This is a genomic window from Kitasatospora sp. NPDC036934 (assembly GCF_055608425.1).
The window spans coordinates 1-49853 of the sequence record NZ_JBVJQR010000035.1; the positions used below are offsets into that span (position 1 = coordinate 1).

The 49853-nt window shown below is 74.6% G+C and carries 42 protein-coding genes, 2 tRNA genes, 1 pseudogene and 1 riboswitch; of the genes and pseudogenes, 28 read left to right on the forward strand and 17 right to left on the reverse strand.

Annotation, left to right across the window (positions count from 1 at the left end; all coding sequences use genetic code 11):
* Positions 1 to 406: 406 nt before the first annotated feature.
* Together ACZ7BZ_RS33735 and ACZ7BZ_RS33740 are read right to left on the reverse strand one after the other, a co-directional pair.
* Positions 407 to 1708: pseudogene (locus ACZ7BZ_RS33735) on the reverse strand (SpoIIE family protein phosphatase); the annotation flags it as partial.
* Between the two features lie 202 nt (positions 1709 to 1910).
* On the reverse strand, positions 1911 to 3236 hold the full coding sequence (locus ACZ7BZ_RS33740; protein WP_470361680.1) for an NAD(P)/FAD-dependent oxidoreductase: 1326 nt from the start codon (positions 3234 to 3236) through the stop codon (positions 1911 to 1913).
* 575 nt (positions 3237 to 3811) lie between these two features.
* Between ACZ7BZ_RS33740 and ACZ7BZ_RS33745 the strand changes: the two genes are divergently transcribed.
* Positions 3812 to 4684, forward strand: a complete 873-nt coding sequence (locus tag ACZ7BZ_RS33745) for a TetR/AcrR family transcriptional regulator (protein ID WP_470361681.1) — start codon at positions 3812 to 3814, stop codon at positions 4682 to 4684.
* A 392-nt stretch (positions 4685 to 5076) separates the two neighbouring features.
* Positions 5077 to 7410, forward strand: a complete 2334-nt coding sequence (locus ACZ7BZ_RS33750) for a sigma-70 family RNA polymerase sigma factor (RefSeq protein ID WP_470361682.1) — start codon at positions 5077 to 5079, stop codon at positions 7408 to 7410.
* Positions 7411 to 7533: 123 nt separating this feature from the next.
* Here ACZ7BZ_RS33750 and ACZ7BZ_RS33755 read toward each other — a convergent pair whose 3' ends face one another.
* The 3 genes from ACZ7BZ_RS33755 to ACZ7BZ_RS33765 all read right to left on the reverse strand — a co-directional run bounded on the left by ACZ7BZ_RS33755 (position 7534) and on the right by ACZ7BZ_RS33765 (position 11612).
* Positions 7534 to 8238: a DsbA family oxidoreductase gene (locus ACZ7BZ_RS33755; RefSeq protein ID WP_470361683.1), complete on the reverse strand. Its 705-nt coding sequence runs from the start codon at positions 8236 to 8238 to the stop codon at positions 7534 to 7536.
* A gap of 177 nt (positions 8239 to 8415) precedes the next feature.
* On the reverse strand, positions 8416 to 8937 hold the full coding sequence (locus tag ACZ7BZ_RS33760; RefSeq protein ID WP_470361684.1) for a universal stress protein: 522 nt from the start codon (positions 8935 to 8937) through the stop codon (positions 8416 to 8418).
* A 536-nt stretch (positions 8938 to 9473) separates the two neighbouring features.
* Entirely contained in the window at positions 9474 to 11612 is a 2139-nt protein-coding gene (locus ACZ7BZ_RS33765; protein ID WP_470361685.1) for an asparagine synthase-related protein, read from the reverse strand.
* Positions 11613 to 12349: 737 nt separating this feature from the next.
* Between ACZ7BZ_RS33765 and ACZ7BZ_RS33770 the strand changes: the two genes are divergently transcribed.
* From ACZ7BZ_RS33770 to ACZ7BZ_RS33810, 9 genes are all read left to right on the forward strand, one after another.
* Positions 12350 to 13777, forward strand: a complete 1428-nt coding sequence (locus tag ACZ7BZ_RS33770; protein ID WP_380463857.1) for an MFS transporter — start codon at positions 12350 to 12352, stop codon at positions 13775 to 13777.
* Positions 13778 to 13853: 76 nt separating this feature from the next.
* A tRNA-Ser gene (locus ACZ7BZ_RS33775) sits at positions 13854 to 13923 on the forward strand.
* A 431-nt stretch (positions 13924 to 14354) separates the two neighbouring features.
* Complete coding sequence (locus ACZ7BZ_RS33780; RefSeq protein WP_470361686.1) at positions 14355 to 15941, forward strand: TROVE domain-containing protein; 1587 nt, start codon at positions 14355 to 14357, stop codon at positions 15939 to 15941.
* Between the two features lie 413 nt (positions 15942 to 16354).
* Positions 16355 to 17593, forward strand: coding sequence for an L-2-hydroxyglutarate oxidase (lhgO, locus tag ACZ7BZ_RS33785; RefSeq protein WP_470361687.1), 1239 nt, complete (start codon positions 16355 to 16357; stop codon positions 17591 to 17593).
* Between the two features lie 55 nt (positions 17594 to 17648).
* On the forward strand, positions 17649 to 18479 hold the full coding sequence (trmB, locus tag ACZ7BZ_RS33790; RefSeq protein ID WP_470361688.1) for a tRNA (guanosine(46)-N7)-methyltransferase TrmB: 831 nt from the start codon (positions 17649 to 17651) through the stop codon (positions 18477 to 18479).
* A 115-nt stretch (positions 18480 to 18594) separates the two neighbouring features.
* On the forward strand, positions 18595 to 19911 hold the full coding sequence (locus tag ACZ7BZ_RS33795) for a PrsW family intramembrane metalloprotease (protein ID WP_470361689.1): 1317 nt from the start codon (positions 18595 to 18597) through the stop codon (positions 19909 to 19911).
* A 77-nt stretch (positions 19912 to 19988) separates the two neighbouring features.
* Positions 19989 to 20062: transfer RNA gene (locus ACZ7BZ_RS33800), tRNA-Met, on the forward strand.
* A gap of 197 nt (positions 20063 to 20259) precedes the next feature.
* Positions 20260 to 21096: a hypothetical protein gene (locus ACZ7BZ_RS33805; RefSeq protein ID WP_470361690.1), complete on the forward strand. Its 837-nt coding sequence runs from the start codon at positions 20260 to 20262 to the stop codon at positions 21094 to 21096.
* A 428-nt stretch (positions 21097 to 21524) separates the two neighbouring features.
* Positions 21525 to 22676, forward strand: coding sequence for a hypothetical protein (locus ACZ7BZ_RS33810; RefSeq protein WP_470361691.1), 1152 nt, complete (start codon positions 21525 to 21527; stop codon positions 22674 to 22676).
* Here ACZ7BZ_RS33810 and ACZ7BZ_RS33815 read toward each other — a convergent pair.
* The 4 genes from ACZ7BZ_RS33815 to ACZ7BZ_RS33830 all read right to left on the reverse strand — a co-directional run bounded on the left by ACZ7BZ_RS33815 (position 22673) and on the right by ACZ7BZ_RS33830 (position 25628).
* The gene (locus ACZ7BZ_RS33815; protein WP_470361692.1) at positions 22673 to 23119 is read right to left on the reverse strand and encodes a GNAT family N-acetyltransferase; all 447 of its coding nucleotides are present in this window, start codon (positions 23117 to 23119) and stop codon (positions 22673 to 22675) included. The genes ACZ7BZ_RS33810 and ACZ7BZ_RS33815 overlap by 4 nt on opposite strands.
* A gap of 36 nt (positions 23120 to 23155) precedes the next feature.
* A complete protein-coding gene (locus ACZ7BZ_RS33820; protein WP_470361693.1) occupies positions 23156 to 23923 on the reverse strand; it encodes a hypothetical protein in 768 nt (255 codons plus the stop codon).
* 189 nt (positions 23924 to 24112) lie between these two features.
* Entirely contained in the window at positions 24113 to 24856 is a 744-nt protein-coding gene (locus tag ACZ7BZ_RS33825) for a sensor domain-containing protein (protein WP_470361694.1), read from the reverse strand.
* Between the two features lie 202 nt (positions 24857 to 25058).
* Positions 25059 to 25628, reverse strand: coding sequence for a GNAT family N-acetyltransferase (locus ACZ7BZ_RS33830; protein ID WP_470361695.1), 570 nt, complete (start codon positions 25626 to 25628; stop codon positions 25059 to 25061).
* 42 nt (positions 25629 to 25670) lie between these two features.
* On the opposite strand from ACZ7BZ_RS33830, the gene ACZ7BZ_RS33835 reads away from it, so the two are divergent.
* A complete protein-coding gene (locus tag ACZ7BZ_RS33835; protein ID WP_470361696.1) occupies positions 25671 to 26543 on the forward strand; it encodes a hypothetical protein in 873 nt (290 codons plus the stop codon).
* Between the two features lie 56 nt (positions 26544 to 26599).
* Here the strand turns inward: ACZ7BZ_RS33835 and ACZ7BZ_RS33840 are convergent, their stop codons facing one another.
* Positions 26600 to 27433 (reverse strand): M23 family metallopeptidase, encoded by an 834-nt coding sequence (locus ACZ7BZ_RS33840; protein ID WP_470361697.1) that lies wholly within the window; start codon positions 27431 to 27433, stop codon positions 26600 to 26602.
* Between the two features lie 12 nt (positions 27434 to 27445).
* Positions 27446 to 27604, reverse strand: a riboswitch (cyclic di-AMP (ydaO/yuaA leader).
* A gap of 196 nt (positions 27605 to 27800) precedes the next feature.
* Here ACZ7BZ_RS33840 and ACZ7BZ_RS33845 point away from each other — a divergent pair.
* The 11 genes from ACZ7BZ_RS33845 (at position 27801) to ACZ7BZ_RS33895 (ending at position 37906) form a co-directional block, all read left to right on the forward strand.
* The gene (locus ACZ7BZ_RS33845; protein ID WP_380462386.1) at positions 27801 to 28091 is read left to right on the forward strand and encodes a YiaA/YiaB family inner membrane protein; all 291 of its coding nucleotides are present in this window, start codon (positions 27801 to 27803) and stop codon (positions 28089 to 28091) included.
* A 105-nt stretch (positions 28092 to 28196) separates the two neighbouring features.
* Positions 28197 to 29018, forward strand: a complete 822-nt coding sequence (locus ACZ7BZ_RS33850; protein ID WP_470361698.1) for an alpha/beta fold hydrolase — start codon at positions 28197 to 28199, stop codon at positions 29016 to 29018.
* Between the two features lie 46 nt (positions 29019 to 29064).
* On the forward strand, positions 29065 to 29637 hold the full coding sequence (locus ACZ7BZ_RS33855) for a TetR/AcrR family transcriptional regulator (RefSeq protein ID WP_470361699.1): 573 nt from the start codon (positions 29065 to 29067) through the stop codon (positions 29635 to 29637).
* Positions 29638 to 29905: 268 nt separating this feature from the next.
* Positions 29906 to 32065, forward strand: a complete 2160-nt coding sequence (locus ACZ7BZ_RS33860) for a SpoIIE family protein phosphatase (RefSeq protein ID WP_470361700.1) — start codon at positions 29906 to 29908, stop codon at positions 32063 to 32065.
* 280 nt (positions 32066 to 32345) lie between these two features.
* Positions 32346 to 33557 (forward strand): sensor histidine kinase, encoded by a 1212-nt coding sequence (locus ACZ7BZ_RS33865; RefSeq protein WP_470361726.1) that lies wholly within the window; start codon positions 32346 to 32348, stop codon positions 33555 to 33557.
* 57 nt (positions 33558 to 33614) lie between these two features.
* On the forward strand, positions 33615 to 34028 hold the full coding sequence (locus ACZ7BZ_RS33870) for a roadblock/LC7 domain-containing protein (RefSeq protein WP_470361701.1): 414 nt from the start codon (positions 33615 to 33617) through the stop codon (positions 34026 to 34028).
* Positions 34025 to 34390: a DUF742 domain-containing protein gene (locus tag ACZ7BZ_RS33875; protein ID WP_465614120.1), complete on the forward strand. Its 366-nt coding sequence runs from the start codon at positions 34025 to 34027 to the stop codon at positions 34388 to 34390. Before ACZ7BZ_RS33870 ends, ACZ7BZ_RS33875 begins: the two co-directional genes overlap by 4 nt.
* Positions 34368 to 34994, forward strand: coding sequence for a GTP-binding protein (locus ACZ7BZ_RS33880; protein WP_380462380.1), 627 nt, complete (start codon positions 34368 to 34370; stop codon positions 34992 to 34994). Before ACZ7BZ_RS33875 ends, ACZ7BZ_RS33880 begins: the two co-directional genes overlap by 23 nt.
* Positions 34991 to 36493 carry a cytochrome P450 gene (locus ACZ7BZ_RS33885; RefSeq protein WP_470361702.1) on the forward strand — a complete coding sequence of 501 codons (1503 nt, stop codon included), beginning with the start codon at positions 34991 to 34993 and terminating at the stop codon, positions 36491 to 36493. Before ACZ7BZ_RS33880 ends, ACZ7BZ_RS33885 begins: the two co-directional genes overlap by 4 nt.
* A complete protein-coding gene (locus ACZ7BZ_RS33890) occupies positions 36457 to 37569 on the forward strand; it encodes a cytochrome P450 family protein (protein ID WP_470361703.1) in 1113 nt (370 codons plus the stop codon). Before ACZ7BZ_RS33885 ends, ACZ7BZ_RS33890 begins: the two co-directional genes overlap by 37 nt.
* A 79-nt stretch (positions 37570 to 37648) precedes the next feature.
* Positions 37649 to 37906: a hypothetical protein gene (locus ACZ7BZ_RS33895; RefSeq protein WP_380460701.1), complete on the forward strand. Its 258-nt coding sequence runs from the start codon at positions 37649 to 37651 to the stop codon at positions 37904 to 37906.
* Positions 37907 to 37974: 68 nt separating this feature from the next.
* On the opposite strand, the gene ACZ7BZ_RS33900 is transcribed toward ACZ7BZ_RS33895, so the two are convergent.
* Complete coding sequence (locus ACZ7BZ_RS33900; protein ID WP_470361704.1) at positions 37975 to 38784, reverse strand: isocitrate lyase/PEP mutase family protein; 810 nt, start codon at positions 38782 to 38784, stop codon at positions 37975 to 37977.
* Between the two features lie 11 nt (positions 38785 to 38795).
* Positions 38796 to 39269 (reverse strand): carboxymuconolactone decarboxylase family protein, encoded by a 474-nt coding sequence (locus ACZ7BZ_RS33905; RefSeq protein WP_465749369.1) that lies wholly within the window; start codon positions 39267 to 39269, stop codon positions 38796 to 38798.
* 228 nt (positions 39270 to 39497) lie between these two features.
* On the opposite strand from ACZ7BZ_RS33905, the gene ACZ7BZ_RS33910 reads away from it, so the two are divergent.
* From ACZ7BZ_RS33910 to ACZ7BZ_RS33920, 3 genes are all read left to right on the forward strand, one after another.
* Positions 39498 to 40280 (forward strand): NRDE family protein, encoded by a 783-nt coding sequence (locus tag ACZ7BZ_RS33910; RefSeq protein WP_470361705.1) that lies wholly within the window; start codon positions 39498 to 39500, stop codon positions 40278 to 40280.
* A 315-nt stretch (positions 40281 to 40595) separates the two neighbouring features.
* Positions 40596 to 40760 (forward strand): hypothetical protein, encoded by a 165-nt coding sequence (locus tag ACZ7BZ_RS33915; RefSeq protein WP_470361706.1) that lies wholly within the window; start codon positions 40596 to 40598, stop codon positions 40758 to 40760.
* A gap of 129 nt (positions 40761 to 40889) precedes the next feature.
* Positions 40890 to 41807: an undecaprenyl-diphosphate phosphatase gene (locus tag ACZ7BZ_RS33920; RefSeq protein ID WP_470361707.1), complete on the forward strand. Its 918-nt coding sequence runs from the start codon at positions 40890 to 40892 to the stop codon at positions 41805 to 41807.
* Between the two features lie 88 nt (positions 41808 to 41895).
* Here ACZ7BZ_RS33920 and ACZ7BZ_RS33925 read toward each other — a convergent pair whose 3' ends face one another.
* Positions 41896 to 42792, reverse strand: a complete 897-nt coding sequence (locus ACZ7BZ_RS33925; RefSeq protein WP_470361708.1) for a sigma-70 family RNA polymerase sigma factor — start codon at positions 42790 to 42792, stop codon at positions 41896 to 41898.
* A 92-nt stretch (positions 42793 to 42884) separates the two neighbouring features.
* Between ACZ7BZ_RS33925 and ACZ7BZ_RS33930 the strand changes: the two genes are divergently transcribed.
* Both ACZ7BZ_RS33930 and pdxR read left to right on the forward strand, forming a co-directional pair.
* Positions 42885 to 43088 (forward strand): carboxymuconolactone decarboxylase family protein, encoded by a 204-nt coding sequence (locus ACZ7BZ_RS33930; protein ID WP_470361709.1) that lies wholly within the window; start codon positions 42885 to 42887, stop codon positions 43086 to 43088.
* Between the two features lie 25 nt (positions 43089 to 43113).
* Positions 43114 to 44535 (forward strand): MocR-like pyridoxine biosynthesis transcription factor PdxR, encoded by a 1422-nt coding sequence (gene pdxR / locus ACZ7BZ_RS33935; RefSeq protein WP_380460688.1) that lies wholly within the window; start codon positions 43114 to 43116, stop codon positions 44533 to 44535.
* Positions 44536 to 44589: 54 nt separating this feature from the next.
* Here pdxR and ACZ7BZ_RS33940 read toward each other — a convergent pair whose 3' ends face one another.
* From ACZ7BZ_RS33940 to ACZ7BZ_RS33955, 4 genes are all read right to left on the reverse strand, one after another.
* Positions 44590 to 44787: a DUF6126 family protein gene (locus ACZ7BZ_RS33940; RefSeq protein ID WP_380460686.1), complete on the reverse strand. Its 198-nt coding sequence runs from the start codon at positions 44785 to 44787 to the stop codon at positions 44590 to 44592.
* Positions 44788 to 44817: 30 nt separating this feature from the next.
* Complete coding sequence (locus ACZ7BZ_RS33945) at positions 44818 to 45453, reverse strand: helix-turn-helix domain-containing protein (protein WP_470361710.1); 636 nt, start codon at positions 45451 to 45453, stop codon at positions 44818 to 44820.
* Positions 45454 to 45572: 119 nt separating this feature from the next.
* Positions 45573 to 47306 carry a pyruvate dehydrogenase gene (locus ACZ7BZ_RS33950; RefSeq protein ID WP_470361711.1) on the reverse strand — a complete coding sequence of 578 codons (1734 nt, stop codon included), beginning with the start codon at positions 47304 to 47306 and terminating at the stop codon, positions 45573 to 45575.
* A 120-nt stretch (positions 47307 to 47426) separates the two neighbouring features.
* A complete protein-coding gene (locus ACZ7BZ_RS33955) occupies positions 47427 to 49832 on the reverse strand; it encodes a glycoside hydrolase family 65 protein (RefSeq protein WP_380460682.1) in 2406 nt (801 codons plus the stop codon).
* Positions 49833 to 49853 lie beyond the last annotated feature (21 nt).

The following is a 49853-nucleotide window of genomic DNA, read 5'->3' on the forward strand; positions in this document are numbered from 1 at the left end:
CTGTTGAGTTCTCAAGGAACGGACGCTTCCTTCGGACCGCCTTCCAGCGGGCCCTCCGGGCGCTTCGTTCTTTCGTGTTTCCAGCTTATCAGATGCTTTCCGCTCCGTTTTCGGGGCTTCGTTCATCCAACTCGCCGGTGTCTTCCGGGGCTTGACGCCCCGTCCGACGTTTCAAACTCTAGCCGATCCCTGCTCCGAAAAGCGAATCCAGCCGCAATCCGATAAAACGAGCACACCGAATAAGCACCAGGCCGAGTCGCGCAAAGCGAAACGACCGGCACGAGCCGGAAGTGGTGTTTCAAGGGATTGGCTGCCCCGGGACCGTCCGCGCTGATGCGTGTCCGGTGCTCCCTGCCAGGCAACTCGAAGAACTCTAGACCTCTGGAGTGGCCGAGTCAAGCACGGCAAGCGAATTCTCGGTGCCCTCGTCCGCGGGTAGCTGGAAGGCCAGCACAGCCACGTCGTCGTCGTGCTCCGAGGTGACGCCCATCGCCCGGAGCAGCCGGGCGCAGATCACCTCGGGGGCGCCGATCGCGCCGGTGAGGGTGCGGGCCAGGAGGTCGAGGCCCTGGTCGATGTCCTCGTCACGGCGTTCGACCAGGCCGTCCGTATAGAGGACGCCGGTCGTACCGGGGAGCAGGCGCAGGGTGTGGGACACGTGCAGGCCGCCGCCGGTGCCGAGCGGGGGGCCGTTCTGTTCCTCGCTGCGCAGGATGGTTCCGTCGGGGCAGCGCAGCAGCATCGGGAGGTGGCCGGCCGAGGCGTAGGTGAGGGTGCGGTGCTGCGGGTCCCAGACGGCGTAGGTGCAGGTGGCGATCTGGTTGGCGTCGATCTCCATGGCAAGGCCGTCGAGCAGGCACATCACCTCGTGCGGGGGCAGGTCGAGCCGGGCATAGGCCCGGACGGCGGTGCGCAGCTGGCCCATCACGGCGGCGGCGCGCAGGCCCCGGCCCATGACGTCGCCGATGACGAGTGCCGTGCGTCCGCCGTCGATGGCGATGACGTCGTACCAGTCGCCGCCGACCGCGGCCTCGGCGCCGCCCGGCTGGTAGGTGGCGGCGACCCGGAGGTCGGCGGGCTGGTCGAGCTTCTGCGGGAGCAGGCTGCGCTGGAGGGTGACGGCGGCCTCGCGCTGGCGGCGTTCGGCTTCGCGCAGGCGGGCGGCGGCGAGGACCTGGTCGGTGACCTCGGCGGCGAAGATCAGTACTCCGGCGGGCGGGCCCTCTGCGGGAGTGTCGCCGGTGTCGCCGGGGCCGAGCGGGACGCAGGAGACGTTGTAGTAGCGGTTGCCGGTGAGGCCGAGGATGCAGCGGGCCTTGACGCTGCGGGGTCGGCCGCCGCGGATGACCTGGTCCATCAGGGGCAGGACGCCCATGGTGCCGAGCTCGGGGAGCGCCTCGCCCGCCGGCAGGCCGGTGGGGCGCTCGCCGAAGAGTTCGCGGTAGGCGCGGTTGGCGTAGCCGAGCTGGTGCAGCGGGCCGTAGGTGACGGCGACCGGGGCGGGGATGCGGTTGAGGACCTCGCGCAGGTTCTGGGGTTTGTGCGGGTCGAGGAGCTCGGCGGTGTGGGCGGGGCCGGTGGGGTCCCGGGGGCTGGGCACGACGACGCCGTCGGTGGAGGGCGTGCCCTCGTCGGGGCCGGCCCCGCTGGACGGGGCGGCACGCCAAGGGACTCCGGTGAGCCGGGCGCTCCAGCGCATGAGGTTCAAACGACGGCCGCTTCCTCGTTTTCCAGGCATATCATCACTTTTTGTGTACGCAGCAGCACACGGGGTAATGACCAGTTCGGGCTGATCCTGTCAGGCGGAGGCCCAGTTCCGGAAGTCGCCCGCCCGGCGTGGCCGTCGGATCGGCGTTCCGTCCGCCGTTCCGATCGGCCCTCGGAACGGCCACCCGGCCGGCCCCCGGCCCCTAACCGGGCCGGCCGGGCCCGGAGTCGAAACCGCCCTCGAAGACCGAGCGCGGGTGCTCCATCGCCCCCAACGAGACCACCTCGCGGGAGAACACCCCGCCCAGCACCCAGTCCACCAGCACCCGCACCCGGCGCTCCGTGCTCGGCAGCCGCCGTAGGTGCCGGGCCCGGTGCAGCCACCACGCCCGCCGCCCGGTGAGTCGGCCGCCGCCCCGGGTGTGGGCGACGGCCCGGTGCAGGCCGAGCGAGGTCGAGCAGGCGGCCGGGCCGGGCCGGTACTCGACCAGCCCCGGTGCGTGCGGCCCGCCGGCCAGGGCCAGCGCGATGTTGCGGGCGAGCAGTTCGGCCTGGGCGAAGGCGTGCTGGGCGTTGGGCGCGCAGGGAGCGCCGTCCGCGTTCGGATCGGGTACGGCGGCGCAGTCCCCGGCCGCCCACACCCCGGGCAGGGCGCGGCCGTCCGGGCCGACGGCCTGGAGGGTGGCCAGACAGCGGACCCGGCCGGCGGTGTCCAGCGGCAGGTCGGTGTCGCGCAGCATCGGTGCGGGCCGGACGCCTGCCGTCCAGACCAGGGTGCGGGCGCCGAAGCGGCTGCCGTCGGAGAGCGCGGCGACCCCGCCGGCGGCGGACGCCAGGGTGGTGCGCAGCCTGATGTCGACGCCGCGCTCGCGCAGTTGGCCGAGGGTGTGCTCGGCGAGCTCGGGCGACTCCTCGGCCAGGATCCGGTCCGTCGCCTCGACCAGCACCCAGCGCAGGTCCTCGGCGCGGACGTTGTGGTAACTCCGTACGGCGGTCCGGACCATGTCCTCCAGCTCGGCGAGCGCCCCGACGCCCGCGTAGCCGGCGCCGACGAAGACGAAGGTGAGCGCGGACTGCCGCAGGGCCGGGTCGCGGGTGGCGGAGGCGAGGTCGAGCTGTTCCAGCACGTGGTTGCGCAGGTGCACCGCCTCGGCGACGGTGGAGAAGCCGTGCCCGTGCTCGGCCAGCCCGGGCACCGACGCGGTGCGGGAGACCGAGCCGGGGGCCACCACCAGGACGTCGTAAGGGAGTTCGAGCGGTGCCGGGGTCTCGCCGGGGCCCGCGGCGTCGGCCAGGGCGCGGCGGGCGGAGTGCTCGATCCGGGTGACCCGGGCGGTGAGTACCCGGCAGTGCGGCAGGGCCCGGCGCAGCGGGACGACCACGTGCCGCGGGTCGATCGAGCCGGCCGCGACCTCGGCCAGCAGCGGGTGGTAGGTGGAGTACGACTGGGGTTCGACGACGGTGATCTCCACTTCACCGCGTCGCAGCTGCTCCCGCAGGCCACGCTGGAGGTGGAGCGCGGTGGCCATCCCGGCGCAGCCGCCGCCGGCGATCAGGATCCTGATGGTGCACCTCCTGCCGATGTGACGTTTCGTCCCGGCCTCACGGCCGGGGGTGTCCCCCCATCACGCCCCCCTATGAAGGACCGGCGGAGGTGGTCTTGTCCACAGTCCGTACGGGGCTGGTTGGGACGGAAGTGGCAGCCGTGACCAGTTGTGCTTGCTGGGCGACTTTCTGACGCACTTTCGGCCGCGAAGAGCCGTGAACTATGGTCGGATTGTGTGCCGGAGCGGCCACCGCCATGACAACCGGCGGCGACGCACCGTGGAGCGGCCACTACGGCCAGTTCCAGCGTTGGCTCGACAACCCGACTGGGGGAGAGTCATCCGGGGAAGGGTAGTTCCCGGATGAGGCCCCGGGCGGTGCCGACGCGCCGAGCCGGACGCCAAGGCGGCCCGGCGGCACGACCGTGGTCACCTGAACGGGACGGGCGGCACAGAGCGATGGGTCATCTGGTCATTTCTGCCGGGCCGAGCTGCACCGGGGGGTGCAGGGGCGGGCGACGACAGGGTCCGGTTTCGGACGCCTGCGGGGGAGAGTTGGGATGATGGAGCAGAAGCAGGCATTGGGACGGGCGGGCACACCGCACGCCGGACAGGGCATGGTGCCGGAGCAGCGCGGCCCGCTGGACCTGCCCCAGGGCGGGATGGCGTACGCGGCCGTCCCGTACCGGGCGGATCCTTCTCAGGCGGCGGCGCCGGTCCCCGGGGCCCGGCTGCGGGTCGACGCCCGGCGGAACCTGGAGAGCGTGCTGCGCGCGGCCCGGGAGGTGTTCGGCGAGTTCGGCTACGGCGCTCCGATGGAGGAGGTCGCACGCCGGGCCGGGGTCGGCGTCGGCACCGTCTACCGGCGGTTCCCGAGCAAGGAGGTGCTGGTCCAGCGGATCGCCGCCGAGGAGGTGGCCTGGCTGACCGCGCAGGCACGGGAGTCGCTGTACGGCGGCGACGGCGCCTGGGACGCCCTGGCCGGGTACCTGGCCCGGGCGGTCGGCACCGGGGCCGGGCGGCTGCTGCCGCCGGAGGCGTTCCAGTACGCGGAGGAGCTGGGCCGGGTGCCCGAACAGCGGGCGGCGGAGGTGCCGGCGGCCGTGCGCTTCGACCTGCGGGGCGAGGAGGCGCGCGCCGGGGCGGCGGCCGAACCGTCGTCGGCGGACGCCGATCCGCGGCTGCTGCTGCAGCTGTTGGCCGCCCTGGTGGCGCGGGCCGGTGCTGCGGGCGAGCTGCGGCCGGGGGTCACGGTTTCGGACGTGGTGCTGGTACTGACCGCGTCGGTGCCGGTGCACGCGGCGCGGCCCTCGGTCACGGCGCCGACGGCGGCCGGTTTCACGGCGGTTGGTCCGCAGCCGGACTGTCAACCGGCCGCCGGGCCGTCGGACCGGCTGCTGCAGATACTGCTGGACGGTCTGCGGTCACGCTGACCGCTCGGCTCGGCCCGCCGCCGGGACATCCTGGTGGAGGGGGCAGCGACGGACGCGTCGGACCAGGCACGGGCGACGCGCCCGACGGACACAGGGAGTTGGGCGGGACACCGGCGCGCGATCAGGGTACGCGCGCCGGGTGCGGACGTCGTGCGACCTCGCGCCACACGCTGGGCGAACACATCCGCGACGGCACCTCGGAAGAGTGGGTACCGGCCGGTCCGGCTACCGCGGGTCCCTGCGCTATGCCATCCTTTGCCCGTGGTTGGAGCCAATGTCCCGATGCGCGCCCTTCGCGCGCCGTCGGCGCCGCACCTCGGGGAACCGTGCGCCTACGCACTCCCGCGCGCCCTGCCACACTACGGGGGCTGTCGTGGAGTCTGGGGTCCGTTGTGAGCGCCGAGGAACAGAACGACTACGGGTACGGCCTCGACTTCGGGGGCCTCTCCGGTAGTACGGCCGGAGGGTCCGCCGCGGGCCCCGGCGGTGCCGGCTCCGCCCAAGTACCGGGCGCCGCAGGCGGTTCGGGTTCCGCCGCCGGTTCGGGCGGCACCGGTTCGGGCGGCACCGGTTCGGGCGGCACCGGTTCGGGCGGCACCGGCGGTCCCGGTGCCGGACACGTCCCCGACCAGGCCGGGATGCCCAGTCGCGAGTCGCTCTCCGCCTCCGCCGCCGCCCTGCCGTCCGGCCGGGTGCCCGGCCAGGCCCCCGTCGGCCGCGGCGGGGTCGCCCCCGAGGCGTTCGTCGGCGACCGCCGGTCCGCCCGGCCCACCGTGCCAGCCCCCGCCGACCCGGTGGACGGCGAGCGGCCGCCCTCCGACGCCGAGTTGACCGCCCGAGTCCGGGCCGGCGACGACACCGCGTACGAGGAGATCTACCTCCGGCACGTCGACTCCGTCCGCCGCTACGCGCGCACCTGCTGCCGAGACAGCTTCACCGCCGAGGACCTCGCCGGCGAGGTCTTCGCCCGCACCCTGCAGGCCCTCAAGGCGGGCAAGGGGCCGGAGTTCGCCGTCCGCGCCTACCTGCTGACCGCCGTGCGCAACGTCGCCGCCGCCTGGACCCGCAGCGAACGGCGCGAACAACTCGTCGACGACTTCGGGGTGTTCGCCCAGAGCTCGGCCGCCGTGGTCGACTTCGACCTCGGCGACCCCGGCGCCGACGCCTGGGCGATGGCGATGGCCGACCAGCGCATGGTCATGCAGGCCTACGCCGAACTGCCCGAGGACGACCGGGTCGTGCTCTGGCACACCGAGGTCGAGCAGGAATCGCCCAAGACCGTCGCCGTGATGCTCGGCAAGACCGCCAACGCCACCGCCGTCCAGGCCCACCGGGCCCGCGACCGGCTGGCCGCCGGCTTCCTCCAGGCCCACGTCTCCGGCAGCCAGGACAGCACCTGCGAGTCCTACGCCAACCGGCTCGGGGCGTACGCGCGCGGCTCGCTGCGCAAGCGGGCCTCGGCCGAGGTCGGACGGCACCTCAAGGAGTGCGACCGCTGCACGGCGGCCTGCCTGGAACTCACCGAGATCAACACCGGTCTGCGCGCGCTGCTGCCCGGCGGCGTACTGGTCTGGATCGGGGTCGGCGGGTTCAGCGCCGCCGCGGCCGCCGTGGGCGGGGTCGCCGCGGTCGGCGGTGCGGCCGCGGCGGGGACGGCAGCCGCGGCCGGGTCCTCCGGCGCTTCCGGTGCGGCCGGGGTTTCCGGTGCGGCCGGTGCGGCCGGTGCCGCCGGGGCTTCCGGGGCTTCCGGGGCTTCCGGGGCTTCCGGGGCTTCCGGCGGGAGTACGGCCGCTGCCGCGGCCGGCGAGGGGCTGGGCACCGCCGCCAAGGCCGGGATCGCCGCCGCCGTCGCGGTGGCCGCCGCCGCCGTGGCCGCGTACGCCCTCACCGGCTCGCCCGAACCCAAGCCGCCCGCCGCCGCTCCCCCGGCCACCACCGCTCCGGTCACGCCCGCCCCGGTGGCCCCCGTGCCCGCAGCCCCCACAGCCGCCCCCGCACCCGCGCCCAGCAGCGCCGCCCCGGAGCCGCCCGCGCCCAGCCCGAGCAGCAGCCCCAGCCCGAGCCCGAAGCCCAGTGCGAAGCCGAGCCCACCCCCGGCGGCCACCCGGGCCCCGCGGAGCGAACCGCCCGCCCCACCCGTCGAACCCACCCCCGAGCTGCCCGCCGTCCCGGCCCCGACCCTGCCGCCGGTGCCGACCCCGGACGTGCCCGACGTCCCGACGCCCACCCTGCCGCCGGTGCCGACGCCCATCGTCACGCCCACCCCGCCCGCGCCCAGCGACTTCTGGGGCGACTCGCTGCCCGTGGTCAAGCCCGGCAACAACCGGGTGCCGCCCGAGGGTCCGAGCATCCGGCAGAAGGGCAGCGACCGGTTCTGGCAGCGCGACGGGGGCTGGATCGGCGGCGACTACCACCCCCACGCCATCACCGTGCACGCCCCGGCGACCACGCTGATCGACCTCAACCGCAGCTGCACCTCCTTCGACGCCGTCGCCGGGGTCGACGACGCCACCCTGGGCCCCGGCGGGGTGGTCTTCACTGTCCAGGGCGGCGACGGCAGCACCCTGTGGCGCTCCCGGACCCTCGCCGCAGGCGACGACGCGGTGCCGGTGCACGTACCGCTCGCCGGGCAGAAGTCCATCCGGCTGGTGGTCACACCCGCGCACGGGATCTGGTCGGCGCTGAACGTCGCGGACTGGGCGCAGGCCCGGTTCAGGTGCACCTGACCGTCCGGACACGGCTCGGGGCCCGTCCCGGGGGGCTGGTGACAGATCCCCCGGGACGGGCCCCTTCGTCCTTCGACGTCAGGCCGTCCGGTGTCAGATCGTCCGACGCCAGGTCGTCCGGTGTCAGATCGCGCAGGATCCGTCCGCGCAGGCCTCCCCGGCCGGGGCGACCGGTACCGGCGCCGGGCGGTGCTCACCGATCTCGGCGGCGACCTGCTCCAGCACCTTGCGGAAGGTCTCGGTGTCCTGCCCGCCCTGGACTGCCCACTTGCCCTCGAACACGAAGGTCGGGACGGCGCTGATGCCCAGCTCACGGGCCTCCGCCAGCTGGGCCCGGACCTCGGCGGTGCCCTCGTCGCCCGCCAGGTAGGCCGTCACCCGCTCGCGGTCCAGGCCCGCCGCCACGGCGACGTCCGCCAGCGCGGCGCGGTCGCCGACGTCCACGCCGTCGGTGAAGTGCGCCTTCAGCAGCGCCTCCTTCAGCCGGCCCTGCGCCTCCGCGCCGTACTCGGCCTCGGCGAGGTGCAGCAGGCGGTGGCCCAGGAAGGTGTTGGCGTGCAGGGCCGCGTCGAAGTCGTACGTGATGCCCTCGGCCAGGCCCAGCTCGGCCACCCGCGCGTCCATCGCGACCGACTGCGGGCCGTAGCGCTCGGCCAGCCAGGCCCGGTGCGGGCTGGCGGTCGCCGGTGCGTCCGGGACCAGCTGGTACGGGCGGTAGACGACCTCGACACCCTCCTTGCCGGGGAAGTCCGCCAGGGCCTGCTCGAAACGGCGCTTGCCGATGTAGCACCAGGGGCAGGCGATGTCGGACCAGATCTCGACCTTCATGTTCGGGGGCTCCAGGGGCGTGTCGGGGGTGGGGTACGAGATAGGTGAACGATGAACCATCTCGGTGCATTCCCGACACTTACGCCGGACCGGGACCGGCCGGGACCGGGACCGGGACCGGCGGAGACCAGGGCCGGCCGGGACCGGGACCGGCCCACCGGGAGCGGTCCCGTCGGCTCAGGCTTCGGCGGGCGCCGGGACCACCAGGACCGGGCAGGCCGCGTGGTGCACCGCCGCCGAACTCACCGAGCCCAGCAGGAGTCGGGAGAAACCCCCGTTGCCCCGGGTGCCGACCACCAGCGTGTGCTGCCGGGTCGACGTAGCCAGCAGCACTTCGATCACATTGCCCAGCACCACGTGCAGCGACATCTCCCCCGCGTACGGCCGCACCCGCTGCCGCAGCACCGTCGCCACCGCCCGGCGCAGCCCGTCCGCCGTGCTCTCGACCAGCGTCTCCACGCTCTCCTGCACCAGTTCCGCCATCCCCGGCGGGTACCCGGCCGGCGCCGGGTTCACCACGGCCAGCACGTACAGCGGCAGCCCGAACAGCTCCGCCTCCGTCATCGCCCGGTCCAGCGCCCACAGCGAGCCGTCCGACCCGTCACACGCCGCCAGCACCCCCGGTGGCCGCCCCGTCGGCGGCCGCCCCAGCACCGACAGCACCACGGGAACCTCCCGCCCCGGGCTCACACCGGCCACCGCACACTCTCCTCACCGCGGACCCACAGCCGCGTAATCATCGCCCGGCTGGTGGAGGGGCCGGCTGGAGCCGCGCCGGGGTGGGGGTGGGGGTTTCTGTTTGTGGGGGTGGGCTTTCGGGAGGGTGGGTGACGCCGGGGGCGGTTCCGGGGGTGGGCGCTCCGGGGGCTGGATGATTTTCGGACCGCCGACCCTGTGGGCAGTTGGCCGGGCGCCGTTGGCGGTCTGAAAATCACCCGTCACGCCCCTCTCCGCACCCACCCCCTCCACCGCCCCCTCCCGCAGCGCGTCCCTCTCGCCTGGTCGGGTGAGGGGGAGGTGGGGGAGGGGGAGGGGGAGGGGGAGGGGGAGGGGGGCGTGGGTGGGCGGGTGCGGGCGGGTGGGGGCGTGGGTGGGCGGGTGCGGGCGGGTGGGGGTGTTCGGGGTGGGTTGGGGGTGGGTTGGGGGTGGTGGAGGGGGTGTTGCGGGCGCGCGGGCTTTGCCCTGCGCGCCCGGTGGGTGAGCGGGTGGGGGTGGGGAGGCGGTGTGGCTGGTGATCAGGAGGTGAGGGCCGGGGGGTGGGGGTGGGGGAGGCCGGTCCAGCAGGCGCCGTGGCGGCGGGCGCGGAGGCGGCGGAGCCAGAGTTCGGTGGAGACCAGGTCGGCGAGGCCGGCGAGGGCGGTCGGGGAGAGCGGGGCGGTGAGGCCGGCGCGGACGGCGGGGAGGTCGATGAGGCCGGCTTCGGCGAGGAGCGGGGCGTCGAAGAGTTCGGCGAGGCCGTCGGCGGCTAGGCGCAGGCCGGCTCGGGTGGGGGCGGTGCGGTCGGGGCGGGGGCCGCGGCCCCAGTCGGGGGGCAGGTCGGTGCGGCCGGCGCCGGTGAGGACGGCGTGCAGGAGGGCGTGCCGGGCGCCGGGTTGGAGGCGGACGTCGTCGGGGAGCAGTCGGGCGGCGCGGACCACCTGGTTGTCGAGGAAGGGCGCGTGCAGCCGTTGGCCGGGCCGTTCGGCGGCGTGCAGGAGCGTGCGGTAGGAGCGTGCCTGGCGGTAGAGGGCGTGGCGGGCACGGTGCGCGCCAGGGTGTTCCTCGGGCGCCGGTCTGCGCGCCGCCAGCCGCAGCCGGAGGGCGACCGAGGAGAGCGCCTCGTCGGAGAGCCAGCGGGCGGCCGGGCCGGGGACGCACCAGGCGAGGTCGACGGCCGAGCGGTCGCCCGCGGTGCCGACGCCGTCCGGGACGTGCCGGGCGGTGAGCTTGGCGGCCGCCTCGTCCAGCGCCTCGGCGTACCGGACCCGGGAGAGCCGGTGGGCGGCCCGGACCACGGTGAGCGGGGTGCGCAGCGCGCCGGCCAGCACGCCCACGGCGGCCCGGTCGGCGCCGGCCAGGGCGGCGACCGGGGGCAGGAGTTCGCGCGGCCGGCCGGCCCGGATGAGGTCGGCGAGCCGCGCCGGGTGGCCGTCCAGGACCTGGCGGGCGCCGTAGCCGGTGAGGTGGTCGGTGCCGCCGGCGTCGAAGCGGGCCGCGGCGCGGGCGGCGGCGACGAGTTCGGGGCCGGGCTCGTCGGTGAGCGGGCCGGACTGCGGGTCGGTGCGCAGGACCGCGTACGGGAGGGTGTCGGGGCCGGGGTCGAGCACGGTGTGCCGCAGCCGGGGGGTGTCGGGGGCGAGCGCGAGGGTGGTGGGCGGTTCGGTCTCGCCGAGCGTGACGGCGGCCAACTGCTCGGGGGCGGACGGCTCCTGGGCGGTGACCCGGACCCAGGAACCCTTCACCGCGCCGCGCCTGACGCCGCCGCTACCGGCCGCACCGGCGTCTCCGGCTCGGGGCGCGGGCAGCCCGGCCGCGGGGACCGGCGGCAGCGGTACGGCCGCGGCGAGCAGGGCGACGGTGGCGGAGGCCGTCCCGTACGAGAGGTCGACGCCGAGCCGGGCGCGTCCGGCGGGGTCGGTGGCCGGCGCGGGGGTGCGGACCCGGGAGCGGACGGATTCCAGCAGCGCGCGGGTGAGTTCACGCACGGCTGGGGCCTCGTCGCGCGGCTGTTCGGCGCCGGGCGGTTCGTCGTAGGGGTCGAGGTACGGGCGGCCGCCGCGGATGGCGAGCACATGGCCGGGCGGCACCCGCTGGACGCCCAGGTACGGAGTGCCGGTGCCGAGTGCCTCCGGGGATTCGGGGCAGGCGAGCCGAGCGGCGAGGTGGCCGGTGTCCAAGGCGGCGCCGACCAGGTCGGCGAGCGGGAGGGCGGCGGTGGCGTACGCGGTGCCGCCGGCCCAGGGGGTGTGGAAGACGGGCTGGGCGCCGGCCAGGTCGGTGAGCAGCAGGGTGGAGCGGGTACCGGTGCGGAGCACGACGGTGTAGCTGCCGGGCCAGGCGGTGAGGTGGCGGACGGCGCCGCCGCGGGCGGCGGCGAGGCCGGCGGCGAGTTCGGGGTCGGTGGCCCCGCAGTGGCCGAGGACGGCGAGCCGGGTGGTGGCGGGGGTGTCGGCGACCGGGTCGGGGGTGGTCGGGCCTGTGCTGACGGCCGGGGCGGCGCCGGGGCGGAGGGTGACCAGGCGGATCTCCTCGGGGCGCCAGTCGCCCACCGCCCAGAGCGGGTTGGGGCCGGTCCAGAGCGGGCGGGCGGCGATGGGTGCGACCGTGGCGAGGGCCTCCTGGGCGGGCGCTCCCGCCCCGGGCGCGCCCGTGCTCCAGCCCGTCAGCCACCGCATCGCGCCTCCACCGGACGAGGACCTGCACTCGCGCGGCGCGTCCGGCGCCGGGCGGGCGGCCGGGTGGGGTGCCGGGGCGGCCCCGGTTCCGGGCGGCCCGCACGCGCGTCCGGGCGTGCCCGCGTTCCGGCGCGCCGTCAGGAGACATCGTGCCACCACCGGCCGCCGTCGGGGCCGGTGTTGTCGGTTCCGCTTCCGTTTCGGCGGGCCCGGGGCACGAGTCGGGGCGGGAGTCGGGCGCGGGGTGGGCTCGGGCGGGCCGGGCCTCCCCCTCCCTGGCCCGGACCGCCCGGGCGGCGCCCTTGACATGGGCATCGCGAGATGGCCGAAAGGCGTCGCCCCGCCCGGGAGGGCATCCGCATGCCCTCCCGGACTCAACCGCCGCCCGCGGGGATTGAGGCGGCGGCGTCCCCCGGCCCGCCGGGTCCTCGACGGCGGGCCGACCCACGACCACCAGCGAATCGCCGCACGGCCGGTCGGGCCAGGGAGCACGGCCGGGCGCACGTGAACACGGGACCGGAGCACGGCGCTCCGGCGCGCGGCGCGGCCCACCCGCTCCGGGTGGTCCGGACCAACTCCCGCGGCGGCCCGGCACGGCGGCGCCGGGTGCGCGATCCCGCCATCCGGAATGCGGCCTCTTAACCGTCGGAACGCGTCCGACTACTCTAGGTACAGCAGCTACGGCCCGGTGCCGCCCGGGCCCCGCGCACAAGGCCGCAGGAGGTGCCGCCGCCACCATGACCGTCAGCCCACGAGGACCGAACGAACGGCTCGGCACGCTCCTGACCCTCGCCCAGATCAGCAACGCGGGACTGGCCCGACGGGTCAACGACCTGGGCGCCCAGCGCGGTTTGACGCTGCGCTACGACAAGACCTCGGTGGCCCGCTGGGTGAGCAAGGGCATGGTCCCCCAGGGGCCCGTCCCGCACCTGATCGCCACCGCGATCGGCGGCAAGCTCGGCCGGCCCGTCCCGCTGGAGGAGATCGGCCTGGGCGACACCGACCCGGCGCCCGAACTCGGCCTGGCCTTCCCGCGCGAAGTCTCCGACGCGGTGCGCTCGGCCACCGACCTGTTCCGGGTCGACCTCGACCTGCGGCGCGGGCCCGGCGGCGGCCGCTGGAGCGACAGCCTGGCCGGCACCTTCTCGGTGGCCGCCTACGCGACGCCCGTCTCCCGCTGGCTGATCAACCCGGCGGACGGCTCGGTGGCCCGCGAGGTGCCGCGCTCCCCGAGCGAGAACTCCTCGTACCGGGTCGGCCACTCGGACGCCGTCAAGCTCCGCGAGGCCGCCCAGGAGGCCCGCCGCTGGGACTCCAAGTACGGCGGCGGGGACTGGCGTTCGTCGATGGTGCCGGAGTGCCTGCGGGTGGAGGCGGCGCCGCTGCTGCTGGCCTCGTACAGCGACGCGGTCGGCCGGGCGCTGTTCGGCGCGACGGCCGAACTGACCAGGCTGGCCGGCTGGATGGCCTTCGACACCGGGCAGCACGAGGCGGCCCAGCGGTACTACATCCAGGCCCTGCGGCTCGCCCGGGCCGCCGCCGACGTGCCGCTCGGCGGGTACGTACTGGCCTCGATGAGCCTGCAGGCCGGCTACCGGGGCTTCGCCGAGGAGGCCGTCGACCTCGCCCAGGCCGCGCTGGAGCGCAACCGGAGCCTGGCCACCGCCCGGACCATGAGCTTCTTCCACCTGGTGGAGGCGCGGGCTCAGGCCAAGGCCCGCAACGCGGCAGCGTGCGCGACGGCGCTCGGCGCGGCGGAGAGCGCACTCGAACGGGCACGCGCCGGGGATCCCGATCCGGCGTGGATCGACTTCTACGCCTACGACCGGCTCGCCGCCGACGCCGCCGAGTGCTTCCGGGACCTCGGAGTGCCCTCCAAGGTCCGCCAGTTCACCCGCGAGGCGCTGGCCAAGCCCACCGAGGGCTACGTCCGCTCACACGGCCTGCGGCTGGTGGTCTCGGCGATGGCCGAGGCCGAGGCGGGCAACCTGGACGCCGCGGTCGCCGCCGGCGAACGCGCCGTCGAGGTGGCCGGCCGGATCTCCTCGCAGCGCAGCCGGGAGTACGTGGTGGAGATGCTGCGGCGGCTGGAGCCCTTCCAGGGGGAACGCCGGGTACGGGAGTTGACCGAGCGGGCGCGGGCGGTGATCGTCGCTCCGGCGTGAGCCGCCGGAGCCGACGGAATGCCCGGCGATAAATGGGATGCACCTGCGGGAGGGGCCTGGATAAGGTCTCTCTCGTCCAGGTGCGCAGGCAGAGGTTACTTCCACTCCTAATGGGCGGGTCGCGGGTTCGAGTCCCGCCACCGGTACTTTTCGTGCCGGTGTAGCTCAGTTGGCAGAGCAGCTTCGTCACCTCAGCCGACCTCGAACTCTGGACACCCATACGTGAATAGAATTCCGCACCTCCCGGTGCGACGGCAGCGGTTACTTCTGGTAGACGCCGGTATTCCGGCGTAGCGGTTCGAGCCCGCTGAACACCGCCGCCGACCTGATCTCGGGAGGCAGCTGCGCTTCGGAGTGCCCGGTGCGCAGGCGGGGGTTACTTCGGATCTTGCGGTTCCGGGTTCAAATCCCGGGCGTGCCGTGCGCGAGTGCGGCCGCTAGCTCAATCCGGCAGAGCACAAGGCATATACCTCCGCCGATGTCGGCCGTTCGACGGCCGGCACGATCTCGGGCACCCCCAGCCGCAGCATGCCTCCCTCCCGTACACACGACCAAGCACGCCGAGGGGGGCTGCAGCATGTCCAGGTTCAACATCCGCAAGGCCAAGGCGACTCCGACGTCACCGGTGACCACGACCGGCAAGCGCACGGCCAACCACAACGGCGGCGTGGGGTTCGTCCGGGACGCCAAGTCCGAGCTGTTCCTGCTGGCCGTCGCCAATCTGGTCGGCCAGGACACCTTCTACGAGCGCGGCGGCGCCCGCGACGACCGCTACACCGCGCTGGTGCGCGAACTCGCCGTCAGCGACCCGGAGTGGACCCTCGGGCTGCTGCGCTGGCTGCGGTACGGTGCGCAGCTGCGCACCGCCGCGCTGGTCGGCGCCGCCGAGTTCACCCGGGCCCGGCTGGACGCCGGTGCCCACGGGTACTCCCGGCAGGCGGTCGACGCCGTGCTGCGGCGCGCCGACGAGCCCGGCGAGCTGCTCGCCTACTGGACCTCGCGCTACGGCCGGGCGCTGCCCAAGCCGCTCAAGCGCGGTGTCGCGGACGCGGTGCGGCGGCTGTACGACGCCCGTGCGCTGCTCAAGTACGACACCGCGAGCAAGGGCTACCGCTTCGGTGACGTGCTGGAGCTGACCCACCCGTCGCCGGACCCGGCGAAGCCCTGGCAGGGCGCGCTGTTCGGCTACGCGCTGGACCGCCGACACCGGCCGGAGGAGGCCGTCCCGCCGGCCGTCGACCGGATGCTGACCGCCAACCGCGAGCTGCTGGCACTGCCGGTCGAGCAGCGCCGGGCCGCCGTGACGGCGAAGGACGGCGCGGAGCGGCTGGCCGCCGCCGGGCTGACCTGGGAGGCGCTGGCGGGCTGGTTGCAGGGCCCGTTGGACGCGCCGGTCTGGGAGGCGGTCATCCCCTCCATGGGCCCGATGGCGCTGGTGCGGAACCTGCGCAACTTCGACCGGGCCGGGGTGTCGGACGCGGTCGCGACCGAGGTGGCCCGGCGGATCTCCGACCAGGGCGAGGTACGGCGCTCGCGCCAGTTCCCGTTCCGCTACCTGGCGGCGTACCGGCACGCGCCCTCGCTGCGGTGGGGGCACGCGCTGGAGACGGCGCTCGGCCACTCGCTCGCCAACGTGCCCGAGCTGCCCGGCCGGACGCTGATCCTGGTGGACCGCTCCGGCTCGATGTTCGACCGGCCCAGCGCGCAGACCCAGCTCAACCGGGCGGACTCGGCGGCGATCTTCGGCACCGCGCTGAAGGTGCGGGCGGCCCGGGCGGACCTGGTCGAGTTCGGCTCCAGCAGCCGGGTGATCGAGGTCCGCCGCGGGGAGGCGGTGCTGCGGGTGCTGGAACGGTTCTCCGACCTCGGCGGCACCAACACCGCCCAGGCCGTCCGCACCCACTACCGGGGCCACGACCGGGTGGTGATCGTCACCGACGAGCAGCCCGGCTTCGGTTACCGGGGCAGCGACCCGCTCGACGCGATCCCGGCGCACGTGCCCGTCTACACCTGGAACCTGGCCGGTTACGCCACCGGTCACGGCCCGAGCGGTGTCGCCAACCGGCACACCTTCGGCGGCCTCAGCGACGCGGCCTTCCGGCTGATCCCCCTCCTGGAGGCGGGGGCCGACGCCGGCTGGCCCTGGGAGGTCCAGGGCCGTTGACCACGATGGTGCGTGCCGGGCCGGGGGGCCTGGCCGCACCACCACGCGGCCGGACGGGGGGAACGGCGGTGGACGCGCGGGGCCGGGGGGCCTTGCGCGCGACCGCACCGGCCGCACGGGGGGGGTGGAGCCACTGGGGAGCGGCTCCGCACGGCGAGGTGGGCGGCAGAACACTGCCGCCCACCTCGGCATGCCGGTGGCAGCACGACGGACCCCGTACCACTCACCACGGACCACGACCACGCACCACGCACCCGAGCGGCGGAGCCTTGACGGGCCGACCGACGCGCGGGGAGACGCATGGGCGACGTCGCCCGGAGGCCACCGGTGCAACCTGCGCGAAACCGGCGCCGGCGGCCGGCTCCCGTGGCACCATCGGCCGCAGGGTTCGGGCGGCGGACGAGGAGTGCAGGGTGGCGGACGGCGGGTTCGATGTCGTGGTGGTCGGCGGCGGCATCGTCGGCCTGGCCACCGCGTACGCCCTGACCAGGGACGGGTCCGGGCTGCGGGTCGCGGTGTTGGAGAAGGAGAAGGGCTTCGCGGCGCACCAGACCGGGCGCAACAGCGGGGTGATCCACAGCGGCGTCTACTACCGCCCCGGCTCGTACAAGGCCCGGTTCGCCGTCGCGGGCGCCGCCGAGATGGTGGCGTTCTGCCGCGAGCACGGCATCCCGCACGAGGTCACCGGCAAGCTGATCGTGGCGACCGACGACGCCGAACTGCCCCGGCTGGCGGCGCTGGCCGAGCGCGGCCGGGCGAACGGCATCCCGGTCACCGAGCTGGACCGGGCCGGGATCGCCCGCTACGAGCCGGCGGTCCGCGGGCGGGCCGGGCTGCACGTCGGCACCACCGGCATCTGCGACTTCCCGGCCGTCGCGACGACGTACGCCCGGCTGGCCCGGGAGGCGGGCGCCGAACTGCGGCCGGGCACCGAGGTCCGGACGGTCGCCCGGCGCCGGGACGGCGTGACCGTCGGCACCGCCGACGGGGAGCTGCGCTGCCGGGTGCTGGTGAACTGCGCCGGGCTGCACAGCGACCGGATCGCCCGGCTGGCCGGGGACGACCCGGGGGTGCGGATCGTGCCGTTCCGCGGCGAGTACTACGAACTGGCCGAGCAGCGCCGGGAGTTGGTGCGCGGATTGGTGTACCCGGTGCCCGACCCGGCCTTCCCCTTCCTCGGGGTGCACCTCACCCGGGGCATACACGGGGACGTCCACGTCGGCCCGAACGCGGTGCCCGCGCTGGCCCGCGAGGGCTACGACTGGCGCACCGTCCACCCACGCGACCTGGCCGACACCCTCGCCTTCCCCGGCACCTGGCGGATCCTACGGCGGCACTGGCGGTACGAGGTCGGCGAGTTGCACCGCTCGCTGTCCAAGCGGGCGTTCACCACGGCCGTCCGCCGCCTGCTGCCCGCCGTGACCGCCGCCGACCTGGTGCCGGCCCCGGCCGGGGTACGGGCCCAGGCGGTGGCCCGGGACGGCTCGCTGCTGGACGACTTCGCCTTCGCCGGCTTCGACCCCGAGGACCCGCGCTCCCCGCGCCGCACGGTGCACGTGCTGAACGCCCCCTCCCCCGCCGCGACGGCCTCGCTGCCGATCGGCCGGGAGGTGGCACGCCGCGCCCTGGCCGCGTTGGAGGCCGGCGGATGAGCCCCGTCACACACCCCTTCGGGCGCCCGGCGAGGCCCCGTAGACTCGGGTGATTGTGACTGCCACCGCCCCGATCCCCCAGCAATCGCCGTCCGCCCGGCTGTCCGCGGCGCCGGCCGCCTACCCCGCGCCGATGTACCCGCACAAGGCCACCGAGGAACAGCACCGGGAGCGGCGCATCCGCAGCTTCCAGCCGCGCCGGGGCCGGATGACCAACGCCCAGGCGGGCGCCCTGGACCGGAGCTGGGAGACCTACGGCGTCCCGATCGACGGCACCCCGCTCGACCTGCAGGAGCTGTTCGGCGGCCTGCCGGTCACCCTGGAGATCGGCTTCGGGATGGGCGAGACCACCGCCGCGATGGCCGCCGCCGACCCGTCGACCGGCATCCTGGCCGCCGACGTACACACCCCCGGCCACGGCAACCTGCTCGGCATGCTGGAGCGGGACGGTTCGCGGAACGTCCGGCTGGCCGCCGGCGACGCCGTCATCCTGCTGCGCGACATGCTGCCGGACGCCTCGCTGGCCGGCCTGCGGGTCTACTTCGCCGACCCGTGGCCCAAGCCCAAGCACCACAAGCGCCGGCTGGTCCAGCCGTCCTTCCTCGACCTGGTACTGCCCCGGCTCGCCCCGGGCGCCCTGGTGCACTGCGCGACCGACTGGGAGCCGTACGCGGAGCAGATGCTGGCCGTGCTGTCCGCCTCGCCGGAGCTGGAGAACCTGCACCCCGAGGGTGACGGCACCGGCTGGCTGGAGCCCGCGGACCACCCGGACGGCAGCGTCCCCGGCTACGCGCCGCGGCCCGACTGGCGCCCGGTCACCAAGTTCGAGCGGGCCGGGATCGCCAAGGGCCACGTGGTGCACGACCTGCTGTTCCGCCGCCGCTGACGGCCCGAGGCCGTTCGAACGGGCCCCGCCGGGCCGTACGGACGGTCCGGCCCGGGACGAACGGTTCGTCCCGACTCCTCCCGACGGGCCGCCACCGTGGCCTACCCTGTGCCGCATGGGCAGCCCGTCCGGCGGCGGCCGTGGCGTCCGGTCGGGGCGGGTCACCGTCCGCACCGCCGCCGACGCACCGGGTACGGGCCCGCGCCCCGGCGACACCCGGACCATCCCGGGGCCCCGGAGGCGCCGGGCCGACCGGCTGCTGCCCCGGCCCGGCGGCGCTCCGCCGTCCACCGCCGCCACCGTGCCGGGCACCCCGGAACAGCTCCCGGGACGTCGCCGCTCACCGGCACTCCCCCCGGTCACCGCGGCCGCCGTCCTGGCCCTGAGCTGCTGCGGGCTGCTGATCCTGCACCTGGTCCAGCGGCAGACCGGCACCGCCGGGCTGCTGGTGGGCCTGGGCCTGGCGACGGTGCCACTTCCCTTCGTGCTGGGCGGCCTGGCCTGGCTCAACCTGACCGCCCGGGTACCGCTGCGGCACACCGTGTTCTGCCTCGGCTGGGGCGCCTGCGCGGCCACCACGATCGCGATCCTCGCCAACAACTGGACCGCCGACTACCTGACCACCCACCAGGGCGCCCTCGGCGGGCTGCTCGGCACCGGGATCGCCACCCCGGTGATCGAGGAGAGCGCCAAGGCCACCGCCCTCCTGGTGCTGCTCCTGCCGCTCGGCCAGCGGCTGCGCTGCCACGGCCGCCGCTCCGGCCGCCCCTGCGCGCCGCTGCTGCACCGGTCGCCCGCGCCCCGGCGCGCCCGCCCGTACCAGCGCAGCCCCGCCGGGCCGCACGCCCGGAGCCGACTGCGGCTCCGCCCCTACCTGCGGCCGCTGCCGTACCTCTGCCCGGCCCCCTCCTCCCCCGGCACGCCGCACCGCCGCTCCCGACCGCGCACCCTGGCCGCCGGGGTGGTGCTCGGCGGGATGACGGCGTGCGGCTTCGCCTTCACCGAGAACGCCCTCTACCTGGGCCGGGCCTTCAGCACCGACCAGCGCAACCGGCTGGACAGCATCGGCCTGGGCGATCCGCCCAGCCTGCGCGATTTCGACGGCACCGTGCAGACCTTCGTGCTGCGCGCCCTGCTCTCCCCGTTCGCCCACCCGCTGTTCACCGCGCTCACCGGGATCGGCCTGGCCGTCACCCTCACCACCGGGCGGCGCTGGCTGGCCCGGTTGGCCGCGCCCGCCGGACTGCTGCTGGCGATGGCGCTGCACGGCACCTGGAACGCCGCCGCCGACCTGGGGACGGACGGCTTCCTGGTGGTCTACGGGGTACTGATGGTGCCCTGCTTCGTGGCACTGGTCTGCTTCGCGCTCTGGGCCAGAGCCCGCGCCGTCAGGCACGCCGAGCGGCGCGGCAGACGGGCGGCGCGGGGGTAGTCGCAGGCCGGTGCCGAAGCGGCCCGAAGAACCGATTTCCCATCTCGGCGACTTCCCCGTAGTGTTGTGTTCACCGACGCGGGGTGGAGCAGCTCGGTAGCTCGCTGGGCTCATAACCCAGAGGTCGCAGGTTCAAATCCTGTCCCCGCTACTCAGTAGCCGAAAGGCCCGGAGGATTCTTCCTCCGGGCCTTTCGCATTCCCCGGCACGGCCACAACACGGTCCCGCCACGAAGCGGTAACGGCACCCCGTTTCAAGATCTCCGGCCAGAGCGCTCCCCCATACTGAGGAAAAAATTCATCCAAGTGGGGGACGGCGGGGCCGTGCCCTGGATAAGGAACGACCTCGATGCTGTCGAAGCGCCTGGCGAGCACCGCCGCGATCTGCCTCCTCCTGGGAGCCGGCACGGCCGCCTGCGGTGACAACAAGGACTCGGACAAGGCCGCCGCGCCCGCGACCACCGCAGCCGCAGCCGCGACTCCGACCGCCACGGCGACGCCGACCCCGACGCCGACCCCGACCGTGGCGAAGCTGGACACCGACAACCTGACCGCCCAGGAGATCGAGAAGAAGGCCAAGGACGCGCTGGCCGGCGCCACCTCGCTCAAGATCGCCGGCAAGATGGCCAGCGACGACGGCGAGATGACCATCGACATGGTGATGGACTCCACGGGCCAGTGCCAGGGCAGCATGGCGATGCCCGGGATGGGCTCCTTCGAGATCATCAGCGACGGCAAGCAGTACTTCCTCAAGCCGGACACCCAGTTCTGGAAGACCTTCGGCGGGCCGAAGGGCGACGCCGTCGCCGAGCTGTTCAAGGGCCGCTACCTGACCGGCTTCCAGAACGACCCGAAGATGAAGGACCTGACCGACTTCTGCAAGCTCTCCGACGCGAGCAAGCAGATGCTCGACGACGGCTCCAGCACCCCCACCAAGGGCAGCGCCGGCACCGTCAACGGGCTGAAGACCTTCAGCCTCAAGGAGAAGGACGACAAGGGCGAGGAGTCGCTCCTCCACATCGCCACCGAGGGCAAGTTCTACCCGGTGCGGCTGGAGAAGACCACCGGCTCCGACAAGGGCCGCATCGACTTCAGCGACTTCGACAAGCCGGTCACCATCCAGGCCCCGTCGGCCGACAACGTGATCGACTACACCAAGTTCCAGGACAAGGTGAAGAGCGCCTGAGCGGCGTCCGCGAATAATCCGTTGCCCTCTCCGCAGAGGCCTGCCTACAGTGGCGACACACTGAAGGGAGGTGATCCTGAATTGAGTTCCATCAGGATGCGTGAGGTGGCTGCTCGCTAGAGCCGCCCCTGCCTGCGCAGGGTGAGGCCCCTGGCCTCCGGCAGGCGAAATCCACAGCAGTCACCCGGTCCGCGGGCTCACCGGAACATCCCCGGTGCCGCGACGCCAGGCCAGTGCACGGGCCGACGTCGCGGAGCAGCCCGCGGGCCGTCTGCGTTTCCGGGGCCGGCCTCCTCAGCGGCCACCCCCGTCGTAGCGACGGCGCCCCCGGGTCGTTCCCGTGGTGGGGCCACGGCGCTAGAGTCGGCGCGGCCCCACCAAGGGAACGACGGGGCGCGGCCGAGCGGCGCGGACACAGGGGGTGGGCGATGACCAAGGCGCGGCAACGGGCCGGTGCGTCGGCACTGCGGACGGCGCAGTGGACGGCGGCCGGGGTACTGACCGGCACCGGACTGCTCGGACTGCTGATGTTCTCGCTCGGCCGGGCACACGCCTGGCAGGCGCTCGGCGGCGGCCTGGTGGTCGCCGGGGCCTCGACGGTGCTCGGGGGTGCGCTGGGCTTCCTGTTCGGGGTGCCCCGGGTGAAGAGCGGCTCCGGCGAGCCGCAGGGCTCGTACGCGCCGAACACCAATCTGGAGCAGGTCTCCGACTGGCTGACCAAGGTGCTGCTGGGCGTCGGGCTCACCCAGCTCGGCTCGCTCGGCGAGCGGCTGCACCAGCTCGGCTCGGCGCTGGCGCCCGTGCTGGGCGGCGCGGACGCCGCGGCGCCGTTCGCGGCCGCGCTGGTGCTGTACTTCCTGGTTCTCGGCTTCCTGGCCGGCTGGCTGGTCACCCGGCTGGCGCTGCCGCGGGTGCTGACCGAGACCGACGAGGCACTGGACCTCTTCCTGGCCGGGCAGGACCGCGACCGGCGGGGCGACAAGGTGGGCGCGGACGACCTCCGGGTGCGCGCGATGCAGCAGCTCGGGCTGCTCGGCGGCAGCGCCGACCGACCCGCCGCGCTGGCCGCGCAGTTGCCGCCCGCCTCGGGCTCCCCCAGCGGGCCGGAGGGCGTGGTGGCGGAGGTCCGCTCGACCGCGAAGCGCTCGGCGCTCACCGCCGACCAGGTGCGGGACCTCTACGCGGACGGCTCCGAGGGCCGCCGGATCCAGGCGCTGGCGCTGATGCAGGGCGACCCTTCGCTGGCGGACCTGCCGAGCGTGCTGGACGCGATCGAGCACCCGCGCTCGGGATTCGAGCAGTACCACGCGCTGCTGGCCGCCCGGGGCCTGCTCTCCCGGCTGCCCGGCACCGAGACGCAGCGGCTGCGGGACGCGGTGGCGGCGCAGTTGGTCGACCCGCGGGGCATCCCGTACGGGTCGGACCGCAGTTGGCTGGCGGAGAAGATACTGTCCCGGCTGCAGGCAGCGGCCTTCGTCCCGGCCCAGTCGGCGGCGGCGCCGGGCCCCGGGCCCCTCCCGACGCAGCTGGCGGCCGCGCCGGATCCCGCGCAGGGCGGCGGCCCGCGAGTGGACTCCTAGACGGTGAAGCGCAGTTCGGGCTGTTCCCAAGGGGTCGTGGGCCGCGGCGGGCGGGTGCCGGTGCGCTCGGCGCCCACCTGGCGGTAGAAGCCCTCGGCGGGTGGGTGCGAGACGACCTTGACCGCGGCGATCCCGGCCGCCCGGGCCCGGTCCAGCATGTCCGCGATCAACGCCCGCCCGATGCCCCGCCCCTGGGCCTCGTCGGCGACGAACATCAGGTCCAGTTCGGCCGGTTCGTGGATCAGCGCGTAGAAGCCGAGCAGTCGGTCGTCGGTGCCGTCCACGGCCATCCGCACCTCGTGGCGCTCGATGTAGTCGGGCCTCACGACGTAGCCGTCGATCATCGCGAAGTAGGCGCCGCGGTAGGCGGTGGAGGCCTGGATCAGTGCGGTGAGCCGGTCGGCGTCGGCCGGCCGGGCGGGCCGGATCGTGGTCTCGCTCATGTGGGCGAGTATAGGGGCAAAGCCGGGCAGCGACTATTACAGGCCGGTCGTCGGGGACGACCGGCGGAGGCGTCGGTCGACGGCCCGCAGGACCATGACCCTCCCGGCGCGGCCGTCCCCGAGCGGCACCCGGCGGACCTCGCTGGCTATCCGGCGCTCGCCGAGCGCGTACCGCAGCCGGTCCAGGTGCCCGCAGCGGCGGCCGTGACCGTCGTTCAGCGGCTGGACCCGCACCTCGCCTCCCGGAGCCGTCACCCGGACCAGCTCGGCGAGAGCGGCCAACTGGTGCTCCGGCCCGAACAGTTCGGGGTAGGCGAAGATCAGGTAACCGCTCAGGGTGAGGGCGAAGGCGCCGTCCGCGAAGGGCAGCCGGGGCAGCACCGCGGCCAGATAGCTCTGCGGGTGGGCGGCCGAGTCGGCGGCGAACAGCAGGCGGGCGCGGTCCCAGCTGCGCAGGTAGCGCTCGGGGCGGGGCGGCCGGTACGGGCGGGACGAGGGGTAGAGGTGGGGCCGCGCGGCCATCGCGAGGGCCATCGAGGCCCGGGCGGCCAGTGCCCGGGCCTGGATCTCGGGCAGCGGCAGCGCGTACGCCGGGTCGACGGCGATCACCCGGCAGCCCAGCTCGCGCGCCTCGGCGGTCAGGCCGGCCGCGCCGCCCGGGCAGTCCAGCAGCGGGCCCGGCAGGGCGGCGAGCAGGGCGCGGGTGAGGCCGAACAGGGCGCAGTACTCGTCCAGCGGGCGGGAGGTGACCAGGACGGCCTGGTCCGGGGCGCGGACCCGGTCCGGATCGGGGGCGGTGATCACCCGGTCATCCGAACACGGGCCCGCCCCGCCCGCATCCGGAACACGGACGGGGGCGGGGCGGAGCTGGGCTGGGCTGGGCTGGGCTGGGCTGGGCTGGGCTGGGCTGGGCTGGGCTGGGCTGGGCTGGGCTGGGCTGGGGCGGAACGCGGGGCGGGGGCGGAGCGGAGTGGCGAGGACGGGCGCCGGGGCTCAGCGGCCGAGCAGGCCCTGGGCGGCGGCCCGGTTGACGCCGGTCAGGCCGCGGACCATCCGCGCGGTGAGGAAGATCAGCAGAACCCCGATCGCCGAGAAGGCGGCGATCTGCCCGGTGCCCTCGACGTAGTAGGCGTGCCGGACGTGGTGGCTGTCGGTGAAGTCGAACAGCTGGTAGCCGCGCCAGGAGGTGTAGCGCGGGAAGACCCAGTGGTAGAGCGGGTAGAGCGCCATCGCCCAGCCGAGCACCAGGAACGTCAGCGTCATGCAGAAGCTGAACACCGCCCAGGGGAACATCACCAGCTGGTACAGCGCGGCCTTCCAGCCCGGGCCGTCGGCCAACCGCGCGGTGATCGCGCCCCAGTTGCCCGGGCGCACCTGGCGCACCGGCGCCGGGCCGGGCACGTCCAGGGCGAGCATCCCGCGCACCCGGGCCCGCTCCGCCCGACCCAGGCCCCGGGAGGCGCTGGTCAGGCCCGCCAGCACCGGCAGGCCGAGGACGGTGACGAAGGTGCCGATCCCGACCGAGAACAGGGCGATCGCGACGGTGAAGCCGACGATCGCCACCGGCAGACCGGTGAGTGCGTAGCCGACCTCCCGGTAGTAGTGGCCGGAGAACGGCGCCCGCCAGAAGCCCGGCGGCTGCTCGGTGCGACGGGCCCCGGCCGGGCGCGCACCGTCGTCGCCGTAACCGCCAGGGGCGTCCCACTCCTGACCCAGCGTGCTTCGGCTACTGCTCATCCCCGGCCCCCGGCCCCTCGTTCGTGCTCGCGTTCGTACCTGCTGACGTGTTCAAGTCTGGCCGGGGCGCGGCCCGGCAAACATCCGGAGGACCGGCGGATCGGGGGTGGGGTTAACCCCACGGCCCCTGCCCCGGCCCCGCCCTCAGGCCCCCCACTTCCGGCCCCCGGCCCCCCACTACGGCCCCCTGCCGCCGCCCCCGCTACTGCCGGCCGGGCCACTCGTCGGCGAGCAGCGAGTACTGGTACGAGTCTCGCCAGACCCCGCCCTTGAACAGGTCGTGCCGGACCCGCCCCTCCAACCGGAAGCCGAGCCGGGCGAGCACCCTGGCCGAGGCGGTGTTGTCCACGTCGACCCGGGCGGCCAGCCGGTGCAGGCCGAGCGGGCCGAAGGAGAGCTCGCAGAGCAGTCCGGCGATCTCGCCCGCGTAGCCGAGGCCCCACACCGGGCGGCTCAGCACGTAGCCGAGGTAGGCGGAGCTGGACCTGCCGAGGGTGAGGCTGGCGTGTGCGACCGGCACCGCGTCGGCCGGGTCCTCGGCGTCCTCGCGCCGGACGACGGCGAGCCGGTAGGTGTCCCGCTCCTCCGCCAGCGCCTCCTCCAGGTAGAGCTCGATCTGGTCGGCGCAGGTCTCCCGGTCGCGCGGTTCGAAGGGGAGGTAGCGGGTCACCTCCGGGTCGCCGAACAGCGCGTGCAGCGCGTCCACCTCCTCCGGGGTGTGGTGGTACTCGCGGACGGCGAGCCGGGGGCCGGTGAGGCGTACGGGGACCATGGCTGCCGACCCTATCCCCGTCCGGCGGCTACCGTTCGGAACATGAACGACGAAGACCTGCGACTCGCCCCGCGCACCAGGGCCGCCGACCTGCTCGCCTGGGCGGCCGGGCAGGACCGGGCGCCGGTGGCCGAGACGCCGCTGCGCACGGTGCTGGCGCTGCTGGAGCTGGGCGAGGGCAGGATGCACGACGGCTGGCCCGAACTGACCTCCGACGCGGTGGAGCACCTGCTGTACGAACGGCTCCACCTCTACGTCCAACCTGACCCGGAACAGGACCCGTTCGCCTACGGCGAAGCCGTCCGGCTGCTGGTCGACCACCAGCGGGCGGCGAAGCGGCTCAACGCCAAGCGCCAGGAGCGGCTGCACGCCGAGGCCGAGTGGCAGGGCGAGGTCGCCGTCGGCCTGCTGCGCCGCGCCGACCTGGTGACCTGGCCCCGGCTGTACGCGGTGCTGCTGCACGCCCACGGGGTGGACGTCGCGGACCCGGAGGCCGTCCGGGGCTGGCTGGCCGGGTTCGCCGGGCTGGGCGAGGAGGAGCGGCTCGCCGGGTACGAGGCACTGACGCCGACCGGCTGGCTGGACGAACCGGACGAGCAGGGCTGGGGGCCGGGCCGGGTGCTGTCGGTCGGCATGGCCACCGACGGCGCCCGGCGGCTGCTGGAGCAGGGCCTGATGCGGCGCAGCTACCGAAACCTGGCCGAGCTGAACGCGCTGGGGCGGCCGATGCCGGACGAACTGGCCGGAGACTTCGAGGACTTCGAGGCGGCCGCGGCGGAGGTGGCGCTCGACCTGCTCGGCGACTGGACGGTGCCCGGGCTGCCGCGGTTGCTGGTGGAGGAGTTCCCCGAACTCGCGCCGGAGCCGGGACCGGCCGAGATCGACGCGTACCTGGCGCAGCTGCCGCCGGAGTGAGCTGCCGCGAAGGCCCCGGACGCCGGTGGGCGGTTTCCAGGGGCCTTCGGCGGTGGCTACGGGGTGAGGCCGCGCTGCTGGAGCCAGGTCTCCGGGTCGACCGGGGCGCCGCCGTCGGGGCGGACCTCCAGGTGCAGGTGCGGGCCGGTGACGTTGCCGGTCGCGCCGACCTTGCCGATCTGCTGGCCGGAGGTCACCTTGCCGGAGCCCTTGATGATCGAGGAGAGGTGGCAGTACCAGATCTCGGTGCCGTCGGGCAGGGTCTCGACGATCCGGTAGCCGTACGAGCCGGACCAGCCGGCCGAGGTGATGGTGCCCTGGCCGACCGCGAAGACCGCGGTGCCGGTGTCGGCGGCGAAGTCCAGGCCGGTGTGCAGGTGGGCCCAGTAGCGGGCGCTCTGGCCGTAGTGGGCGGTGAGGTTGTAGTCCTTCACCGGCAGGGTGAGGGCGGCGGCCTTGGCCCGCTCGGCCTCGTCGGCGGCGCGCTTGGCCTCCGCCTCCTTGGCGGCGGCCTTGGCCTCGGCCTCCTGGGCGGCCTGCAGCCGGGCGCCCTCCTCGGCGGCGGTGCGCTGGCTGTCGGCCTGCTGCTGGATGCGGGCGGCGAGCGCGAGGCCGGGGTCGGCGGCCAGGGCGACCGGCGACTCGTCCGGGGCCTCGACGGCGGGCGCGGCGGCCGGGGTCGCGGAGGCGAAACCGGTGGCGCCCAGGGTGGCGGCGACGGCGGTGACGCCGAGCAGCGGGGAGGCTCCGCGGGTCTGACGCGGCATCCGGTGGCGGTTGGCCTCGGCCTCCGGGGCGAATGCCTCCGGGCCGTCCGGGCCGGGGTGGTCGAGGAGCTGGGTACCGGCTGCGGGGCCGGCCGGGTGTGCCGGGGTGTGCGTCGACGCCACGGAGGCGCGCTCCTTTCCTTCCTTCGCGCCTACCGGGTTAGCTGACGGGTTCGGAGCAGGAAGGTCTCCTACGGCCGGGCCGGGGCCCCGCCGATTCACCCCAAGGAACGTGGTTCCCCGGCTCCCTGACCTGCCCGGAGGCCGGCCGGTGGGATTAGGCGACGGCGCACGGTGCCGTCTGGGTACGGCGTTGACGACCGCGCTGCGTTATCAAACGTTAATCCTAGGACGCCCTGATTCCAAGCCATCCGTCCGGGACTGCTGGGGAACAGGTGATCGGTCGTCAACGAACGGCCCTTCGTTCGCCAGGCCCATCTGAGTACTCCTACTCATGTGCGAGCGGCCCGCCCCGTCGCATCCTGGCGCCATGAACGCACCGATGCAGTCACGGACCACGGCCGCGTACTACGTCCAGGCCGTCCTCTCCTTCGCCGTCTCCGGCACCGCCCTCGCCGCCGGGATCGCCTACCTGCCCGTCGGCGGCTGGACCCGGGCCTTCCTCGGGATCGGGCTCCTCTACACCGTCACCTCCACCTTCACGCTCGCCAAGGTGATCCGGGACCGGCAGGAGTCCTCGGACACCGTCGCCCGGGTCGACCAGGCCCGGCTGGAGAAGCTGCTGAGCGAGCACGACCCGTTCAGGGTCGAGGGGGTCTGAGCGGAGCGGACCCGGGAAGGGCCCTTGACGGCTAAGGCTATTAGCCTTAGCTTTATGGCTATCGGAAGCAATCGCCAGCACCGAGCGAGCCAGCGGAGGCCCACCATGACCGGCACCACCCCGAGCACCCAGTACCTCGACGTCCCCGGCGGCCGCCTCGCGTACGACGACACCCGACAGGGCGACGGCACCCCCGTCGTCCTGCTCCCCGGGATGCTCGACTCCCGCCGCGCCTACCGGCACCTGCACCCGCTGCTCACCGCCGCCGGCCACCGGGTCATCACCATGGACCTGCGCGGCTTCGGCGAGTCCTCCATCGTCTGGGACGACTACGGCCCGGCCGCCGTCGCCACCGACGTCCTCGCCCTGCTCGACCACCTCGGCATCGAACGAGCCGTCCTGGTCGGCCAGTCCTACACCGGCGCGACCGTCGTCAAGGTCGCCGGGGACGCCCCCCAGCGGGTCGCCGGGATCGCCCTGATCGACGCCTTCGTCGAACACCGGACCAACGCCCTCATGCGGGGCGTCATGGTCGCGATGGGCGCCGCCATGGTCCAGTGGCCCGGGGTCTGGGGCTTCTACCTGCGCAAGATGGCCTTCCCCGGCCCCCGCCCCGCCGACCTCGACGGCTACGTGGACGGACTGGTCGCCGCCCTGCGCACCCCCGGCCGCAAGACCGCCACCCGCGGCCACGTCACCGGCGACTCCGCGCCGATCGGCTGGACCGCGGCCGTCCGCTGCCCCGCCCTCGTCCTGATGGGCAGCAAGGACCCCGACTTCCCGAAGCCGGAAGCCGTCGCCGAACTCCAGGCCGAGAAGCTCGGCGCGCGGAAGGTCATGATCGAGGGATCCGGGCACTACCCGATGGCCGACAACCCCCGGGCCGTAGCCGACGCCCTGCTGCCCTTCCTGGCCGAACTCGCCTGATCCCCCGTCTGCCCCGCCCCCACCGCCGTACGGAGAACCCGAAGCCATGCCCCGCGTAGGACTGACCCCCGAGCAGGTCGTCGACCACGCCCTCGCCCTCATCGACGACCAGGGCGCCGAAGCCCTCACCCTCGCCTCCGTCGCCACCCGCGCCGGAGTCGCCACCCCCTCGCTGTACAAGCACGTCAGCGGCGGCCTCGCCGAACTGCGGCGACTCGTCGCCGTCCGGGTCACCGAGGAACTCGCCGACCGGCTCGCGGAAGCCGCCGTCGGCCGCAGCGGGGACGACGCGGTCACCGCCGTCCTGCGCGCCTACCAGGCCTACGCCACCGAACACCCGCACCGCTACGCCGCCCTTCCCCAGGCCCCCCAGCCCGACGACGACCTCACCCGCGCGGCCACCCGGCTCGTCGGCGTCATCGTCGCCGTCCTCCGCGGGTACGGCCTCGACGGCTCCGAGGTGATCCACGCCGCCCGCACCGTCCGATCCCTCGCCCACGGCTTCGCCGCCCTCTCCATCGGCGGCGCCTTCCAACTCTCCGAAGACCTCACCACCACCCACGACCGCCTCGTCACCACTCTCACCACCGGCCTCCGCACCTGGCCCCAGTCCCGGTGACCGAGCAGCCCCGGTGACCGAGCCGGCCCGGCCGGCTTCCTCCGCGCCGCCGGCGGGAGCGCCGCGCGCTGGGCGGCGGGTTCGGGCGTGCACGGGAAGTCGGGCCCGCCGACTTCCGGTGCAGCCAACCTGCCCTGCAGCGGACTTCCCGTGCAGCGGGCGGGTGGCGCAGGACGGCGCGGACGACCGGCCCGCGGTGCTGGTGCGGCGGCTGGGGCGAGGGGCCCGCCCTGAGCCGGACGGGGCCGAAATGGGGTATGAAGATTCAGTGCCCACTCCCGCCCGTAGTCCGATGCGCTGTGTGCGCCTGCTGCTCGGCTGCACCAGTGCCGCCGAACTGCTCGGCACCGTGCTCGCCGAGGGCCCGGGCTGGATCACCGGTGAGGGCTCCGCGCTCTACCTGCTGGACTCCGCCGGGTCGCTCCGGCTGACCGCCTCGCACGGGCTGCCGGACTGGGCGCTCGAACGCTACGGCCTGGTCGACCCCGCCGGTGAGCTGCCCGCCGCGATGGCGTTGAAGCTGCGCCGCCCGTACCTGCTCAGCCCGGAGCACACCAGCGTCGACTACCCGAACCGGAACGCCGGCCTGGGCACCGGGATGGTCACCGTGGTGAGCCTGCCGCTGGTGGTGGACGAGCAGGCGATCGGTGTGCTGGCCCTCGCGCTGGCGCACCGGGGCACCGTCCCGGGGCGCGACCTGGACGTGCTGGAGACGATCGCCGGGGCCTGCGCCCACCGGCTGCACCACCTGCTGGACCACGTGCTGGAGCACACCGCCGCCCCGCCCCCGCGGCCGGCCGGTCCGGGCCCCGCGCCGACCCATCCGCTGCTGTCGCTCGCGGTGCGGGCCGCCGGGCACGGCGCCTTCGAGCGGGACCTGGTCACCGGGGAGAGCCACTGGGACGCCGCCGCCTTCGCGCTCACCGGCCGGCCCGTCGACCCGGAGGGGACGGCCCCGCCGCTGGAGCGGATCGTCCACCCGGAGGACCTGCCGGACGTGCAGGCCGCGCTGGCGGAGGCGCTGGCGAGCGGCGGGCGCTACCGGATCGGCTACCGGGTGCTGCGCGCGGGCGGGAAGGTCGCGCGGGTCGAGGAGTCCGGCGAGGTGATGCTGGACGTGCACGGCCGCCCGGTGCGGATGGCCGGGCTGCTGGCCACCGTGGACCACCGCCCGGCCCGGGACACCGGGCCGCCGAACGACCCGGCCGGGGCCCGGACGGCGCTGCTGCTGTCGCTCACCCGGGCGCTGTCCCGCGCGGTGACCGTACGGGACGTCACCACCGCCGTCACCGACGTCGCCCGCCCGGCCTTCGGCGCCGCCGGCATCGTGCTCGACCTGGTGGACGAGGGCCGGCTGCTGCCGGTCTCGCACACCGTGTACGGCGGTCCGCGCCGGGCCGAGCTGACCCGGTTGGCGGACCTCTCCGAGCCGGTGATGCAGCACTCGCTGGCCCGCTCCGCCCCGCTGTTCAGCCAGCCCGGCAGCACGCCGCGCAGCCCGGACGCCCCGGCCGCCTGGGCCGTGCTGCCGCTGGTGGCCTCCGGTCGACAGGTCGGCTCCTGCCTGATCACCTTCGCCGCCGAGCGCGCCTTCAGCCGCGAGGACCGCACCCTGTACTCGGCCTTCGCCGGCATCCTGGCGCAGTCCCTGGAGCGGGCCCGGCTGTACGACATCCACCACCACCGGGCCGGCGAGCTGCAGCGCGCGATGCTGCCGCGCACCCTGCCCCGGCTGCCCGGGATCGCCAGTGCCGCCCGCTACCTGCCGAGCACCGAGGGCATGCAGATCGGCGGTGACTGGTACGACCTGCTGAAGCTGCCGGACGGCCGGATCGGGCTGGTGATCGGCGACGTGCAGGGCCACAACGCCGAGGCGACCGCCGTGATGGGCCAGCTGCGCAGCGGCCTGCGGGCGTACGCGACGGACGGGCACGACCCGGCCGCCACCCTGGCCCGGACCAGCCGGCTGCTGGCCGAGCTGGACACCGAGCTGTTCGCGACCTGCCTCTACCTGACCCTGGACCCGGCCGACGGTCGGCTGACCGCGGCCCGGGCCGGGCACCCGGCGCCGGTGCGGATCACCGCCGACGCCGCCGCCGTGGAGCTGGAGCTGCCGGGCGGCCCACCGCTGGGGGTGGCCCCGGAGCAGCCCTACCCGCTGGTGGTCGACCGGCTGGCGGGCGGCGAGACGCTGCTGGCGTACACCGACGGGCTGGTGGAGGACCGCGAGGAGGACTACGACGAGTCGGTGCAGCGGATGCTCGGCGGGCTGGAGCTGTGGGCCCGGCAGGCCGGTCCGGGGCGGATCGGGCCGGCGGCGGCGCTGGAGCGGCTGGCCGATCTGCTCACCCTGAACGTGACGGAGCGCAGGCACCGGCCGGACGACGTGGCGCTGCTGCTCCTGCACCGGGTGGCGTCCGTTCCGTAGCACCCGCGGAATGGTTCACCTGCACCGAATGTCGCACGTTCAACAACACTGTGCACACAAGTCCCCCACATCCCGGAATGCGAACCAGCCACCACCCGTCACACCGAAGGGGGCCGGAAGCCCCTGGACGAACGACCGGACACCTCGTCAGCAACCCGGGATCGCGTCCGAACGACGGAGGAATGACGGCGTATTGACTCGATATTGACGAGATCCGGTCACTTGGCGGGATCCGTTCACACCTTCGTAGGATCATCGCCCTAGAATTCGCCGCGTGACGATGACTCAGTGGTGCGCAACGGCTACCGGCGTGCTCGCCGTCCTCGCCCTCGTGGCCGCCGCGCGGTACCGCGCCGTGTCCGTCACCCAGCGCGGCCGGGCCGACCGGCTGGACGGCGAACTCGCCCGGCTCCAGGAGCAGCTGACCACCGAACTCTCCCGCCGGGGCGCCGACCTGGCCGCCGTCCAGCAGGAGCAGGAGCACACCGCCTCCACCCAGCGGGCGTTCCTCAGCGTCGCCCGCCGGATCCTCGTCATGGCCCACGACCAGCAGGCCCTGCTCGACGAGATGGAACGCACCCACGACGACCCGGCACTGCTGGAGGGCCTGCTCAAGGCCGACCACGCCGCCGCCCAACAGGCCCGGCTGGCCCAGACCCTGGCCGTGCTGTGCGGCGCCCGGGCCGGCCGGCATTGGCCGGAACCGGTCTCGCTGGAGGACGTGGTGCGCGGCGCCCAGTCGCGCATCCTGCCGTTCCAGCGGGTGGTCGTGCGCAGCCGGATCGAGACGGCGGTGGTCGGCGCCGCCGCCGAGGCCCTGATCCACGCCATCGCCGAGCTGCTGGACAACGCCACCCGCTACTCCCCGCCCAGCACCCAGGTGTTCGTCACCCTGATGCCGGTGCACAACGGCGCCGTCATCGAGATCGACGACGGCGGGGTCGGCATGCCGGAACAGGCCGTCGCCAAGGCCGCCGACGCGCTCGCCGGGGGCAGCAGCCTGGAGGTCTCCCGGCTCGGCGAGCTGCCGCAGTTGGGCCTGGCCGCGGTCGGCCGGCTCGCCGAGAGCTACGGCTTCCGGGTCACCCTCAGCTCGGCGCCCTCGCCGTACGGCGGGGTGCGGGTCGTGGTGCTGCTGCCGAACGCCCTTCTCACCGAGCCGCTGCCGCCCACCGTCCCCGGACTCGGGCCGGACGACCGGGCGTTCAGCCCCGGCCCGCGACCGGCCGCCGGCTTCGACCGGCCCGCCGCCGGCCACCCCCTGGTGGACACCCCGCCCGGGCCCCCCGCCGCCGACACCCCGCCGCCGCTGCCCCGCCGGAGCCACCGGCGCGACCGCGCGAACCGCCCCGCCCAGCACGCCGCTCCCCCGCCGCCCGAGCCGCCGTACCGCTCGGCCCGGGACGCCCAGGCGTTCATGGCGATGTTCCAGGCCGGGACCGCCAGCGGCCGCTCCGCCGCCCGCGGCCAGCACCCGCCCGGCCCCCACTGACCATCCCGCTCCCCGTCTCCCCGTCTCCCCGACTTCCCCAGCGCTCCGGAGAGTTCCATGACCACCACCCCCGATCTCGGCTGGCTGCTCGCCGACATCATCGCCGTCCCCCACGTCCAGCACGCCGTCGTCGTCTCCAACGACGGCCTGGAGATCGGCCGCAGCTCCGACATCGCCCGGGAGGACGCCGAACGGCTCGCCGCCGCCTGCTCCGGTCTTCAGTCGCTGGCCCGCGGCGTCGCGGCCGGCTTCGGCGGCCCCGGCAGCGCCACCCGCCAGATCATCATCGAGTACGGCGGCGGCTACCTGTTCATCGTCGCCGCCGGGGCCGGCGCCCACCTGGCCGTGGTGACCAACGAGACGGTCGACGCGGGACTGGTCGCCTACCAGATGCAGGTCCTGGTCGAGCGGATCGGCACCCACCTCACCAGCCCGCCGCGCGTCGACCACGCGGCGGGGGGCCACCGGTGAACGGGCCGGTCCGGCCCTACGTCATCACCGGCGGACGCAGCCGCCCCACCCGCACCGACCTCGCCGTCGAGAGCCTGGTCAGCGCCCTGCCCGGACCGTTAGGGCTGCCCGAACCCCCGGCACTGCCCGAGCACGTCCTGCTCAACCGGGAGCACCGGCGCATCCTCGGGCTCTGCCACAGCCTGCTGTCCGTCGCCGAGGTGGCGGCCCACCTGGGGCTGCCGCTCGGCGTCGTCAAGGTGCTGGTCGGCGACCTCTGGGACCTCGGCGCCGTGCAGGTGCTCCCGCCCGTCCCGCAGGCCGAACGCCTGCCCACAACCCTTCTGGAAGAGGTGCTCGTTGGCCTCCGCCAACTCCGCTGAAGCCCCCGCCGCCCGGCCGACCGGACCGCAGTACCTGCCGTCCTCGGTGCAGGGCGCGGTCAAGATCCTGGTCACCGGCCCGTTCGGGGTCGGCAAGACCACCCTGGTCGGCTCGCTCAGCGAGATCACCCCGCTGCGCACCGAGGAGACCATGACCGCCGCCAGCAGCGGCGTGGACGACCTCACCGGGCACAGCGGCAAGACCACCACCACGGTCGCCCTGGACTTCGGCCGGATCACGCTCAACTCCCGGCTGGCGCTCTATCTGTTCGGCACGCCCGGGCAGCAGCGGTTCTGGCCGCTCTGGGACGACCTGTCGCGCGGCGCGCTCGGCGCCATCGCGATGGTCGACCTGCGCCGGCCGGACGAGAGCTTCGACGTGCTCGGCCGCCTGGAGGAGCAGCGCATCCCGTTCGCGGTCGCCGTCAACACCTTCCCGGACACGCCGAGTTACCCGGAGGAGGAGCTGCGCTCGGCGCTGGACCTGCTGCCGGACGTGCCGATCCTCCACTGCGACGCCCGGGACCGGCGGCAGTCCTACGACCTGCTGATCGACTTCGTCGACCACCTGCATCGCAGCTCGCTCCTGGAGCTCCAGCCGTGACCGCGCCCGAACCGCCCCGGGGGTCCGGCTGCCCGGTCGCGCACGGCGCCCCGACCGGACCGCCGTACGGCCCCTCGCACAGCCCCCCGCACGGCAGCGGACTGCCCGTCGGCGTCCCGCTCACCCCGCTCTACGGGCAGGCCGTCGCCGACGACCCGCACGGCCTGTACGCCCGGCTGCGCGAGCGCTACGGGCCGGTCGCGCCGATCGAGCTGGAACCCGGGGTGGAGGCCTGGCTCGTCCTCGGCTACGCCGAACTGCTCGAACTCACCCGCAACGAGGCCCTGTTCTCCAAGGACTCGCGGCACTGGAGGGTCCCCGCCGAGGGGCGGCTCGCCCCCGACTCCCGGCTGCAGCCGATGACCGCCTGGCGGCCCACCCTGCTCAACCTGGACGGCGCAGAGCACCAGCGGCTGCGCGCCGCCGTCTCGGACACCCTGGCCCAGATCGACCACCGGCAGCTGCGCGAGACCACCGAGGCCGCCGCCGACGGTCTGATCGACAGCTGGGGCCCGGACGGCACCGCCGACCTGATCGGCCAGTACGCCCGGGCACTGCCGCTGCTGGTCTCCACCCAACTGGTCGGCCTGCCCACCGGCAGCGGGCCGCGGATGATCGAACTGATCAGTCACTTCGTCGACAGCGGGCCCGAATCGGTGCGCGCCGCCGGGGAGTTCCAGAGCACCCTGGCCGAACTCGTCCGGCACCGGCGCACCGCGCCCGGCGCCGACCTCACCTCCTGGCTGCTCGCCCACCCGGCCGCGCTGACCGACGAGGAGGCGGTGCACCACCTGGTCGTGATGATGGTCGCGGGCAACGAGACCTGCATCAACTGGATCGGCAACACCCTGCGACTGCTGCTCACCGACCGGCGCTTCCGGGCCACCCTGACCGGCGGGCGGCTCACCGTCTCCGACGCGCTGGAGGAGGTGCTCTGGCGCGACCCGCCGACCCAGAACTTCCCCGGCCGCTGGGCCACCGGCGACACCGTGTTCGGCGGCCAGTACGTCAGCGCCGGCGACATGCTGGTGCTCGGCCTGGCAGCGGCCAACGCCGACCCGGCCGCCCAGGGCGCCGCCTCCGCCGCCCAGGGCTCGCTCGGCGGCAACCGGGCCCACCTCGCCTGGGGCGCGGGCAGGCACGTCTGCCCGGCCCAGCACCCGGCCCGGATCATCGTCGAGACCGCGATCGAGACCCTGCTGCACCGACTACCGGATCTCCAACTGGCCGTACCACCCGGCGAGTTGACCTGGCGACCGTCCCCCTGGTCGCGGGCCCTGGTCGCCCTGCCAGTGCTGTACAGCGCCTTCACCCCGCCCCGCCCGCCAGCCCCCGAGAGGCCCGCATGGACACCGCCGACGACTCCCGCGGCTCCCGCCCCGAGCCCGTCCGGCTCGACCCCTTCGGACGCGACCAGCACGGAGAGAACGCCCGCCTCCGGGCCGCCGGACCGGCCGTCCTGGTGGAGCTCCCTGGCGGGGTGGTGGTCTGGGCGGTAACCCACCACGACACCCTCCAGGCGCTACTGGCCGACCCCCGGGTCGGCAAGAACCCCCAGCTGTGGACGACCTTCCGGGAGGGCCGACTGCCGTACGGCTGGCCGCTGCTCAACTTCGTCGTGGTGCCCGGCATGATCACCGCCGACGGCGAGGACCACAAGCGGCTGCGCGGGCTGGTCAGCCAGGCCTTCACCCCGCGCCGAATAGCCGCGCTGGCCCCCGCGATCGAGTCCCGGACCGTCGCCCTGCTGGACCGGGTCGAGGAGTTGGCGGGCGAGTTCGACCTGCGCGAGCACTTCGCCTACCCGCTGCCGATGCAGGTGATCGGCGAGCTGCTGGGCCTGGCCGCGGCGCAGCAGGACGCCCTGCACGCCCTGTCCGACACCATGGTCTCCAGCTCCGCCACCCCGGACGCGGCCCTCGCCGCCCAGCGCGACCTCAACGCGCTACTGGCCTCGGTGGTCGCCGCCAAGCGGGCCGCACCCGGCGACGACCTGACCACCGACCTGATCGCCGCCCGCGAGGCCGGCGACGGGCTCAGCGAGGCCGAACTCGTCGGCACCCTGTTGCTGATGCTGGTCGCCGGGCACGAGACCACGCTCAACCTGATCACCAACGCCGTCCGGGCCCTGCTCGCCCACCCCGACCAGCTGCGGCTGGTGCTGGACGGCGCCCTGCCGTGGTCGGCGGTGGTGGAGGAGACCCTGCGCTACGACTCGCCGGTCGGCCAGTTCCCGCTGCGCTACGCGAGCGAGGACATCGAGGTCGGCGAGGTGGTCATCCGGCGCGGCGAGGCGCTGCTCGCCTCCTACGCCGCGGCCGGCCGGGACGCCGGGCACTACCCGGACGCCGACCGCTTCGACCTCACCCGGCAGCCCGCCCGGCACCTGTCACTCGGCCACGGCCCGCACTTCTGCCTCGGCTCGGGGCTGGCCCGGCTGGAGGCCGAGACGGCGCTGCGGCACCTGTTCGGGCGGTTCCCGGGGCTGGCCCTGGCGGAGGGTGAACGGCCGGAGCCGATCGGCTCGTTCGTGAGCAACAGCGTGCGGACGCTGCGGGTGCGGACCCGGAAGTGATGTGTCGCCACCGGGCCGTCCGAGGGTGACGGTCGGCGTCCCCCGGTTACCTGAGGGCGGCCCGGTCGTTCGGCAGGGCATGAAGAAACTCGCCACCCTGGCCGCCCTCACCATGGCGGGCCTCGCCCTCGCCGTCCCGGCGGCCTCCGCCACCAGCCAGACCGCCAGCTCGCCGGACGCCACCGGCGGCCTCACCGACGGTCTCAACCTCTCTCCCGCCGACATCGCCCTGCAGACCGCGGGCAAGCTCCCGGTGGTCGGGCACACCGCCGACGAGGTGGAGGCCATCGGCACCAACCAGATGAGCCACCCGGGGATCAGCGGGCAGATCGGCTGACCGACCCCCGTCCGGTCAGCCGATCCGCCCGGGACGGGCCCGGACGGGCCCGCCCCCGCCCGGCGCCCTCAGCCCTGGAAGAGGCCGTTGAGCTCCGGGTAGGTCAGCCCGCCGTCCAAGGAGGTGTACGTGCCGCTCGCGTACACCTCCTCGGCCGCACGGCGGACAGCCGCATAGGCCACCCTGGCCAGGCCCGGGCCCAGGCTGATCCTGGCCACGCCGAGCTTCGCCAGTTCGGCCACCGACGGGGAGCCGGGGCCGGCCAGCAGGTTCAGCGGGGCCGGGACGGCCTCGACCAGCGCGGCCACGGTCTCCGGGTCGGCGACGCCGGGGACGAACACGCCGTCCGCGCCCGCCTCGACGTACGCCCGCAGCCGACGGACCGCCTCGTCCAGCCGACCCTCGGGCTCGCCCAGGGAGTGCAGGAAGACGTCGGTGCGGCCGTTGACGAAGAGCGGCACGCCCGCCGCGTCCGCCGCCGCCCGGGCCGCCGCGATCCGCTCGGCGGCCTGCTCGGGCGTGTGGCCGGCGTCCTCCAGGTTCACCCCGACGGCGCCGGTGGCGAGCAGCGCGGTGACGGTCTCGCCGACCCCGGCCGGGGTGTCCGCGTAGCCGCTCTCCAGGTCCGCGGTGACCGGCAGGTCGACCGAGCGGACCACCTCTGCGGTGCGGGCCAGCACCTGGTCACGGTCGGCGCCGCCGCCGTCCGGGCTGCCGAGCGACCAGGAGACGCTGGCGCTGGCCGTCGCCACCGCCCGCGCCCCGGCGCCGGCCACCAGCCGGGCGCTCGCCGCGTCCCACACGTTGGCCAGCACCAGCGGCTCGCCCGGGCGGTGCAGCTCCCGGAGCAGCCGGGCCTTCTCCCGCTGAGTGGTCATCAGGGGCCCGCTCACTTCGCGGCCGGGCTCATGCGGGTGGACACGCCGATCCGGTTCCACGCGTTGATGGTGGTGATCAGCGCGATCAGCTGGGCCAGCTCGGCCGGCTCGAACTGCGCGGCGGCCTCGTCGTACACGGCGTCCGGCACGTGGCCCTGGGTCAGCAGGGTGATCGACTCGGTGAGGGCGAGGGCGGCGCGCTCACGGGCGGTGAACCAGGGGGTCTCGCGCCAGGCGGGAAGGGAGAGCAGGCGGTGGTCCTGCTCGCCGTTCTTGCGGGCGTCGGTGGCGTGCATGTCGATGCAGAACGCACAGCCGTTGATCATCGAGGCGTGTACCTTGACCAGCTCGGCGAGGGTCGGGTCCAGACCCTCCCGAGAGGCCCGGTCCACGGCGATCATGGCCTGGTAGAAGGCGGGGGCCAGCTTCGGCATCGGGAGGCGCTGCTCGGGGGCGGGCACGTGGGGCGCGGTCTCGTTCGTCATGGTCCCGTCCTGGGTCGCGTTCATCGGCTCGGCGGTCGGCTCGGCCGCGGCGCTGCGGTCGGCTCGGCCGTCGGCTCTGCGGTCGTCACGGGAGCCAGCCTAGAAGCCCACTGGCCCCCGGCACTGGTGCATTCGACACCTGCTTCCTTGGGCCACTTCCGGTGCGCGAACAGGCGTGCGAGGATCGCTGGTGGATCTTCGGGGCGACCAGGTCAGGGGGACGGGACCGTGTGCACGGCGTTCATCAGCATCGAACCCGACGCGGCGGTACCGGTGCTGCTGCTGTCCGTCCGGGACGAGTACCTCGGCCGCGCCTGGCAGCCCCCGGGCCACCACTGGCCCCAGCGACCCGGAATCGTCGGCGGACTGGACCTCGCGGCCGGCGGGACCTGGCTGGCCGTCGACCCCGACCGGCGCACCGCCGCCTGCCTGCTCAACGGCTTCGGCCCGCTCGCCCCCGCCGCCAGCCGGCTCAGCCGCGGCGAACTGCCGCTCACCGCCGTGCGCGAGGGCGGGATCGGACAACTCGACCTCGCCCCGTACGACCCCTTCCACCTCGTCCAGGTCCACCCGGACGGCGCCGAGGTCACCAGCTGGGGCGGCGACGGACGGCCGACCGAGCACCAACTGCCCACCGGGCTCAGCGTGGTGGTCAACGACGGCCTGGAGGGCACGGCCGCCAACCGTACCGCCTCCGAGCGGATCCGCTCCCTGATGGCCGCCCGCGCCGACCACTTCCGGGCCCGCCTGCTGGCCGAGCCCCGGCCCGAACCGACCGCCGGCGGGACGGCCGAAGCGGCCTGGGGCAGCTGGCTGCCGGTCGTCACCGGCGACGGACTGGCCCTGGACGACGACGCCGCGCTGATCCAGCGCCGGGACTTCGGCGACGGACGGATCTGGGGCTCCTCCTCGATCTCGCTGCTGGCACTCGGCCCGGAACTGCTGCGCTACGACTTCGCGACGGCGCCGGTGCCGGCCGACGGTTCGGGCTGGCGGCGGGTGGACGTCTGACCCGGCCGGGCGCCCGTCCGGGTCGTACGTCCGCTCAAGACGGACGGACGTACGACCGATACGGACGTCCGTCCAAGTCGATGCCTGAGACGGAAGCCTGAGACGGACGTCCGTCCAAGTCGATGCCTGAGACGGAAGCCTGAGACGGACGTACGAGCCAGACGGACGTACGCCTGGGACGGGCGTGCGACCGGCTCGGACGCCCGAGCCAGGCCGACGTCCGAACCGGCCCCTCCCGAAAAGGACTTGAACCTGACGCTGCGGCAGGCCGCATCGTGGGCGGGTATCGACCCCCTGCCCGATGGAGGCCCCCCGATGGACCGTCGGCCGCGGCTGTACGCCGCACTGACCGTCGCCCTGCTACTCGGCGGCACCCCGCTCGCGGCGACCGCCGGGGTGCTGCTCGGCCAGGCAGTCCAGCAGGCGGTGCCCGCCGGACTCCCGGGCGCCGTCGCCGAGTTGCTGGTCCACCGGCTCTGAAGCGGTGACACCCGGACATACGCTCGATGAACTTCTGGCGGCGGGGCTGCCGGGTGTCTACATGCCCGTAGTAGCTTCGCGGAGGCCACCGGAACCCACCGGCCGCAGACCCCAGAGCGAAGGTGCGCGATGTCCACCCTGACCTACCCGGAAGCGATAGGCGTCGGCCTGCTGCAGGGTGTGACGGAACTCTTCCCGGTGTCCAGCCTGGGCCACAGCATCCTGGTCCCGGCCGTGATCGGCGGGAAGATCCAGCAGGACCTCGACATGACCGCCGACGGCTCCTCCTACCTCGCCGCCCTGGTCGCCCTGCACCTGGCCACGGCGCTGGCCCTGGTGGTGTTCTTCTGGCGGGACTGGGTCCGGGTCGTCAGCGGACTGGTCGGCTCGATCCGGCACCGTCGGATACAGACCCGGGACGAGAAGCTCGCCTGGCTGCTCATCATCTCCACCATCCCGGTCGGCGTGGCCGGCCTCGTCCTGGAGAAGGCCCTGCGGCACGCGCTCGGCAAGCCGCTGCCGGCCGCCGTCTTCCTCGCGCTCAACGGGCTGGTGCTGCTCGGCGCCGAACGGCTCAAGCGCGGCGGCAGCGGCCGCCGCCGGGCCGGACACGCCGCCCCCGCCGACGAGCCCGGACTGGACCCGGCGGTCGCCTCCGACGTCCGGCTGACCAGGCTCAGCTTCGTCCAGGGCGCCTGGATCGGCTCCGCCCAGATCCTCGCGCTGTTCCCGGGCATCAGCCGCTCCGGCGTCACCATGAGCGCCGGCATCCTGCGCGGACTCCACCACGAGGACGCCGCCCGGTTCTCCTTCCTGCTCGCCACCCCGGTCATCCTGGCCGCCTCGGCGCTGAAGGTCCCCGAGCTGTTCAAGCCGGAGAACTCCGCCGTGCTCGGCCCGGTGGCCGCCGGCAGCGTCGCCGCCTTCGTGGCCGGCTACATCTCGGTGCGCTTCCTCACCAAGTACTTCGAGACCCGCAGCCTGACGCCGTTCGCGGTGTACTGCTTCCTGGCCGGCCTCGGCAGCGCGATCTACCTGTCGGTCTGACCCCTCCCGAACCCGCCACGGGCCGTCCGGCAGCTCGCCGGACGGCCCGTCCGCGTTCCGTGCCGCGCATTTCCCGTACCGCGTACGGCTACGCGGTGAGGCCCAGCGCCGCCAGCCGGACCGGGTCGGTGAGGATGTCCAGACCGGTGATCCGGCCCTGGTGGATGGTGAACGACATGACCGACAGCGCACGGCCGTCGGCGAAGGACACCGCCCCGGGCGAGCCGTTGACCAGCGCCAGGCGCCCGTCCGCGGCGAACCGGGCGAAGGTGATCGCCTGGGAGGCCACGTCGGCCGCGCCCCGGCGCAGCACGCTCGGCACCAGCGTGCCGCCGTCCGACCGGGCCACCACCTCCGGGTCCAGCACCGTCATCAGGGCGTCGAAGTCACCGCCCCGGGCCGCGGTCAGGAAGGCCTCCACCACCTGGCGCTTGCGGACCTCGTCCGCGTCGGCGGGCGGGGTCGCGCCCTGCACCCGGCGGCGGGCGCGGCTCGCCAGCTGGCGGGTCGAGGCGGCGGTGCGGCCGAGCACCTCGGCGATCCCGTCGAAGGGCACCTCGAACATGTCGTGCAGCACGAAGGCCACCCGCTCCGCCGGGGAGAGCGTCTCCAGCACGACCATCAGCGCGATCCCCACCGAGTCCGCGACCAGGATCTCGTGCACCGGGTCCAGTGCCGTCAGCCCGCTCACCACCGGGTCCGGCAGCCGCACCTGCCCCTCCTGCTCGGGCAGCGGGTCCTCCCGGCGGGAGGCCCGGGAACGCAGCTGGTCCAGGCAGACCCGGCCGACCACGGTGGTCAGCCAGGCCCCGAGGTTGCGCACCTCGCCCACGTCGCTGCGGCTCAGCTTCAGCCACGCCTCCTGGACGGCGTCCTCGGCCTCGGCGACCGAACCGAGCATCCGGTAGGCCACGGAGCGCAGTTGGGGGCGCTCCGCCTCGAACTGCGCGGCCAGAAGATCGGTTCGGGAGGTTTCGTCGCTCATCTGCCGCATCCTCGCGTCGGTATCCGTCGGTCCACTGACGGACGCTAACCGACCCGGAGGACTGGCGGGAGGCGCCGTTCTTCACCGACGAGGTGCGCACCGCCCTCGAACTCACCGAGGCCGCCGCCCGGATCGCCGACCGCACCGGCAAGGCCGTCCCGGACCGGATCCGGGACGCGGCCGCCGACCACTTCGAGCAGGAACAGCTCTCCGCGATCATCCTGCTGATCGGCCTGACCGACTTCCTCAACCGCATCGACACCGCGACCGAGGAGCCCGCCGGCGCCACCTGGTGACCACCGGGCACGCGAGAATGGATCCGTGAACGGCTCCTGGACCTCCTTCGGCGGCGACCTGCACCTGGACCTCAGCGAGCGGCGCGCCGCCGGCGCCGGGCTGCGGGCCGCCCTGGAGGACGCCCTGCGCGAGGCCGTCCAGGACGGGCGGCTCGCGCCCGGCACCCGCCTGCCGTCCTCCCGGGCCCTCGGCGAGGACCTCGGCATCGCCCGCAACACCGTGGTCGAGGCGTACGGGCAGCTCGCCGCCGAGGGCTGGCTCAGCTCCCGGCAGGGCTCCGGCACCACCGTCGCCCGGCGGGCCGTGCCCGTGCGCGGCGAACGGCCCGTCCCGGCCCGGGAATTGCTGCGCGCCCCCCGGCACGACCTGCGGTCCGGGCGCCCCGACCTCTCGCTCTTCCCCCGCACCGCCTGGCTGGCCGCCGCCCGCCGCGCCCTCGCCACCGCCCCGCACGAGGCGCTCGGCTACGGCAGCCCGCTCGGCCGGATCGAACTGCGCGAGGCGCTCACCCACTACCTGGCCCGGGTCCGCGGCGTCCGCACCGACCCGGACCACCTGCTCATCTGCGGTGGCGTCCAGCAGGGCCTCGGCCTGCTCTGCGCGGCCCTGCGGGAGCGCGGCGCCCGCTCGCTCGCGGTCGAGGCGTACGGACTGCCGCCGCAGCACGCCGTGGTGCGGGCCGCCGGGCTGTCCACCGTCCCGCTGCCGCTGGACTGCGAGGGCGCCGTCGTCGACCGGCTCGACGCCCACTGCGGCGCCGCCCTGCTGACCCCCGCCCACCAGTACCCCACCGGCGCACCGCTGTCCGCCGACCGGCGGGCCGCCACGGTGCGGTGGGCGCGCGAACACGACCGGTACGTGGTCGAGGACGACTACGACGGCGAGTTCCGCTACGACCGGCAGCCGCTCGGCGCGATGCAGGCGCTCGACCCGGAACGGGTGGTGTACGCCGGCACCGCCGCCAAGAGCCTGGCCCCGGGCCTGCGCCTGGCCTGGCTCGCCCTGCCGGACGCGCTGGTCGAGCCGGTCGCCCGGCTGAAGGCGCTGGCCGACACCATGTCCCCGGTGCTCGACCAGCTGACCCTGGCCGAGCTGATCACCTCGGGGACGTACGACCGCCACGTGCGGCGCTGCCGGCTGCACTACCGGCGCCGGCGCGACCGGCTGGCCGCCGCGGTCGCCGAGCACGCCCCGCGGGTCGAGGTCACCGGCATCGCGGCCGGCCTGCACGCCGTGCTCCAACTCCCGCCCGGGTCCACGCCGGAGGCCGAACTGATCGCCCGCGCCGAGGCCGCCGGCCTGGCCCTCAGCGGTCTCGACTGGCACCGTGCCGACCCGACCGCCGAGGCGGGCGACCCCGCCCTGGTGATCGGCTACGCGACCCCGCCGGAACACGCCTTCCCGGCGGCCCTGGACGCCCTCTGCCGGGTGCTCCGCACGGCGTGACCGGCCCGCCGCGGGGCGGGCCGGGGCGGGCGCTCGCCAGCCGGGGCGACCGAACTACTTGTTCCGGCTGCCCAGTTCGAACAGCAGCATGATGAAGCCGGCGAAGGCGTGGATGCCCGCCGTGTAGATGACCAGGCGGAGGTAGACCCGCTTGTTGGCCCACTTCCCGGCGTCCATGGTCTTCGGGCCGGTGGCGGTGTCGGCGGCGCCGGCCGGGACGGCGGTGGCGGCGGGGGTGGTGGGATCGGCCATCGGGATCTCCTCCAAGGGTCTGGCGGCTGGTCAGTGGGTCGGGGCGGGGCCGCCGCCGAGGCAGAGTTCGCCGCCGGGGCTCTGCAACAGGGTGTGGATGAAGAGCAGTTCGACGCCGGTGTCGGATTCGGCGGCGATGCAGTGCGGGGTGAGCGAGTCGTAGTGGGCGGAGTCGCCGGGCGCGAGGTGGTGGGCGCGGTCGCCGAGGGTCACCCGCAGCTGCCCGCGCAGGACGTAGATCCACTCCTCGCCGGGGTGGACCCGGACCACGGCGTCCTGGACGCCCGGCGGCACGTGCACCCGCAGGGCCTGCATGGCGCGGCCGGGGGCGCCGGCCCGCCGGTAGCCCCAGCCACCGGCGCGGCCGGGATCGATGGCGCCGCCGCGGACCACCGGGTCGGGTTCGACCATGGCCTCGCCGAGCAGTCCGGAGACGGTGGTGCCGTAGGCGCGGGCGAGGCCGAGCAGGACGGGCAGCGAGGGCTGGCGGCGGCCGGTCTCCAGCCGGGACAGATAGGCTGGGGAGAGGCCGACCCGGCCCGCGGCGACCTCCAGCGTGAGTCGGCTGCTGTGCCGGTGCTCGCGGAGGCGGGCGGCGAGGCCGGCGACCTCCTGGTCGTCGAGCTGGTCGCCGTCGCCGGGGGTGCCGGTGGAGCTGGTGGTCATGGGTCCAGTGGACACCCGGCCTGCCGCAGGGGCAAGAAAGTTGCCTCAGAGGCAAAGCCGCGGGAGTCGAGGCCGGCAGAGGCCGAGGCGGCGGCAAAGCCGCCCGCGACAAGGGCCGCTCACGGCCGGGGGACGTTGCGGAGGTTGCTGCGCGCCAGGTCGACCATCCGCCCGACGCCGCCCGACAACACCGTCTTCCCGGCCGCCAGCGCGAAGCCCTTCAGCTGGGCGGCGGTGATCCGCGGCGGGATGGACAGCGCGTTCGGGTCGGTGACCACGTCCACCAGGGCCGGACCGGGCCGCTCCAGCGCCTCCGCCAGCACCTCCCGGACCCTCGCCGGTTCGGCGACCCGCTTGGCCGGGACGCCCATCGCCCGGGCGATGCCGGCGTAGTCCACGTCCCCGTTGTCGATCTCGTACTCCGGGTAGCCGGAAACCAGCATCTCCAGCTTGATCATGCCGAGCGCGCCGTTGTTGAAGACCACCGTCTTCACCGGCAGCCGGTGCTTGGCCACCGTGAGCAGTTCGCCGAGCAGCATGCCGATCCCGCCGTCGCCCGCCATCGCGATCACCTGCCGCCCGGGGCAGGCGAGTTGGGCGCCGATCGCGTGCGGGAGGGCGTTCGCCATCGAGCCGTGCAGGAAGGAGCCGATCACCCGGCGGCGGCCGTTCGGCTGGAGGTAGCGGGCGGCCCAGACGTTGTTCATCCCGGTGTCCACGGTGAACACCGCGTCGTCGGCGGCGACTTCGTCCAGCACCGAGGCGACGTACTCGGGGTGGATCGGCAGGTGCTTCTCGATGTCCCGGGTGTAGGCGCCGATGACGTCCTCCAGCGACTTGCAGTGCTTGCGCAGCATGCCGTCCAGGAAGGTCCGGTCGGGCTTGGCGTCCAGCAGCGGCAGCACGGCCCGCAGGGTGGCCGCGACGTCGCCGTGCACGGCCAGTTCCAGCGCGGTGCGGCGGCCCAGCCGGGTGGCGTCGTGGTCGACCTGGACGGTGTGCGCCTGCGGCAGGAAGGAGTCGTACGGGAAGTCGGTGCCGAGCAGCAGCACCAGGTCCGCGGAGTGCAGCGCCTCGTGGCAGGCGCCGTAGCCGAGCAGCCCGCTCATGCCGACGTCGTACGGGTTGTCGAACTGGATCCACTCCTTGCCCCGCAGCGAGTGCCCGATCGGCGCGCTCAGCGCCTCGGCGACGGCCATCACCTCGGCATGCGCCCCGCGCACCCCGGCACCGCAGAACAGGGCGACCCGGCGGGCCGCGTTGAGCAGCCGGGCCAGCTCCTGCACCTGGGACCAGGGCGGCGCTGCGACGGCCTGCTCGGTGAGGAAGTGGCTGCTGCCGGTCGCCCCGGCGGCCGGCAGGGCGGCGACGTCCCCGGGGAAGGCCAGCACCGAGACGCCGCGCGAGCCGAGTGCGTGCTGGATGCCGACCCGCAGCAGCCGGGGCAGCTGGGCGGGGGTGGAGAGCATCTCGCACCAGTTGCTGCAGTCGGTGAACACCCGCTCGGGGTGGGTTTCCTGGAAGAACCCGGTGCCGATCTGCCCGGACGGGATGTGCGAGGCGAGCGCGAGCACCGGCAGGCCGCTGCGCTGGGCGTCGTACAGGCCCTGGATGAGGTGGGTGTTTCCGGGGCCGCAGGAGCCCGCGCAGACCGCCAGCCGGCCGCTGAGTTCGGCCTCAGCGGCGGCCGCGAAGGCGCCGGCCTCCTCGTTGCGCACGTGCACCCAGCCGATGCCCTCCGCCCGCCGGATCGCGTCGACGACGGGGTTGAGGCTGTCGCCGACCACGCCGTACACCCGCTCCACCCCGGCCTGCCGGAGCACCTCCACCATCTGTTCGGCCACGGTCGCCACGGGGACTTCCCTTCGCTCGCCACAGGACACCTGCAGCCTCCGACGGGTCGGAGCCGGCCGCACACGGGGCCGGGCGAACGAGTGAGCGGTACGCGGCCGCCGCGGGGCCCGGCGCCGCGGCTACTCCGCGGCCAGGTGGTCGTGCTGGCCGAGCTTGCCGGCCACCAGCCCCGCCTGGGGCTGGCGGCGGGCCGGCTCGCGGCCGGGAGGCTGGGCGCAGCGCTCCTGGGCGGGCGGGGCGGTGGTGGGCACGGTGACCGGGGAGCCGGCCTTGACCTGGACCAGCTCGCCGTCGTGGCGCAGGTGCATCACCTCGCCGCGGCGCAGCGTGTAGGTGGTGCCCCCGTGGGTGATCCGGACGCCGAGCAGGTGGCCGCGGACCAGCAGGGAGAAGCTCAGCTTCATCAGCCCGGAGGGCAGCCGGGGCCGGAAGTCGAGGGTCTCGCCGTGGTCGCGCAGGCCGCCGAAGCCGGCCACCAGGGCGACGCAGGCGCCGGCCAGGGAGGCCATGTGGAGGCCGTCGCGGGTGTTGCCGCCGAGGTCGTGGAGGTCCATCAGGGCGGCTTCGGCGGTGTAGTCGTACGCGAGGTCGAGTTGGCCTACCTCGGCGGCCATGACGGCCTGGGTGCAGGCGGAGAGCGAGGAGTCGCGGACGGTCAGGCGCTCGTAGTAGGCGAAGTTGCGGGCCTTCTGCTCGTCGGTGAAGGCGTCGCCGCGGACCTGCATGGCGAGCACCAGGTCGGCCTGCTTGACGACCTGCTTGCGGTACAGGTCGAAGTACGGGTAGTGCAGCAGCAGCGGGTAGTTCTCCGGCGGGGTGTTCTCGAAGTCCCAGACCTGGTGGTGGGTGAAGCCGTCGGCCTGCGGGTGGACGCCGAGGTCCTCGTCGTAGGGGACGTACATGGCGGTGGCGGCGTCCCGCCAGGCCGCGGTCTCCTCGGTGTCGACGCCGAGTTCGGCGGCCTCGCGGGGGTGCCGGACGGCGGCCTCGGCGGCGGCGCGCAGGTTCGTCTGCGCCATCAGGTTGGTGTAGACGTTGTTGTCGGCGACGGCGCTGTACTCGTCGGGGCCGGTGACGCCCTCGATGCGGAACTTCCCGGCGGTGTCGTGGTGGCCGAGCGAGCGCCACATCCGGGCGGTCTCGACGAGCAGTTCCAGGCCGTACGCGCGCTCGAAGTCCTCGTCCCCGGTGGCCCGGACGTAGCGGGCGACGGCGGTGGCGATGTCGGCGCCGATGTGGAAGGCCGCGGTGCCGGCCGGCCAGTACCCGGAACACTCCTCGCCGCGGATCGTCCGCCAGGGGAACACCGCGCCGGCCAGGCCGAGTTGGGCCGCCCGTTCGCGGGCGAGCGGCAGGGTGGTGTGCCGCCAGCGCAGGGCCTGGTTGACGGCCCCGGGCAGGCAGTAGGTGAGCACCGGCAGGACGAAGGTCTCGGTGTCCCAGAAGCTGTGACCGTCGTAGCCGGGGCCGGTCAACCCCTTGGCGGGGATGGCGCGTTCCTCGCTGCGGGCACCGGCCTGCAGGACGTGGAAGACGGCGAACCGGACGGCCTGCTGGAGTTCGACGTCGCCCTCGATCTCGACGTCGCTGGTCTCCCAGAACTCCTTGAGGAATTCGGCCTGTTCGTCGACCAGGCCGTCCCAGCCGGTGTACCGGGCGGCGGTCAGCGCGGCCTCGACCTGGTCCCGGACGGCGGGCAGCGAGCGGGTGGCGGACCAGCCGTAGGACATGAACTTGACCAGCCGCAGCCGCTGTCCGGGCTCCAGCACGGTGGTGACGCTGATCCGGCAGTGGTCGGCCTCGGCCTCGGCGACGGTGTCCAGCCGCTCCGGCCCCTCGATGAGGTGGTCCATCCCGGCGGCGACCCGGATGCCGCTGAAGCGGGTGCGGTGCACCAGGACGGCCTTGGTGCCGCTCGCGTGGTGCGCCTCCGGCTGCAGCGGCGCTTCGAGGACGGCGGCGGCGCGCGGGTCGCCCTCTGGGCCGCCGGGCAGCTGCTCGTTGGCGACCAGCTCGGACTGGAGCACGATCCGCACCGGCCCGTCCACCGCCTCGACGCTGTACGCCACCGCGGCGATGGCGCGCTGGGTCAGCGAGACCAGCCGGGAGGAGCGCACCCGGATGGTCCGCCCAGCCGGGGAGGTCCACTCGCACTCGCGGTGCAGCAGGCCCTCCCGGAAGTCCAACCAGCGGGTGTGGTTGACCAGTTCGCCGTAGCGCAGGTCGAAGGGCTCGTCGTCCACCAGCAGCCGGATGATCTTGCCGTTGGTGACGTTGATGACGCTCTGGCTGGACTCCGGGTAGCCGTAGCCGCCCTCGCCGTAGGGCAGCGGGCGCAGTTCGAAGACCCCGTTGAGGTAGGTGCCGGGCAGCCCGTGCGGCTCGCCCTCGTCCAGGTTGGCGCGCAGCCCGATGTGGCCGTTGGAGAGCGCGAGGACGGACTCGGCGCGGGCCATCGAGGCCGGGTCGACGCCGTGTTCGGTGATCTGCCAGGGGTCGATGGTGAAGTTGTCCGCAGGACTCATGCGCCCACCTCGCTGCGCTCG

Bases quoted from the DNA above. Each gene is read 5' to 3' on its own strand.
- ACZ7BZ_RS33920 (WP_470361707.1), top strand. From the start codon at position 40,890: ATGTCCACCCTGACCTACCCGGAAGCGATAGGCGTCGGCCTGCTGCAG.
- ACZ7BZ_RS33895 (WP_380460701.1), top strand. From the start codon at position 37,649: ATGAAGAAACTCGCCACCCTGGCCGCCCTCACCATGGCGGGCCTCGCC.
- ACZ7BZ_RS33870 (WP_470361701.1), top strand. From the start codon at position 33,615: ATGACCACCACCCCCGATCTCGGCTGGCTGCTCGCCGACATCATCGCC.
- ACZ7BZ_RS33825 (WP_470361694.1), bottom strand. From the start codon at position 24,856: ATGAGCAGTAGCCGAAGCACGCTGGGTCAGGAGTGGGACGCCCCTGGC.
- ACZ7BZ_RS33780 (WP_470361686.1), top strand. From the start codon at position 14,355: ATGTCCAGGTTCAACATCCGCAAGGCCAAGGCGACTCCGACGTCACCG.
- ACZ7BZ_RS33900 (WP_470361704.1), bottom strand. From the start codon at position 38,784: ATGACCACTCAGCGGGAGAAGGCCCGGCTGCTCCGGGAGCTGCACCGC.
- ACZ7BZ_RS33740 (WP_470361680.1), bottom strand. From the start codon at position 3,236: ATGGCCACCGCGCTCCACCTCCAGCGTGGCCTGCGGGAGCAGCTGCGA.
- ACZ7BZ_RS33915 (WP_470361706.1), top strand. From the start codon at position 40,596: ATGGACCGTCGGCCGCGGCTGTACGCCGCACTGACCGTCGCCCTGCTA.
- ACZ7BZ_RS33745 (WP_470361681.1), top strand. From the start codon at position 3,812: ATGATGGAGCAGAAGCAGGCATTGGGACGGGCGGGCACACCGCACGCC.
- ACZ7BZ_RS33940 (WP_380460686.1), bottom strand. From the start codon at position 44,787: ATGGCCGATCCCACCACCCCCGCCGCCACCGCCGTCCCGGCCGGCGCC.
- ACZ7BZ_RS33855 (WP_470361699.1), top strand. From the start codon at position 29,065: ATGCCCCGCGTAGGACTGACCCCCGAGCAGGTCGTCGACCACGCCCTC.
- ACZ7BZ_RS33925 (WP_470361708.1), bottom strand. From the start codon at position 42,792: ATGAGCGACGAAACCTCCCGAACCGATCTTCTGGCCGCGCAGTTCGAG.
- ACZ7BZ_RS33770 (WP_380463857.1), top strand. From the start codon at position 12,350: ATGACCGTCAGCCCACGAGGACCGAACGAACGGCTCGGCACGCTCCTG.
- ACZ7BZ_RS33765 (WP_470361685.1), bottom strand. From the start codon at position 11,612: ATGCGGTGGCTGACGGGCTGGAGCACGGGCGCGCCCGGGGCGGGAGCG.
- ACZ7BZ_RS33955 (WP_380460682.1), bottom strand. From the start codon at position 49,832: ATGAGTCCTGCGGACAACTTCACCATCGACCCCTGGCAGATCACCGAA.
- ACZ7BZ_RS33755 (WP_470361683.1), bottom strand. From the start codon at position 8,238: ATGAAGGTCGAGATCTGGTCCGACATCGCCTGCCCCTGGTGCTACATC.
- ACZ7BZ_RS33830 (WP_470361695.1), bottom strand. From the start codon at position 25,628: ATGGTCCCCGTACGCCTCACCGGCCCCCGGCTCGCCGTCCGCGAGTAC.
- ACZ7BZ_RS33810 (WP_470361691.1), top strand. From the start codon at position 21,525: ATGACCAAGGCGCGGCAACGGGCCGGTGCGTCGGCACTGCGGACGGCG.
- ACZ7BZ_RS33850 (WP_470361698.1), top strand. From the start codon at position 28,197: ATGACCGGCACCACCCCGAGCACCCAGTACCTCGACGTCCCCGGCGGC.
- ACZ7BZ_RS33835 (WP_470361696.1), top strand. From the start codon at position 25,671: ATGAACGACGAAGACCTGCGACTCGCCCCGCGCACCAGGGCCGCCGAC.
- ACZ7BZ_RS33805 (WP_470361690.1), top strand. From the start codon at position 20,260: ATGCTGTCGAAGCGCCTGGCGAGCACCGCCGCGATCTGCCTCCTCCTG.
- ACZ7BZ_RS33815 (WP_470361692.1), bottom strand. From the start codon at position 23,119: ATGAGCGAGACCACGATCCGGCCCGCCCGGCCGGCCGACGCCGACCGG.
- ACZ7BZ_RS33845 (WP_380462386.1), top strand. From the start codon at position 27,801: ATGAACGCACCGATGCAGTCACGGACCACGGCCGCGTACTACGTCCAG.
- ACZ7BZ_RS33945 (WP_470361710.1), bottom strand. From the start codon at position 45,453: ATGACCACCAGCTCCACCGGCACCCCCGGCGACGGCGACCAGCTCGAC.
- ACZ7BZ_RS33795 (WP_470361689.1), top strand. From the start codon at position 18,595: ATGGGCAGCCCGTCCGGCGGCGGCCGTGGCGTCCGGTCGGGGCGGGTC.
- ACZ7BZ_RS33865 (WP_470361726.1), top strand. From the start codon at position 32,346: ATGACTCAGTGGTGCGCAACGGCTACCGGCGTGCTCGCCGTCCTCGCC.
- ACZ7BZ_RS33905 (WP_465749369.1), bottom strand. From the start codon at position 39,269: ATGACGAACGAGACCGCGCCCCACGTGCCCGCCCCCGAGCAGCGCCTC.